This is a genomic window from Lentzea sp. NPDC102401, from assembly GCF_044765805.1.
GTDB lineage: Bacteria > Actinomycetota > Actinomycetes > Mycobacteriales > Pseudonocardiaceae > Lentzea > Lentzea sokolovensis.
Genome location: NZ_JBIWKS010000006.1, coordinates 219711 through 267842, shown reverse-complemented (window position 1 = coordinate 267842; position 48132 = coordinate 219711). Strand labels below are relative to the sequence as shown.

Here is a 48132-nt window from a genome sequence, read left to right as displayed (position 1 = left end):
GTTCCCCCCCCCCCCCGCGGGGCGCCGGGGGGGGGGGGGGGGGGGGGGGGGGGGGGGGGCGGGGGGCGCCCCCCCCCCCCCCGGGGGCCCCCCCCCCCCCCGGCCCGCGTTGCGACACCCGGCTTCAGGGCCCAGGTCTCGTGCTTTGGACTGATCTGCCGTGACTCCTGCTCTCGTACGATGACCTCGTGTTCGCCTATCCGCGATCGGTTTGGGACGAGCCCCGGCCGGCGCGCGGGGCGGCGCGGCTGTGGTGGGACTGGGCGCTGGTCGCCGTCCTCCTGCTGGTCGCGGTGCTCGAGACACTGCTGCGCACGGACCTGAACTCGCGGGCCGGCTCGCTGGCCGTGGCGGTGGTGCTGCTGCCGTTGCTGTTGCTGCGCCGCAGCAGGCCGCTCTTCGCGGTCGCCGTCGCGTTCGGCGTGGCCGCGGTCGCCTCGCTGGTGTTCGGGGGCGAACCCGAGCTCAACGTGCTGGTGTTCATGCTGCTCTTCCCGTTCTCGTTGTTCCGGTGGGGTTCCGGGCGCGAAGCGGTGATCGGGTTGGCGATCATGCTCGGCAAGGTCGGGCTGTCGGCGGCGCTCGGGTTCATCAGCGTGGGCGAGGCCGGGAGCGGGAGCGCCGTGCTGGGGACGGCGTGCGCCATCGGAGCGGCCGTGCGGTATCGGGGACGGGCGCGAGCACGGGAGCTCGAACAGGTGAAACTGCTGGAACGGGAGCGGCTGGCGCGGGATCTGCACGACACGGTGGCGCACCACGTGTCGGCGATGGCGATCCGGGCCCAGGCGGGGCTCGCGACGGCGGCGGCGCGGCCGGAAGCGGCCACCGAGGCACTCGGCCTGATCGAGTCGGAGGCGTCGCGGGCGCTCGCCGAGATGCGCACGATGGTACGAGCCTTGCGGCACAACGAGTCCGCGGACCTGGCGCCCAGCCCGACGGTCGCCGACGTCGCGCTGCTCGCGAGCCCCGGCAGGCCGGGTCCCGAGGTGGACGTGCGGATCGACGGGGCCGTCGACGGCCTCCCGAAGTCCGTCGGAACCGCGATCTACCGGCTCACCCAGGAGTCGGTCACCAACGCGCGCCGGCACGCCCGGCACGCCACGCGCATCGAGGTGTCGGTGGTCGTCGGCGCCTCGTCGGTACGCCTGTGCGTGAGCGATGACGGCGACACCGCCACCGGCGCTGTGCCGGGACATGGGTTGATCGGCATGATGGAGCGCGCAGAGCTGCTCGGCGGCAGCTGCGAGGCGGGCCCGAACCCCGAACGAGGCTGGACCGTGACCGCCGTCCTGCCACTCACCGGGGCGCGGGGATGAGCGTCCGGGTGATCGTCGCCGACGACCAGGAGATCGTCCGCACCGGACTCTCGATGATCCTCGACGCCCAGCCGGGCATCGAGGTCGTCGGCGCGGCGCCGGACGGACGGCAGGCCGTGGAACTGGCCCGGCGCCTGCGGCCCGACGTGTGCCTGTTCGACATCCGGATGCCCGGGACCGACGGCATCGAGGCCACCCGCCTGCTCGCCGGGCCGGGAGTCGCCGACCCGCTCGCCGTCGTCGTGATCACCACGTTCGACCTCGACGAGTACGTCTACGCCGCGCTCCGTGCGGGTGCCAGGGGCTTCCTGCTCAAGGACGCCGGCCCCGCACTGCTCGCCCAGGCGGTCCACGCCGCGGCCTCGGGCGACGCCCTGATCGCCCCCAGCGTCACCGCCCGGCTGATCGAGGCGTTCACGGACGTCGAGCCCGCCGGCCGAGTCGCGCAGCCGATCGAGCCGCTCACCGAACGGGAGGAGCAGGTCCTCGCCGCCGTCGCGGGCGGGCGCACCAACAGCGAGGTCGCCCAGGAGCTGTACATCACCCTCAGCACCGTGAAGTCCCACATCGCCAGCCTGATGGCCAAGATCGGCGTCAGGAACCGGGTCGAGATGGCCATCTGGGCGTACGAGACCAAGCGGGTCCGGAGCGGATTCCGGCAGCGGTAGCCGAAAGTACGACGAGCGCGCCGGACCATCGGCCAGGTTGATCGCGGCCCTTCTGCCGATGAGCTGACACCCCCACTCGCGACACGATCCGGTGCATGACCTCCTCGACCAAGTGGGACAGGCTCATCCCGGCCGCGATCATCCTGTTCAGCGTGATCCCGGTGCTCGGCGGCGCTCTGCGGCTGGGCGAGCTCGGCGGCGGCGCGGAGACCACGCCGGACAACGCGCGGTTCTTCGCCTCGCCCGTTCCCGTGGTGGTGCACGCCATCACCGTCAGCGTGTACTGCCTCCTCGGGGCCTTCCAGTTCGCTCCCGGCTTCCGGCGCCGCAGACCGGCGTGGCACAGAGCGGCAGGACGCATCCTGGTCCTTTGTGGACTCCTGGGGGCGTTGTCGGGGCTGTGGATGACCGTGTTCTACCCCAAACCCGCCGACGTGGGCGTGCTGCTCACCGGCATCCGGCTGGTGTTCGGCACGGCCTGGGTGGTGTCCGTCGTGCTCGGGTTCGCCGCCATCCGCCGCCGGGACGTCACCGGGCACCGCGCCTGGATGATCCGCGGTTTCGCGATCGGGCTCGGCGCCGGCACCCAGGCGGTGACGCTGACCCTGTGGCTCGTGGCCGTCGGCACGCCCGACCGGCTCGCCAAGGCGGTGCTGATGCTCGCCGCCTGGCTCGTCAACCTCGCCGTCGCGGAGTGGATCATCCGCCGCCAGGTGCAGCCCTCGCGCGCGACCGTCCAGGTCGGCGCCACTCTCAGGGAGACCCGATGAAGGCGATCGTGCAGGACCGGTACGGATCACCGGACGTGCTGGAGTTCCGCGACGTGGAGCCGCCCGCTGCTTCGGGCAACGAGGTGCTCGTGCGGGTGCACGCGGCCTCGGTCAACGCCTACGACTGGCACGTCATGCGCGGAGATCCCTACCTGGCAAGGCTCACGGGGATCGGACTCACCGGTCCCGGCAGGAGGATCCGCGGCCGCGACTTCGCCGGCACGGTGGAGGCGGTCGGCCGGGACGTGCGGCGCTTCCGGCCCGGTGACGAGGTGTACGGCGACCTCGGCACCGCCGACGGGGCGTTCGCCGAGTACGTGTGCGCGCAGGAGGACCTGGTGGAGACCAAGCCCGCCAACCTGACGTTCGAGCAGGCCGCCGCGGTACCGCTGGCCGGTCTCACCGCGCTGAAGGGACTGCGCGACATCGGAAAGCTCCAGGCGGGACAGCACGTCCTGATCAACGGGGCGTCCGGAGGTGTCGGCACGTTCGCGGTGCAGATCGCGAAGTCCATGGGCGCCAGGGTGACCGGCGTGTGCCGCACGAGGAACGTCGAACTGGTGCGGTCGCTCGGTGCCGACCACGTCGTCGACTACACCGAAGGCGACTTCACCAGGAACGGCGAGCACTACGACCTCGTCTTCGACCTGGTCGGCAACCACTCGCTGGCCGGACTTCGCCGCGCGCTCACCCCCGGCGGGACGATCGTGCTGTCCGGCGGGGGAGTGTTCCGCGGCGGCAGCCTCGCCGGGCCCATGTGGCTCATGATCAGGGCGAAGCTGCGGGCGCCGTTCGTCCGCGACCGGCTGCTCGTGCTCACCACGACGCCGGACGGGGAGATCCTCGCGACGCTGCGCCGCCTCGCCGAGTCAGGAGGCTTCACGCCGGTCGTCGACCGCACCTACTCGCTGGACGAGGTGCCCGACGCGATTCGTTACGTCGAGACCGAACACGCCCGCGCGAAGGTCGTCATCACCGCGTGATGCCCGGCGCTGCGACGGAGTCCCCGAACTGCGCCGCCGACTGGCCTCCTGAGTCACGCGCCTTGGCGTGCCGCGGACGCCTTTCTGACGATCCCCCGCGCCATCGTGGCGAACACGATGTCGTGCAACGGTTTCTGCGCCATCCAGTAGAGCTGGCCGAGCAGCCCGTCGGCGGTGAACGTGATCTTCTGCCGGTAGCGCGTGCGGCCGCCCTCGCGATCGACGCGCATGTCGAGCACCGTGCGGCCGGGCATCTTCATGTCGGCCCGCAACACCAGTTGCCTCGCCTCGTCGTCGCGGTGCACGACGGTCCAGAAGTCGACCACGTCGCCGTTTCCGACCTCGGGTGCCCGGCCGCGGTACAGCCCGATGCCGCCGAGCAGGTGGTCGATCGCACCCCGGACCGTCCACACGAGAGGGACCGTGTGCCAGCCGTCCTGGCCGCCCAGCGTGTTCACCGTGCGCCACACGTCCTCGGGCGATGCCTCGGTGAGCACCGTCCGTTCCTCGGTGAAAACCTCACCGCCGGTCTTCTCGGCCGCCGGCGTGGTCGCGGCGCGGATGGCGTTGTCGACGCTGGTCAGGCCACCGGGCGGCGCGGGCAGCACGTCGGTGATGGGCGGGCCGTCCGCCACGAGGTCGTGGTCGAGTGACGCGAACAACGGCTCCGCGACCGCCGCCGGCACCGGCGTCACGAGCCCGGCGACCTGCGCGGCGAGCTTGTGCGACCACAACGGCGCCGGCACCGGCAGCCGGACAGGGAGCCGCAGCACCCGCGCACACCGCTGCACCAGCTCCAGATAGCTGAGCCGCTCCGGGCCCGGCACGTCGAACACGCCGCCGACCGGTCGCGGGACGTTCGCGGCGGCCACCAGGAGGTGCACGACGTCGGCGACCGCCACCGGCCTGCTGGTGTTGTGCATCCACGACGGCACCGGCACCCACGGCGTGAGCCGGGCGGACGACCGCAACAGCTCGAAACTCGCCGACCCGGCGCCGATGATCATCGACGCCTGCAGCACGAGCGCGGGCACCCGTCCCGCGGTCAGGACGTCACCGACCTCGGCCCGGGAGGCGAGGTGCGCGGACAGGCCGGGGGAGTCGGGACGCGGCCCGCCGACGTAGACGATCTGCCGCACCTCCGCGTCCGCTGCCGCCGTCGCCAGCACGGCGGCGGCCCCGCGGTCGATGCCGGCGAAGTCCGGCTGGTCCAGCGAGTGCATCAGGAAGTACACGAGGTCGCTGTTCGCCAACGCTCCCCGGACCGCCCGCGGGTCCGTGGCGTCGCCGACGTGCACCATCACCCTCGTGGGGAACCGTGCCGTTTGCCCGCGGTCGCGCACCAGCACGGCCACCTCGTGCCCGTGCGCGAGGAGTTCCGGCACGAGATGCGACCCGAGGTGCCCGGTCGCGCCCATCACGAGACACCTCAGCGGCGGGTCTTCCTCGTTGATCGTCACCCGCATGACGTGCCCACTTTCGGCCGAACGCAATCGTCCACACGCACGAATGGTGCGTGATGCGGGTCAGTGCCGCTGGACGAGAGCACCCCGGCGCCAGACGGCACGCGTGTTGAGGGTGTCCGAGATCGTGGTGGTCGGGTCCCCGTCGACGAGGAGGAGGTCGGCGCGCAGCCCCTCCGCGATGCGGCCGCGGTCGGACAGCGCGAACCGCCGGGCCGTCGTGGCGGTCGCGGCGCGCAGTGCCTGTTGCGGGGTGAGCCCGGCCTTCACGAGGTACTGCAGTTCGTGGTGGACGCTCGCGCCGTGGGCGAGGCCGCCGAGGAACGGCAGCGGAACGGAGGCGTCGGTGCCCACCAGGACGTCGACGCCGGCGTCGCTGAGCGCCTTGATGGTCGTCAGGACGTCCTTGATCTCGCCCTGCGGGTAGCAGTCGAAGCTGGAGCGCAGGGTCTTGTCCCAGGCCTCGTCCAACCGGGAGGACACCCGCGGGTCGTCGGCGAGTTCGCCGCCGGTGATGCCCATGAGGGAGGCGTTGAGGACCGCGCAGGGCACGACGAACATGCCGGCGTCCTTGATCAGGGCGATGATCTCGTCGTCGTGGGGTTCGACGAACAGGTGTGCCAGGCCGTCGATTCCGGCCTCCACGGCCATCCTGGTGGCGTCGATGGTCAGCGTGTGGGCGACCGTGAGGACGCCGTACCTCTTGGCCTCGGCCACGCCCGCGTTCAGGGTGGCCTGATCGATCATCGGAATTCCCGGGTGTCCCTCGACGCTGCCGTCGTCGATCATGAACTTGACGTAGTCCGAGCCGTGGGCGAGCAACAGCGGGATCGAGGCCGCGGCGCCCTCCGGGCTCGTGGCGTCCGGCTGGAACGGGGGCTCGCCCGCCGGGTCTCCGCCGCCGCCGGGAGTGAAGCCCGGCGGGAACAACTCGGCGGGATGCCCGCCGGGGGGCGTGAGGCCGAAGCCCGCCGAGCGGACGTCCGCGACCGAGTCGTCGTCGCTGATGGCGGCCTGGCGGTCGCGCGTGTTGACGCCCTGCATCTCCAGTTCGGTGGTCACGCCGAAGCGCAGCGCCAGCGCGAGGGCTTCGGGTGCGGTGTGGACGTGCGCGTCGATCAGGCCCGGCAGCAGTGTCGCGCCGGTCCCGTCGACCACGTCGGCTCCGGCGGGCACCTCCCCGCCGACCTGGACGATCTTTCCGTCCTCGATGGACACGGTCGTGACGCCCAGGTTCTTCTCGCCGTCGAAGACCCTGGCGCCGGTGATGGTGGTCGTGGTCATGGCCTGCCTTGGTCGTGGTGGGTGACTTCCTCACTGAATCATATACCTTCAGTCATGTAAATATCGGAAGATATGTAGATGCCTTCTGCTTCGTAGTTGCTAGAGTGACGGGATGAGCGACTCGCCTCGGCCAAAGGACGACGAAGGCCTGCTCGACCAGGTCGGGCCCGCCCTGTCCCGGCTTCGCCGGCGGACCTCCGGCGGACGCGGTGACCTCACCCGCAACCTCGTCCTGAACGTCGTCCACGACGATCCCGGCGAGATGACGGTGGGCGGGGTCGCCACCGAGATGGGGGTCGCCCAGCCCGTCGCCAGCCGGACCGTGGCCGCCTGCATCGCGGACGGCCTGCTCCGGCGTGCCGTCTCGCAGGCGGACGGCCGCCGCACGGTCCTCGAGCTCACCGAGGCCGGCGAGGCCGAACGCGGCCGCTTCGCCTCCGAGCAGCGCGAAGCCTTCGAGTTCATCACGGCCGGGTGGACGGCCGCCGAGCGCGACCAGTTCGCCCGGTTCCTGATCCGCTACAGCCAGGACAGTTCGGACTGGTCGCGAAGGCAGGGGCTCAAGGGCCGGCCCGACGGCTCCGCGGCCTCTGGAGCTTGAGGAACTCGACCCGGACTCTCAGGTGTGCTGCGTTTGAATCTCGTCCATGACGTTCGGTTCACCGCGGCGCATCGACCGTTCGGTGCTGACGCAGTGGTGGACCGACGTGACGTTCCTGCACTGGCGAGTTCCTCCTGGGGCGGTGCGACATCTGCTGCCCGCGGGCACGCGGCCGGACGTGGTCGACGGCGACACGTTCGTCGGGCTGATCGCGTTCCGCCTGTGCCCGCTGGGCTGGCCCGCGCTGACGGACCGCTGGAGCTTCCCGGAGACCAACGTCCGCCTGTACACGATCGACGGGCGGGGCCGGCGCGGCGTCGTGTTCCTCTCGATGGACGCCGCGAACCTGCCGTTCGTGCTGAGCGCACGAGCTCTCGCGGGACTGCCGTACATGTGGTCGGACACAACGGTGCGCCGTGACGGCGACGAGGTCACCTACACCTGCCGGCGCAAATGGCCGCATCGTCCGGACGCGACGAGCACGTTCACCGTGCGGGCGGGGGAGCGGATCGCCCGGCCGAGCCCGCTGGAGGAGTTCCTGACGGCCAGGTGGGGACTGCACACGTCCTGGCTCGGCCGGACCACGTACCTGCCGAACCACCACGCGCCGTGGGACCTCTGCCGGGCCACGATCGTGCGCTGCGACGACGACCTGGTGGCGTCGGCGGAGATTCCGGTCTCCGGCGAGCCGATGAGCGTTCTGTACTCACCCGGAGTGCGGGCCAGGTTCGGCGTCCCGTCCTGCGCGGCGTCCTGAGTCACCCGCTAGCGGATGGTCTTCAGCACGTCGTCGACGGCACCGGCGATGATCTCCGGGCGTTCGGTCACGATCCCTTCGTGCGTCGTGTTCTCGGCGAGCACGTGCTTCCGGTTCGGGCCCTGCGCGAAGCGGACCTGGGCGTCCCGCCACATCTTCGCCGCCTCGGGGGAGTCGGCGAACGGGGTCCCGGACGCGACGATCGCGGTCACCGGCACGTCCTTCGGCCAGGTGAGCTGATGAAAGACGCGGTGGACGGGGGCGTAGTCGACCATCACGGCGAGCAGCTGGCGGTTCTTCTTGGTCGACGCCTGCGTCAGCAGGGCGGCCCGCTGCTTCTCGATGACCGGTTCGAACGCCGTCAGCATCTCGTCGGTGAAGAAGTCGGGCACGTTCGCGTCGACGAGCACCGCACCCGACACCCAGCCGGGGTTCTTGTGCACGAAGTTCGTGGCGACCTCACCCGCGATCGAGTGCGAGACCAGCACCACGTTCTTCGTCAGTCCCAGTTCCCTGAGCCCGGCCTCCAGGTCGGACACCGCGTTCTCCACCCGCCACGGCCCCGAGATCTCGTCGCTCTCGCCCTCGCCCGCCCGGTCGTAGGTGACGACCTTCGACCCGGTGGCCTTCGCCAGCCGCGGCGCCATGTCCTTCCAATACGACGAACCCAGCCCGCCGCCCGCATCCAGGACCAGGGCGGGCAACTTGCCGTCGACGACGTGGAAAACCAGTTCGTGCTCGGCGTTCGTCACCTTGCGCGTCTTCGGCGCCGGTGTGGCCGGGGCGGGCGCGGACGTGGCGGAGGACGGGCTGCTCGCCGCGTTCGGCGCCGAGCACGCCAGCAGCGAGGCGGCGACGACAACTCCGGTACCAAGTGCGATCGCTTTGCGGTACAAGGGATTCAGGTGCTTGACCATGGCGAGAACCCTAGGAATCTCCCAGCCGCGCGACGATCAGGCCACCCGGCGGATCCTTGCTGGTGCCGGCCACACTCCGGCACTGGGGGAGGCCCCCTCACTCGCCGCGCAACGACCTGCGGATCTCCTCCAGGCGGTCGCGGCCCGCCTCCTCGCGCCGGTCGAACTGGTCCTGGGTGTTCTGCGGATCGCCGGCCAGCTCGGTGGCGGCCTCGCTGGTGAGGTTCCGGCCCTCGATCTTGTCGCGGACGTAGTCGAACGTCGGCACGCCGTCTTCGGTGTAGTCCGGTTCAGTCATGTCCCCATCATCCCCCTTGATGTGCGCGCTATGGTGAGAACGCACCGGGGCACGCCCTGGGGAACTCGGGGGAGTTCGGCGTAGGCCGCTGGTGCGGTTGCCGTAGGGGGATTCGTGCGATTAGCAAGTTCTCTTTGTGCTGCAATGATTCTGGTGGGGGCCGGGGTGATGGCGACGCAGGCGGTCGCCGCACCGGCCAAGTGCGAGATCCGTTGTGTGCATGCGAAAGCGGAGCTCGATCGGGCGCCTGGGGTCGGTGAGACCGCGCAGGTCAGTCTCGAAATTACGTCCGATGTGGACTTGAAAGGTGTCCGGATCGACGCGGACGTGCCGGGAATCGCCGGCTGGAGCGCGGTTCCGGACGGGTTGTCGGCGAGGAACGTCGTCTCGGCGGTCCCGACCGACTTCGGCAAGGTCGGTCGTGCCACCACGACGATGGACCTCTCCGCCGGGCGGACGGTGCGGTTCAAGGGTGCGGTCAAGGCCGTGAGCGCCGGAACGTTGCTGGTCACCGTTCGTGCGATCGCGCCGGTGAATCCCGAGCTGAACTCGGACACGTTCGTCGCGGCGGCCACGATCGGCGCCGACGGCAAGTCGTCCTACCTGGGTTCTCGTGCGGAAACCGGTGCCACGACACAGATTCCCGCCGGAGTGGCATCGACGCGGGCCACGCCGTGGCTGGCGCCGGCCGCCGCGGCGGTGCGGGCGCCCAAGCCGCACAGCGACGACCCGCCGCGGGCGCAGGCGGCGCCGGTGTGCGCGACGGGCAGCTGGAACTACCGGGATCACACCGGAACGTTCCGCACCGCGGCGAACTTCCTGGTCGAGGCGTGGGACGACGACAACGGGCCGGATGACCTGCTCGGCACCGCGCTCACCGACGGGAACGGCGCGTTCCGGTTGTGCTTCCCGAACGACGACTTCTCCGGTGGCGCCGACGTCTACCTGAAGTTCGTGGCGCAGAACGGTTCCTGGGGCGTCGAGTTCGACGACGACCCGTACAACTTCCGCACCGCGACGATGAACGACGTCGGTGACGGGCGCACCCTGTCGTTCGGCGCCCAGCAGCCGACCGACCCGCGCTACATGCGGGCAGTGGAGGCGTTCGACGAGATCAACACCGCGTCGGACTGGACGCCGAGCGACTGCTGGGACGCGGACGATCATGACTGCCGGCGCGTCGACTTCAACTGGCGCTGGGACTACAACCCGACGAACAACCACTACGACCGTGATGACGACGAGGTCCACCTGCGCGCCAACGCGCCGGACTTCCGCAGCATCGTGGTGCACGAGCTCGGGCACGCCGTGATGGACGACGTGTACAACGACGGCTTCCCGAACTCCAACTGCCCCTCTCCGCACTTCATCACCAGGGAGAGCGGTGCGAACTGCGCGTGGACCGAGGGATTCGCGGACTGGTACCAGGCCGCGGTGTTCAACGACCACGAGTACCGCGCCGACACCTTCACCGTCGAGCTGGAGAACGTGACCTGGGGCGATCCGAACTGGGACAACGGCGACGGCGTCGAGGGCCGCGTCGCGGGGGCGTTGCTCGACCTCGCGGACGCGAACAACGAACCCTACTGGGACTCGCGGACGGAGAATCCGTACACCGAGATCTGGCAGACGTTCCTGCGCTACCGGTCGTCCAACCTCGCCGAGTTCTGGCGCCAGCGCGGGCAGGCGGGGTTCGACGTCGGTCCCGGACCGCTGGCCGCGCTGTACCAGAACACGATCGACTACGGGTTCCGCGAGCCGCTGGGCGACTACCAGACGCGCACCCGTCCCGCGCCGGGGCCGAACCAGCCGCACCGGTACCGGGTCGACACGTTCGTCGCGTTCTGGTCGGTCGTCGCGCTGCGCCCGCCGGCCAACGCCGACTACGACCTGCGTCTCTACGACGATCCCCAGCTGCGCCAGCAACTGGCCGCGAGCGTGGCCGGCCAGGGCGAGGTGGACTTCATCGCGATCGACACGAACCAGGGAGGCCGCCCAGCCGGGGACTTCTACCCGGAGGTGACGCACGTGAGCGGGGCCGGTGACTACCGGATCCAGTTCGCGAACGGCGCGAACCAGTTGCGTCCGGAGGAGAAGTTCGCGATGGGCGACGACAACGTGGTGGTCGTCCGCGACCACTGCGTCGAAGCGGGCGTCAAGTTCACCGTCACCGCGACGCCGGACAACGCGAGCCAGGACGCACAGCTGTTCGTCATGTCGTCCGACGGTGGTCGTCCGGTCATCGCGTCACGGGTTCAGGCCGCCGCGTCGTCGACCGGCCACGGGCCCGGTGAGGCGGAACAGATCGAGTACACCACGCCCGGGCCAGCGCTGGACTGCTACAGCGTGGTTCTGGTGAACAAGGCGGGCAACGGAACGTACACGCTTTCCGTCTCCTGACCATGAGGGGTTGCCCCAGGCCCGTCCTGGGGCAACCCCCCGAACAGGGGGAAACGTGATGCGGTGGTTCCTGGCGTTGTGCGCGATCGCGCTGGCCGGATGCGGGGCGGACGCTCCCGCGTTGCCGGACGGGCTCGCGCTCCAGGCGAAGCAGCTGGTCGGCATGCCCAGCCCCCGGCCAGCCGAGCTGCCGGAGTTCAGCCTCTACGGCGACGGCACGGTGATCCGGCCGGGCCCGGCGGCAGGCGCGTTGCAGACCGCCGAGACGGTCCACATAGGACGTGAGAGGGCGGCGCACTTCTACGAGGACGCTCACGACGCGGGACTCGACCGGGACCAGGACATCCGCAACGACTCGGTGATCGACGGGTACACGCAGGTGTTCGTGCTGAACTCCGGCGGTCACCGGTTCGTCACCAGGGCCGCGAACCCGGAGGGCGAACTGGCCGCGTTCCACTCGACGCTGCACGTGGACGGCGCGGCGGCGCCCTACCGGCCGACGAAGATCGCCGCCGTGGCGTGGGCGCCCAGTTCGTCACCGGACGCGCGCCCGTGGCCGTTCGCACCACCGGAGACGAAGATCGACGCCGGCTCCTGCGTGGTGCTGGACGCCGCACAGGTGGAGCAGTTCGCGCGCGAGGTGCCGAAGGGGACGCTGTTCCGCATCGGCACGTCGTCGTTCGTCGTGGTGTTCCGGCCGTTGCTGCCGGGCGAGTCCGGATGCGGTGACGTCTAGGGCGTGACGAGTTGCCGGACCGTGTCCACGACCCGCGGAATTCGGATTGCGAACATGTCTATAGCTTCAGTGCTGACTAAAGTCAGCTCTCCGCGGCGCAACGGCGAACGTGCTGGATCCAGACGGCCACAGCCTCGAAGCCGTTCACAAAGGCTTCCGGCACTGAAAGATCACTAGCCTGGACGGAGTGCGCATCCTCTTCTCGTGCCGCCCCGCCTACGGGCACCTGTTTCCGCTGGTCCCGCTGGCCCGCGCGGCGCAGCAGGCCGGACACGAGGTCGTCTTCGCGATCGGCCCGGCCTTCGTGGAGAAAGCGCGGGAGCTCGGTTTCGAGGCGCACGCGTCGGGCATCTCGATCGGGGAGGCCGAGACCGAGGCCCGCAGGCGGCACGGCGACGCGGAGGTGCCACGGCTGCTGATCACGATGTTCGCGGACGTGCTGCCACGGGCGACCGTCAAGGATCTCGGCGTTCTCCTGCCGCGGATCAAGCCGGATCTGGTGGTCTACGAGCAGAGCGACACCGGTGCCGCGAAGGCCGCTCGCGACGCCGGGATCCCGTTCGTCTCGCACGTGATCGGCCGGTCCATGCCGCCCGCGATCCAGGCGATGGCGGCGGGGGAGATGGCGTGGATGTGGGACGGGGCCGCGCCCGCCGACCTGATGATGGGGGACGTCGCGATCGACCTGTGGCCGGACTCCGTCCGCGATCCGGTGGTCGCGGCGTTGCCCACGGTGCTGAGGCAGCGGCCGACGGCGTTCGACCTGGACGTGCCGATGCCGGAGATCGACACCGCGAAACCGTTGGTGTACCTGACGCTCGGCACTGTGTCGTTCGGTGCGACGGCAGTGCTGCGGCAGGCGATCGACGGTCTCGCCAGGCTCTCGGTCACCGTCCTGGTGGCGGTCGGTCCCGGCGATCCCGCGCTCCTGGGCGACGTGCCGGCGAACGTGCGCGTCGCCGGGTTCGTGCCGCAGGCGAAGGTGCTCCAGAAGGCCGATCTCGTGGTGCACCACGGCGGAACGGGCACGGTCCTCGGCGCGCTCGCGGCCGGTCTGCCGCAACTGGTGCTGCCGCAGGGCGCCGATCAGTTCGTCAACGCCGACGTGCTCGCCGAGACCGGCGCGGGGGCGAAGCTCGTCGGCGAGGAGGTCACCGTCGACGCCATCGCCGCCGCGGCGGGCCATCTGCTCGACGACCCGGCCGCGCGGGAGGTCGCCGCGACCACGGCGGCCGAGATCGCGGACATGCCGGCCCCGGCCGCCGTGGCCGCGCGGCTCACCGAACTGGTGCGGGGGTCTTGACGTCGGCCTGTGCCTCCAGGTGGTCGGGCAGGGACGCGCGGTAGATCGGCATGGCCGCGGCGGTGGTGACGATCGCGACGGCGACGAGGATCGCGAACATCTCGGGTGTCACCAGGTCGTAGGCCAGGCCGATGTTGATGAAGATCAGGATCATCAGGCCGCGCGCGTTCATCAGGCCGCCGACCGCGGAGGCGTAGCGCCACGAGTAGCCCTGGGCGCGCACCACCAGGCCGCAGCCCAGGTACTTGCCGGCGAACGCGGCCAGCATGATCACCGCGAGCGGGAACCACAGCGCACCGCCGGAGCCGAAGCCGTCCAGCCGGGTGTTGAGGCCGCTGAACGCGAAGAACACCGGCAGCAGCAGGATCGAGTTCAGGTCGGAGAGCTTCGTCTCGAGTTCTTGGCGCACGACCTTCGACTTGGGCATCGCGAGGCCGGTGATGAACCCGCCGAACACCGAGAACACGCCGATGAGGTCGGTGTACCAGCCGGCGAGAAGGACGATCAGCAGGATCACGGCCACCATGTCGCGGCTGAGTTTGCCGTCGCGTTCGGCGCGTTCCCCGAGCTTGGCGAGCCACTTGCGGCCCAGCGTGAGCATGAGGCCCGCGAAGATCGCGGCGCCCAGGACGGTGTGCAGCGCGCCGGACGGGCTGCCGGACGTGCCGACCGCGATGATCAGCGCGAGGAACCCCCACGCCACCGCGTCGTCGATCGCGGCGGCGACCAGGGTGAGGCCGCCGATCGGGGTGTTCGCGATGCCGCGTTCCTGCAGGATCCTGGCGAGCATGGGGAAGGCGGTGATCGACAGGGCGCCGCCGATGAACAGCATGAACACCCAGAGCTGAGTTCCCTCGGGGCTCAGCGTGTCGAAGAAGAGCAACGCCGCGCCCGCGCCGAGCAGGAACGTGGGCACGATGCCGGAGATGGCGAGAATCGATGCCTTGCGCGCGTTGGCACCCGTGGTCAGGCCGTGGTCCAAAGAGGACCCGACGAGGAACATGTAGAACGTGAGGCCGATCGTGCTGAGCACGTACAGGGTGCTCTTGACGTCGGCGGGGAAGATCTGGGCCTGCACGCCGGGGGCGATGGCGCCGAACAGCGCGGGGCCCAGCAGCACGCCTGCGACCATCTCGCCGACGACCCTGGGTTGTTTGATCAGCATGGCGAGCCGCCCGCACAGCGTGGTCGCGGCGAGCACGAGCGCCAGTGCGGCGAAGACCTGCAAAGCGAAGTGGATCTGGTTCACCGGGCATCTCCTGTGGTCAGTGCCGGACCGGGCAACCCTGCGTGTCGTGCGTGTCGAAATAGCGCCCGGCCGGCCGGAGCCGGTGGGCGTGCAGCACCATCGCGGTGCCGAGCACGAGCTGGACGACGCTGCGCCAGACGTCCTCCCAGCGGTCGCGCACGCGCATGAGGACCAGGCGCCGTCGTGGCACCTGGCCGTCTCGGACGAGCAGGCACGGCCCTCGGCTGGGCAACGACCGGGTGTGCGTCACCGAGGAGTGCGGCGAGACGCGGCGCAGCACTTCCCGAGCTGCCGCGCGCATCGCGATGGGGGAGAGCCGCCAGGCCGGGCAGGGGCGGTTGGCGGCGACGCCGAACGGGATGTGGTGCTCGTTGCGTGCCGCGGTGTTCTCCCAGCGACCGGGGTCGAACTCCTGCGGGTTCTCGTAACCGGTGGCGTGGTAGGCGGGATAGTTGAAGCACAGCACCGAACCCGCGGGGAACGACGTGTGTTCGTCCAGTTCGATGTCGGCGGTCGTGATGCGGTGGGCGATGCCGAACAACGGGTAGAGGCGGAAGGTCTCGTCCAGCACGTGGGCGAAGTACCTGTCGTCGTCGATTCGGCTCGCCGCTTCGGGATGTTGGGCCAGCGCGAGGAGCAGGTGCGCCATCGCCTCCGCCATCTGCACGACGGCGGTGTTGAAGTAGGTGCCCTGCAGGTAGTGCACCTGTTCGGCCTCCGACAGCGTCCCGGGCAGCGGATGCCGGACGTCCGCGAGCCGCACCTTCAGGTAGCGGGTGAGGCGGTCGCGGCGGGCGGGGTGGCGCAAGCTGGTGCACTTCAACGAGTTCACGACGTCGGTGGCGTGTCCGACGATCAGGTCACGCGCGAGGCGAGGACACGGTTCGGCGAACACCAGCTCGTAGAAGTACTCGGCCCACACCGGCATCATCAGGTCGCGCAACCGCACGGCGGTGACGCGGCCGCCGAGAACCTCGTCCAGCACCTTGGCCGTGCAGCGCGTCGCCGTCGCCGACAGCGCGTCGCTCGGCCCGGCGAGGAAGGTGCGGGTCGCGCGGGCCACGTCGTCGTAGCGCGGCCCGGCCTCCAGATGCTCCTGGTGCACCTCGGGGCCGGGGGAGAGCCAGTACCAGAACAGGTCGGACAGCCCGGCGCCCCGGCTGCGGCCGTTCGCGGCGGGGTGGCTGTAGAGCTCCTGGAAGCGGTCGGGCCCGACCTGGGCGTTCGGGAACGTGATGGCGTTGTCCCCGTTGACCTTCTCGAACACCTTGGCGCGCAACGCGACCACTCGTGCGGGCAACCGGTTCAGCATCCGGTCACCCCTCGGACCACGACCATGTCACGGGTCAGTTCGCCGCCGCACAGCGCCAGGACGTGCAGGAACTCGTCGCGCAGCACGTCGAGCACCCGCCGGACGCCCTGCTCTCCGTCCGCTGCCAGCCCCCACAGCACGGGCCTGCCGATCCCGGCCGCCGACGCGCCCAGTGCCAGTGCCAGCGCGATGTCCCCTCCGCCGCGAACGCCACCGTCGAGCACGACCGGCACCCGTCCGGCCACCGCGTCGACCACGGCGGGCAACGCGTCGAGCGCCGCCGGCACGAGGTCGAGCTGACGGCCGCCGTGGTTGGACACGACGATGCCCGCCACCCCGTGCTCCAACGCGATCACGGCGTCCTTCGGGTGCAGGACACCCTTGACCCACAACGGAAGCGCGGTCATCTCCCGAATCCGGTCGACGTGCTTCCACGAGATCGCCGTCGACATCTCGATGTTCCGCAGAGCCTCTCCTGCCAGATCACGCATGTTCTCGGCTGTCAGCCCGGCGGGCAGGTCGTGGAAGCCGTGCGCGATGTCGCGCCGGTGCCGTCCGAACACGGGGGAGTCGACCGTCACGACCAACGCCGCGCACCCCGCCCGTTCCGCCCGCCGCACCAGCACTTCCGTGACGTCCATGTCCGGCTGCACGTACAGCTGGAACCACACCGGCCCGGTCGCGGCCGCCACGACGTCGGCGATGGGCACGGTCGAGGCCATGCTCGACACCAGCGTCGTTCCGGACAGCGCCCGCGCCGTCGCCAGTTCGCCGTCGGGATGGGCGAGCCGGTGGAACGCGGTCGGCGAGATCATCACCGGGAAGTCGTCGCTGATCTCGTTGCCCCGCAACACCCTGGGCAGCAGGGCGAGGCGCCCGAACGCGGCCTCGTTCTCCGCGAGCACGACCTCGTCCCCGACCCCGCCCGCGAAGAAGTCGTAGTGGACGGGGTCGAGCACCGCGCGTGCCTTGTCGCGCAGTTCCGCGAGCACCGGGTTCACCGCAGGTACTCCCGCAACGGTGCCTTGTGGACGGTCTCGCTGTCCCACTCGTTCTCGAGGTTCTCGGTGATGTGGTGCTCGTCGAGCAGTTCGCCGCAGCGGAACCGCCGCACGACCGGGTGCAGGTAGCGGCCGTCGAGCCCGCTGGTGTCGTCCTGGGAGTTGCGGCCGGCGCTGATGTCGAACGGGTTGATCTTGTCGTGGTCCGCGCCGTACTCCAGCGTGACCGTCAGGTACGACTCGACGTCGCCGAACTCGCCGCGTTCCACCGCTTCGTGCAGGTGCGCGACCGGCACCTCCTCGACGTAGCGGACCGTGCCGTCGCGCAACGTCAGCACCGCGTCCGCCATGAACGCGAACAGCTGCCACAGCGCGGAAGTCCGGTTGACCCGCTCGATGATCGCGTCGGTGACGTCCTCGGGAGCGACGGAACGGCTGGGCCAGTCGACGCCGTGGTAGCGCTGTTCGACGATCCGGTGCAGCGCGCGCACGCCGTAGCGGAAGCCGTGGATGAACCCGCTGGTCGACTTCTTGAAGTCCCTGGCCTGCGTGATCGTGCCCGCGAAGAACAGGTCCGGCACGTTCACCGACTCCCACGCGGCCGTCTGGTCCGGGAACCGCGACTTGATCGTGAGCTGCGGGCGGCACTCCGGCGCGAAGATCGAGGCGTCGAACCGGAACCCGGTCGCGAGGATCACCCGGTCGTAGCGGATCTCCTTGATCACCTCGTTGACCCGCTGGAAGCTGACCTTCACCAGGTAGTCGTCGCCGTCGCGGCGGATGCCCGCGATGTGCCCGTCCAGCACGGCGTTCTGCGACTTGAGCTGGTAGGTGTCGAGGAAGTTGTTGTTCACGGCCCGCAGGTGGCCGACGAAGTGCGTCTGCCACGCCAGCTTCAGCGAACCGGGCCCGGCGACGTGGATGACCGAGGCGGTCTCAACCAGCGCGTCGGCGGTCTCGAACGCGGAGTTGCCGCGCCCGATGATCAGCACCTTCTTGTTCACGAAGTCCTGCGGCTCAACGGAGACGTCGTAGTAGTGCTCGGCGTGCTCGACGCCGTCGATGTCCGGCACGTACTGCTGCGAGACGCCGGTAGCGACGATGATCCGTTTCGCCCGGTAGGTGACGCCGTGCTGGTCGCGCACCACGAAGTCGTCCGGCCGGTTCACCGACACGGCCCTGGTGTCGTAGCGGACGGGCAGGTCGTTCTTGACCGCGAAGTCGCCGAGGTAGCGGACCATGTCGTCGGCGTGGGGGAAGTAGCGCGGGGTGTAGCCGGTGAACAGCAGCGCCGGATCGTCGGACAGCAACGAGTTCCAGTCGACGCGCAGGTTCAGCTCCGGGTCGTCCCAGCCCGTGTAGACCTTGTTGATGGAGATCAGCTGCCGGTGCCGGGGGAAGCGGGTGAAGAACGTCCCCGCCGCCTCACCGGCCTCCAGCACCAGGTGCTCGCGTCCGGCCTGTTTGAGCAGGTAGGACGCCTGCAGCCCCGCCGGACCGGCACCGATCACGAGATACTCGGTCGAAACCTCGCTGGACACGACGTTCTCCTTCACGCGGAGTTGATCTTTTCGGCTAACTGACGCTTGTCGGGCTTGCCGCTGGGAGCGACGGGAGGTTCTGAGATCGCGGTGACCGTCACGGGAGCGCAGGCCGCGCCCAGCCGTTCGGTCACGAGCTCGCGCAGCTCGTCGAGTTCGGGGGCGCGATCCGCTTTGGGGACCACGAAGGCGTGCACGGCCTCGCCGGTCTCGTCGTCCGGCACCGCGACGACGTAGGCCTCCGCGACGTCCGGATGCAGGGCGATCACCTGCTCGATCGGGCCGATGTGGTGCAGGTTCGCGTTGACGATCACGACGTCGCGGACCCGGCCGGTCAGGCGCAGGTAGCCGAAGGCGTCGAACCGGCCGAGGTCGCGCGTGCGGACCCAGCCGTCCACGAACACCTCGGCCGACTCCCCGGCGTCGCCCCAGTAGCCGCAGGCCTGTCCCGGCGTGCGGACGAAGAGCTCGCCGTCGCGGACCTCCACGTCCACCGGCGGTTTCCCCACCGTGCCGGGAGGATCGGCCGGCGTGGCCATCGAGATCATGCCGGTCTCGGTCTGGCCGTAGCCGTGGAAGAGCACCGGCCCCAGGGTGTCCAGGGCGTCGCGGTGCCGTTCGGGAGTCAGGGGAGAGCCCGACACCAGCAGCGCTTTCAACGACGACAGGTCGGCGGGGTCGCGTTTCTGCGCGGCGACGAGCTTCGCCAGTCCTGGCACGGTGATCACGCGCGCGGTGGCCTTCAGACGGGTGATCGCGTCGGCCGGGTCGCCCGCGACGACGATCGTGCCTCCGGCGGTCAGGGTCAGCACCGCGTACTCGAACATCACCTGGCTCGACAGCGATCCGAACACGAGGTAGCGGTCGAGTCTCGTCGCGAGCTCCCGGACCGCGGGAGGCCAGGCGTCGGGCCGGGCGGTCCACGCGTTGGTCATCGACGCGTAGGTCTGCGCGCACGCCTTGGGCGCGCCGGTGCTGCCGCTGGTGTGGATCAGCCGGGCGATGTCGCCGGGCCTGCCCTCGCACCGCAGGGGTTCGGCGGGATGCCCGGTGAGGTCGTCGGTGTCGCGGACCGGGGGCTCGGGGGAGTGGGCGAGCAGGTCGGCGACGGCGAGCCGCACCAGCGCCCCTTCCACCCCCGCGACGCCGGACGTGTCGGTCACTGCTGTTGTCACACCGGCCGCGTCCGTCACCACCGCCGCGATGTCCAGGCCGAGCAGGTGCCGCACCTGAGCCTCCGTCAGCCCCGGCCGCACCCCCACCACCCGCGCACCCACCACGTGCCCGGCCAGGATCGTCGCGAACGCCTCCGCGTTCACCCCGAGCAGCAGCGCGAGCCCGTCACCGGGCCCGATCCCGCCGGCGCGCAAGCCGGTCGCGATCCGTGCGATCAGGTCGAGCATCTCGGACCCGGTCACCACGCGGGTGCCGTGCTCGAACACCGGCCGGTCCGCGGCGGCGCCCAGCACGTCGAGCACGGCGCGCGGGAACGGCTCGTCACGCGCCGGCAAGGCATTCCTTCACGAAGACCACCAGCGGCTGCTGGTGCACCTCCGGCATGTCCCAGTGGTTCTCGAGGTTCTCGGCCAGGTGGTGGGTCGCGGCGAGCACGCCGTGCCGGTAGTAGCGGACCACCGGGTGCAGGTAGCTCGCGTCGGCCGCGTTGACGGGGTCGTTCTCGGCGACGCGCGGGATGGTGATGTCGAACGGGTCCACGGTGTCGTGGTCGGGTCCGTATTCCAGCGTCGCGACGAACCGGTGCTCGGCCGGTCCCATGCCGCCGTCCGCCACGTACGCGACCGGCACCTCCTCGGTGTACCGCGCGGTGGTGTCGTCGACCGTGACGACGTCGCCCATGACCGCGAACTGCTGCCACAGACAGGAAGACGTGTTCACCCTGGCGATGACCGCGTCGCTGATGGCCTCCGGCGAGAGCTCCAGGTCCGTGCCCTGCCAGGGGGTGCCGTGGTTGCGGGCGCTCAGGACGCGGTGCAGCGCGCGGGCGCCGTAGCGGAAGCCGTGGATGAACCCGCTGGTCGACTTCTTGAAGTCACGTGACTGCGTGATCGTGCCCGCGAAGTACAGGCCGGGCACGGTCGTCGACTCGAACGCCGACGTCAGCTGCGGGAACCGGTCCTTGATGATCAGCGCCGGCCGGCAGCCGTCGGCGAAGATCGAGGCGTCGAACCGGAACCCGGTGCACGCGATGATCCGGTCGTACTCCAGTTCCCGCACCTTCTCGACCGTGCGCGCGTACCGGAACTGGATCCGGAACCCGCCTTCCGGCCTGGGCTCGATGCGTTCGATGGAGCCGTCGATGACCGCGTTCTCACTCTTGAGCTGGTAGGTGTCGAGGAAGTTGTTGTTCACCGCCCGCAAATGCCCGACGTAGTGCGTCTGCCACGCCAGCTTCACCGAGTGCGGCCCGGCGACGTGGATGACGGCCGCGGTCTCGACCAGCGCGTCGGCGGTCTCGAAGCCCGAGTTGCCCTTGCCGATCACGAGCACCCGCTGGTCGGTGAACGACTCGGGGTCCGTGTCGAAGGTGTCGTAGCGTTCGGCGTGCTCGATCCCGGGGATCGGCGGCACGTGCAGCTGGGAGACCCCGGTGGCCATCACGAGGTTCTTCGCGTGCCACGTCTGTCCGCTGTGGTCGGCGACGGTGAACCCGGTGTCGTCGCGGGAGATGCGCGTGACATCGATGTCGTAATGCACGTTGAGCCCGGCGGCGCAGTCCTGGAAGTAGCGGACGATGTCGTCGGCGTCCGGGAAGTACCGCGGCGTGTAGCGGGTGAACAACAGCTCGGGGTCGTCGAGCAGCAGCGAGTTCCAGTCCATCCGCATCCGCTGCTCCGGGTCGGTGAACCCGGTGTGGACCTTGTTGATGGAGATGAGCTTGCGGTGCCGCGGGTACCGGGTGAAGAACGTGCCGGCCCCGCTGCCGCGTTCGAGGACCGCGTAGTCGCGACCGTCCCGCTCGAGCAGTGCGGCGAGCTGCAAACCGGCCGGTCCCGCGCCGATGATCAGGTAGTCGTGAGCCATGGACGGGGAAGCTACCCACGCGATCTCAGAACTTTCTGAGATCGGCTGCCTACCGTCCGTGCGGTGACCACGACCGCTTCAGACACGTCCGTGGACCTGGGTTCGCCCCTGACTCCAGCGCACCTGCTGCGCTCGTCCGCGCCATTGGACGTGCTCGTCGGAACCGACGTCCGCGACCGGGTGGACCGCGGCCGCGCCTACCTGCGCACGGTGCTGGCCGACGACGAACGCCCGGTGTACGGCGCCAAGACCGGATTCGGCGCCCTGGTGGGCTTCGCGGGCCGGTCCTCGGAGGCCGACCAGTGCGACAACACCCTCGCACACCTGGGCGCGGGCCAAGGCCCCGACCTGCCCCTGGACATCGCCAGGGCCGCGCTGCTCGTGCGGACCTGGTCGCTGGCCCAAGGCCTGTCCGGCGTGTCCGCACACGTCGTCTCGGGTCTGTCGGAGATGTTCGCGACGACGTTCGTCCCGGCCATCCCGCGCTACGGCTCCGTCGGCGCCAGCGGAGACCTCATCCCGCTCGCCTACGCCGCCCAGGCTCTCCGCGGCCGCGGCCACGCCTACCTGGACGGCGTCCGCCTGCCCGCCGCCGAAGCCCTGGCCTCGGCCGGCCTGACGGCGTTGGAACTGGACGGCCGCGACGCGCTGGCCCTGGTCAACGGCACCTCCGTCACCACCGCCGCCCTGGCACTGGCCCAGTCGTCGGTCCGCTCGTCCCACCGGGCCCTGGCCGACCTGACCTGCCTGCTGGTGGACGTCCTCGGCGCCGACCCCGGCTTCACCGACCCGCGCCTGATCTCCGCCTTCGGCCACAGCGGCGCGGTGACGGTGGCGTCGTGGATGCGCACCATGCTGGACGGCACCACACCCACGGGCCTGCGCGCGTTGCAGGAGCCGTACAGCATCCGCTGCTCACCCCAACTCCTGGGCGCAGCGGAAGACGCTTTGCGCTACGTGGACGGAGTCGTGTCGGCGGACCTGGGCGGCGTCAGCGACAACCCGCTGTTCTTCCCGGTCGACGACCTGGTCGCGCACGGCGGCAACTTCTTCGGCCAACCGGCTGCCTTCGCCGCGGACGTCCTGGCCATGGTCACCGCGTCCCTGGGCAACCTGGCCGAACGCCAGCTCGACCTGCTCGTCGACCCGGCCCGCAACACCGGCCTCCCGCCGATGCTCGCCGCCGGACCCGGCCAGCAGCACGGACTGCAGGGCGTCCAACTGGCCACGACCGCGTTCGTCGCGGAGATCCGGCGCGGAGTCCTGCCGGCCAGCACCCAGAGCCTGCCCACGAACCTGCACAACCAGGACGTGGTGCCGTTCGGCACCCAGGCCGCCCTGCGCGCCTACGACCTCGCGGAGCTGCTGCGGCTGCTGTGCGGCTCGCTCGCGCTGGGGCTGCGCCAGGCCGTGCACGTGGGAGGCCGCTACCCGACCGCGCCCCGGTGCGCCGCGCTGCTGGACGCGCTCGCCGAGGCCATCGATCCGGTCGATCCGGACCGGCCGCTGGACGTGGACGTCCGGGTGGCGGCAGAGGTGGTGGTCGCGGGGGAGTGGTGAGAGGGTGCGGCCGGCGGTGACGGCCGCGTGGTGGCTCCCGCCTGCTGTCGGCCGGCAGGAGCCACCGGCCGCCCCGTCGCCACCGCGCGGCCGGACTCGCGGTCAGGCGATGGTGATCCGCTCCCGCACCGCAATCGCCTCCCGCCGCGACACCGGAATCCGCAACGTGAACCGGGCACCCGTCCCAGGCCGCCCCACCGCCTCCACCGTCCCGCCGTGCCCGGTCACGATCTCCCGCACCAGCGACAGCCCCAGCCCGAACCGCCCCTCACCGACCCCTCGGTGGAACCGGTCGAACAACCGGGAGGCCTCACCGGGCTCGAACCCCTCACCGTTGTCCTCCACCACCAGCTCCACCTGCCCGGCGACCACACCCACGCGCACCGCGATCCGCCCACCCTCCGGCGTGTGCCGGACGGCGTTGGCCAGGAGTTCGTCGACGGCCCGCCGCAGCCCGGTCTCGATCCCGCTGACCACCACCGGATGCCCGGGATGGTCCAGCGACAGGGTGATCCGCCGTTCGGCTGCCCGTTCGGTCTCGCCCACCACCGCGGCCTCCGCGACGTCGGCCAGGTCGACGGGTCTGCCGTCGAGCCGCTGGTGAAGCTGTGCGGACGCCAGGAGGTCGTCCACGACGTCGGCGAGGCCGCGGATCGACCTGGCCAGCGCGTCGAGGTTGGTGCGCTGGTCGTCGGGCAGGTCGGCGGCGGCCGCGAGGAGCTGGGCGCGCAGGTAGGCGCGGGCGATCGGGGTGCGCAGTTCGTGGCTCGCGTCGGTGACGAACCGGCGTTGCCTCGCCAGCGCCTCCGCCCACGGGCCCACGGTGCGGCGGCTGACGCCCAGGCCGATCAGCGCCGCCACCAGCAGGCCGGCCACCAGCGCGATCGCCAGTGCCTGCACCAGGTGCGAGCGGTCGGAGAGCTGGTAGCGCATGTCGAACACCGACTGCACCGTCGTGCCGTTCGCGCCGGGAGCGGTGAGCACCATGTACTCGGTGTCGTTGGCGGTCACGTCACGGGAAACGGACGTGCCGGACGCGTGCACGGCATCGATGTCAGAACGCAGCGGGAACCCGCCCGGCACCTCCAGCGGACCGAGGTGCAGCACGCCGTCCTCCAGCACGAACACCCACGCGCATCGGGGTGCGACGCCCGGCACGCCGTACTGGGCGTTGTAGCGAAGTTCGCGCGAGACCTGGGTTTCCTGCGCGTGCACCATCACGACGTACGCGATCGCACCGACGAACGCGATCATCAGCGTGATCGCCAGGCCCACCAGCACGCTGACCCGCAACCGCGCGTGCCGGACCTCCGCGCGTTCCGTCTCGGCCCACGACGACCTCACAGCGCCCCCAACCGGTAGCCGATGCCCTGAACCGTCTGCACGACCGAACGTCCTACCTTCGAACGCAGGTAGTGCACGTAGGTGTCCACAATGGACTGGGAGGGTGCGTCGCAGAACACCGTGCGCCGCAACGCCGCCCGCGTGTGCACGGTCTCGGGATGCGTGGCGAGCACCCGCAGCAGCGCGAACTCCCTGGTGGTGAGCGGTACTTTCTCGCCGTCGGGCAGCACGACCTGGTGTTGTTCGAGCTCCAGGCGGCCGGCGCCGATGCGCAGCACCGCGGCCAGTTCCGCGGCCCGCCGGCACAGCGCCCGCAGCCGCGCGGTCAGCTCGCGCAGGTCGAACGGTTTCGTCAGGTAGTCGTCCGCGCCCGCGTCGAGGCCGTCGATCCGGTCGTGCACCGACCCCATCGCGGTGAGCATCAGCGCCTGCGTCCGCACGGACCGGGAACGCAACCGGGACAACAGGTCCAGGCCGTCGAGCACCGGCAGGGCGCGGTCGATCACCACCACGTCGTAGGGCCGGGTGAGCGCGAGATGCAGTCCGCGCTGCCCGTCGAACGCGACGTCGACGTCATATCCCTCGCCGCGCAGCACCGCGGCGAGCAGTTCCACCAGCTCCCGGTCGTCGTCGATGAGCAGCAGCCGGAACGGATGGATCTGCCGGAACTTCGAAGAGGCCCGCACAGCGACCACGATCGCACGCGCTCACAGCGCCGAACCAGATGATCGTGGTGGGACAACAGCCAATGGACATGTTCACGGATGTGATCACAGGGCCTGGTGCAGCGGAATTTCTCCTGCCACACGACTTCCGAGCACCCAGGACACCGGCTGATCAAAGATAAACATGTGAACCGCGGGCCTCATCTGACCTGCGGTCACACCACCACTGTGAACGGCTACCAGGCAGGCGCCACGGCAGACGTCGTGCGCAGTTCGCCGACCCAGCCCGCCGTCGCGACGGCACGCAGTCCGTCGTCGCCTTCGGCGAGCTTGCCGTGCGGGCCGAGAACGTCCGTGCTGCCGTCGTGCCAGCGCACCGGCAGTTTGCCGTGGCGTTCCAGCAAACCGGCGAACCTGGTCGTCAGCTTGGCCGTACCGATGTGCACCCAGCGGCTCGGGAACAGCTCCAGCAACTCGATCGTCGCCGGACTCAGTTCCGGCACGACGATGATGCCGTGATCGCGGCCGTACTCGACGAGGTCGCGCAGCGCGTCCGGATCGCCTTCGGGGAAGACGTGCAGGACGTTGAGCTTGTAGGCGGCCATCCGGTCGATGGCCTTGCGCATCTCGGCGGGCGGTAGCAGCGCGCTGGACACACCGCGCCACGCGAACGCGGGGGAGTCGCGCAGATCGGCCGCGCGGACGGTCGCGTCCCGGGTCATCAGCTGCCGGAACGACTGCACGCCGTGCCGCAGCCCTGCCTGGGTGCCCGCGCGCAGCATCACCGCGTCGTTGCTGACCAGCAGCGCGTATCCCTCGGGGCCGAGCCCGCGCATCGCCGGGTCGTGCGACACCATCAGCATGCCGTCGGGCGACTCCGCCAGCAGGTAACCGGTCTCCCGGAAGATGTGCTCGCGCAGCATCGCGGCCGCGGTGCGCGCCTGCCCGGTCACCCGGACGGTCACGTCTTCGGTCAGTACGAACGAGCCCGTGCGACGGGGCGCGCTCGTGGGCATGGGAACAATCACCGGTTTCCTCTCCAGCGAACTAACGCTGGGTCTATCAGCTGAGTTCCGGCAAACGGACGCGGAACGTGGTTCCGACACCTGTCGTGCTGGTCACATCGACCGTACCGCCGTGCGCCTCGACGAGCTTGCGGACGATCGCGAGCCCCAGCCCGCTGCCACCCGTGGCGCGGCTGCGCGACTTGTCCGCGCGCCAGAACCGGTCGAACACGTGCGGCAGATCGTCCTCGGAGATGCCCGAACCGGTGTCGGTCACCCTGAACACGACCCCGCCGTTCTCCGCCGCTGCCTCGACCGCCACCGACCCGCCGGTGGGCACGTAGCGCAGCGCGTTCGCGACGAGGTTGTCCAGGACCTGCCGCAACCGCAGGGCATCGGCCGGCACGGTCAGCGAGGCGTCCGCGGACGCCGTGAGCGTGACGCCGGCCTGCGTGGCACGAACGTCGTGCGCAGCTTGGACCTGCTCCAACGCGCTCGCGACGTTCACCCGTTCGAGCGTCAGGCGCAGCGAGCCCGCGTCGGCCACGGCGAGGTCCTGCAGGTCGTCCACGACGTGCTGCAGGACCAGCGCCTCCTTGAGCAGCAACGTGATCAGCGCCGGATCGAGGTCGCTCACCCCGTCCTCGGCCGCCTCCAGCCAGCCCCGGATGTTGCTCAACGGCGTCCGCAGCTCGTGCGCGACGTCGCTGACCATCGCCTTGCGCGCCCGCTCGACCTGCGCCCTGGTCGCGGCCATCGTGTTGAACGCCCTGGTCAGCCCCGCGATCTCGTCCTGCCCGCGCACCGGCACCGGCGGGATCTCGCTCCCACCGGACATGTGCTGGGCGGCCGCGGTCAACGCCCGCAGCGGCCGGGTGATCCGCGCCCCCGCGAACGCCGCCACCCCGATCGCGGCCAGCAGCACCGCCGCCGCGGCCCCCACGACCTGCCAGCCGTTGCCCGACAACGAGATCGCGGTGGTCGGCGTGCCCGTGGGGTTCGTCAGGTACAGCAGGACCGGCTGCGCCACGTACGGCGTGAGCTGCTCTTTCCGTGACGCGGCCACGCAGGCGGCGACGGCGGGCTCGTCCGGCGGCGGCACGCCCGTGGACTGCTTGACCGCCGGCGTGAAGTCGGGATCGAGCTCCACCGGCGGCAGCGTCCGGCGCGCCAGGCACGCGTCGACCAGGTCCTCCAGCTCCAGCAACGCGGAGAAGTCGGCCGCGGTGTCGAACGGCAGGTCCCGCTCCCGGCAGTCCAGGCGCGCCTGTTCCTTCTTGACCAGCCGCAGGCAGAACAGCGAGCCCGTGGGGTCCTCGCGGTCGCGGAAGTCGATCGGCGTGCGGAACGGCCCGAGCACGCGCTTGTCGATCCGGTCCGCGGGGGCGCCCGGCACCAGCACCGGGTCGACCGCCAGCGGATCGACCACGGCCGCGGCCTTCGCGGGCAGCTCACCGCCGTCGCCGCCGCGATCCGCGACCGTGCGGCCGTCCTTGGTGACCAGCACGAGGCGCCGGCCGGGGTGCTCGGTCATCAGCGAGTCGACGTAACCGTCCACTTCGGACCAGTCGCGGTGCTCGGCCGCGTAGGCGAGCAACGTCGTGTAGATCCTGTTGTCCGACGCCAGCTCACGGCCCTGCTCGCGCGCGATCGACGCCTTGGTCAGCTGCGTCGCCAGCCACGCCGTCGCGGTGATCGAGCAGACCGCGATCAGCACCACGACCACGAGCAGTCGCGTGAAGACGCTACGGCGCATCGGCGCGTCCGGCCGTGAGCTTGTAGCCGATGCCGTAGACGGTGACGAGGTGAGCGGGCACGCGCGGGTCGGTCTCGATCTTGCGGCGCAGGTTCTTCACGTGCGTGTCGATCGTGCGCGTGGTCAGGAAGCTGTCGATGCCGTGCATCCGCTCCAGCAGCTGCTCGCGGCTGAACACCCTGTCCACTTCGGACGCCAGCACCTCCAGCAGTCCGAACTCGCCCGGCGTGCACTCGACCAGCCCGCCGCGCACCCGCACCTCGTGCCGCAGCTGGTCGACCACGATCGGCCCGACCTCCAGCACCGGCTCCGGCCTGTCCGCGGGCACCCGCCGCAGCAACGTCCGCACCCGCGCCACCAGCTCGCGCGGGCTGAACGGCTTGGTCATGTAGTCGTCGGCGCCGATCCCGAGCCCGTGCAGCAGATCGTCCTCAGTGGACCGCGCCGTCAGCATCAGCACCAGCACGTCCGAACCGGCCCGCAGCGCCCGGCACACGTCCAGCCCGCCCAGCCCCGGCAGCATCAGGTCGAGCACCACCAGCGCGGGTTGCCGATCACGGGCCACGTCGAGCGCGTCCCGTCCGTCGTGGACGACGAGCACGCGATGATGGTCCTGCTCCAGGTAGCGGCGCACCAGCTCGGCCTGGTTCTCGTCGTCCTCCGCGACCAGGATGAGAGCGCTCACCCGGCCGATCATAGGGACGCCCTCACGGCGATCACCGGTTCCACACAGGATCCTCACAAGTGCCTCCGAAGATCCACGGCATGCGCAGGACAGTCATCGCGGTCACGGTGCTCGTCGTGGTCGTCATCGCCGTGGTGCTGGTGGTGCGCGCCCGGCCGCCCGAGCCCGCCGCGGCCCCTCCACCAGCGGTGAAGACCACGACCGTGCGAAAGGGGGACCTCACGAACACCCGCACGCTCCAGGCCCAGCTCGGCTTCGGCACCGCCCGCCCCGTCAAGGGCGCCACGGGCACCGTCACGAAGCTCCCGGCCACCGGCCAGGCCACCGAACTGGGCAAGGAGCTCTACCGCGTCGACGACCAGCCCGTCGTCGTGTTCTTCGGCGCCACCCCGTTGTTCCGCGCCCTGGACACCCCCGGCCTCAAGGGTTCGGACGTGGCCGTGGTGATCGACAACCTCGCCGCCCTGGGCTACTCGGTCGGCACCCGGCCCACGGACGCCACGAAGGCCGAACTGACCCCGCGCGTCGTCGAGTCCCTGAAGAAGTGGCAGAAGGCGCTCGGTGCCGACCAGACCGGCGTCCTGGCGCCCGGCCGCGTGCTGGTCCTGGACCGCCCGATGCGCGTCGGCACCGTGAAGGCCCAGCTCGGCGATCCCGCCGCGGAGGAACTCTTCGAACTCACACCCACGACGCGCCTGGTCTCGTTGCAGGTGGCGGTCTCCGAGGCGGGCGTGCTGAAGGCGGACCTGCCGGTCACGATCGTGCGCCCGGACAACCGCGCCGTCCCCGCCAAGGTCACCTCGGTGACGCCGGTGGCCGCCCCCGCCGACAACGGTGGCGGCCCGAAAGCCGACGTCGTGGTCACCCCCGACAACCCGGCCGACGTCGAGGACCTGGACACCGCCCCCGTCCGCCTCACGATCACGACCGAAAGCCGTGCCGGTGTGCTGACCGTCCCGCTGGCTGCCCTGGTGGCGCTGAAAGAGGGCGGCTACGCCGTCCAACTGCCCTCCGGCGGCTTGAAGGCCGTCCGAACAGGCCTGTACTCGCAGGACAAGGTCGAGATCTCCGGCGACGGCGTCACCGACGGCCTGGAAGTGGTGACCGCCCAATGACCCCGGTCCTCGCCCTGCACTCGGTGACCAAGCGCTACCCCGGCGGCGTCACGGCGCTCGACGACGTGTCACTGCAGGTCGACGCAGGCGAGCTGCTCGCGATCGTGGGCCCGTCCGGCTCCGGCAAGTCCACCCTGCTGCACCTCGTCGGCACCCTGGACCTGCCCTCGTCCGGCACCGTGGAGATCGACGGCCAGGACGTCTCCCGCCTCCCGGACCGCCGCCTGTCCGCGCTGCGCGGCAGCCGGCTGGGGTTCGTGTTCCAGCAGTTCCACCTGTCCGACGGTCTGACCGCCACGGAGAACGTGGCCACCGGCCTCCTCTACGCGGGCGTGCGCCGCAAGGACCGCCGCCCGCTCGCCGTCGAGGCGCTGAACCGCGTCGGCCTCGGGCACCGCACCGACCACCGCCCGTCCGAGCTCTCCGGAGGCGAACGCCAGCGCGTCGCCATCGCCCGCGCCGTCGTGAACGACCCTGCCCTGGTCCTGGCCGACGAACCGACCGGAGCGCTGGACACCGCGAACGGGCTCGCGGTGCTGGAGTTGCTGCGGGAGCTGAACCGGCAGGGGACGACCATCGCGCTGATCACGCACGATCGGGACATCGCCGCCTCGTTGCCACGCCGGGTGGAATTGCGCGACGGGCGGATCATCGCGGACACCGGAGACCAGGCCGCCGCCACCGTCACCTTCCCGCGCCTCAACGCCGGGAGCACCCGATGACCCGCGTCGGCCCGCTCGGGGAGCGTGCGCGATGACCCGTCTCACCCCCGTCGACCTCCTGTCCCTCGGTTCGCTCGGCATGCGCACCCGCCGCCTGCGAGCCGCCCTGTCCGCACTCGGCATCGCCCTGGGCATCGCCACCGTCGTGGTCGTGACCGGCATCCCGGCCTCCAGCCAGCAGGCCCTGCTCGACGAACTGACCACCCTCGGCACCAACCTCCTGCGCGTCCAGCCCGCCCCACGTCAGGACGACCCGGTGCTGTTCCCGGAGTCCTCGGTGGCGATGGTCCAGCGCATCGGCCCGGTGACGGCCGCCGCGGCCGTTGCCAACACCCACACCCGAGTCCGCCGCAACGACCTGCTCGACCCGGGCCACAGCTCCGACATCACCGTCCTCGCCGCCACCCCGAACCTCCTGGACACCGTGAACGGCCACGTCCAGAGCGGAGACTTCCTGCCACGGCCGGACTTCCCGAGCGTCGTGCTCGGCAACGTCGCCGCCCAGCGGCTCGGCATCCCGGCCGTGGGCGAACACCCCGCGGTGTTCATGGGGGAGAAGTGGTTCACGGTGACGGGAGTCCTGGGCCCCATGCCGCTCGCACCCGACATCGAACGCTCGGTGCTGGTCGGCTGGGACGCCGCTCGCACGCAACTGGGGTTCGACGGCCACCCCACCGTCGTCTACGTCAAAGCCCGTGAGGAGTCCATTGAGGACGTTCGCGCGATCCTGCCCGCCACGCTCCACGGCGAGATCCCCGGCCTGGTGCAGGTGAGTCGCCCGTCCGACGCGCTGGCGGCCAAACGCGCCACCCAGAACTCCTACAGCGCGCTGTTCCTGGGGCTCGCGGGCGTCGCGCTGCTGGTGGGCGGCGTCGGCGTGGCGAACACGATGGTGATCTCCGTGCTCGAACGCCGCAGCGAGATCGGCCTGCGCCGCGCGCTCGGCGCCACCCGCGGCCACATCCGCGCGCAGTTCCTCACCGAAGCCGTCCTGCTCTCCGGCCTGGGAGGACTGGCGGGCACCGCCCTGGGAGCGCTCGGGGTCGCGGGCTACGCGACCCTGCACCGCTGGCCGCTCGTCATCCCCCTCGAAGTCCTGGCCACAGGCGTGCTCGCCGCGTTCGTCGTGGGCGCCGCAGCCGGCCTCTACCCCTCCATCCGCGCCGCCCGGCTCACCCCGACGCAGGCGCTCGCCGCGTGACGAAAGGAAATCCCGCGATGAAGAAGGCCACCCTGGCCCTGTTGTTACTCCTGGCCGCGTGCGGAAAGCCCGAGGCCCAGCCCCAGGTCGCCTCGATCTCGACGCCGCCCAGCAGCGCGGCCACGACATCGGCCGCCCAGGAGCAACGGCCCCGCGAACGCCTCGACATGACCCCGGAGGACTTCGAAGCCCTTCAAGCGCCGTACGACCAGTGCCTGGCGGGCTTCGGCCTGGACAAGAAGGGACGCTCCGCCGAGGGAAGCGGCCGCCCGGAACCCACGAAGGAAGAGCTCGACAAGGCGCTGCAGGCGTGCGAGTCGAAGTCGCCGCTGCCCCCGTGGGAGAAGGACACCTCCAACCCGGAGGCCCTCGACTTCGCCAACCGCGTCGTGCAGTGCCTGCGCGGCAAGGGGGTCCGCTACGTCGAGGTGCTCAACGAACCAGGCTCGGAGATCATCAGCTACGCCCTGGGCGGCCCCAACAACGACGCCGCGTCGATCTCGCTCGGCCTGGAGCACGCCAAGGAGTGCGAGATCGCCTCGTCCAAGAAGTGACACTAGGGGGCTGGAAACCCCAGCCCCCTCACCTCACGCGAGCATGTCCCGCACCAGCGGCACGACCTTCGTCCCGTACAGCTCGATCGTCCGCGTCAGCGACTCGTGCGACAGGCCGCCGATCCCGTACTTCAGGTCGAACCGGCTCGCGTCCAGCTTCTTCATGGTGGCCGCCATCTTCGTCGCGACGGTCTCCGGCGACCCCACGAACAGCGCGCCGTGCGGTCCCACCTCGTGCGCGTACGACTCCGGCGTCGGCGTGGAGAACCCGCGCGTCTTGCCGAGCCGCCCGATCACGTCGAGGTAGTGCGGCCAGAACTCCTCCCGCGCCTGCTCGTCGGTCGGCGCCACGTGGCCGGGGGAGTGGATCCCGATCGGCAACGGGTCGCGGCCGAACTTCTCCAGCGCGTGCAGGTAGAGCTCCGAGAACGGCGCGAACCGGGCGGGGTGGCCACCGATGATCGCGAGCATCAGCGAGAACCCGTACGACGCCGCGCGCACGACGGACTGCGGGCTGCCGCCGACACCGATCCACGTCGGGAACGGCTCGGTGAACGGCACGACGTCCTGCTCGTGCAGCGCCGCCCGCGTCTTGCCCTGCCAGGTGATCGGGCCGCCCTTGAGCAGCTCGGCGAACAGGTGCGTCTTCTCCTCGAACAGGTCCTCGTAGTCCGCGAGGTCGTAGCCGAACAGCGGGAACGAGTCCACGCTGGACCCGCGGCCCAGGATGATCTCCGCGCGGCCGTCCGACAGGGCGTTGAGCGTCGAGAACCGCTGGTACACGCGCACCGGGTCGTCCGAGCTGAGCACGGTCACGGCCGACCCGAGGTGGATCTTCGAGGTGCGTGCGGCGATCGCGGCCAGCACCACGTCGGCCGCCGACAGCGGCATGTCCGGGGTGTGGTGCTCGCCGATGCCGAAGAAGTCGAGGCCGACCTGGTCGGCCAGCACGCCCTGCTCGACCAGGTTGCGAATGGTCTGGGCGTGCGACAGCGGGGTGCCGGACGCGTCGTGGGTGACGTCGCCGAACGTGTCGAGTCCGAACGTGGTCATGACTGCTCCTTGGTGAACTTCTCGAATTCCTGCCTGCCGGCCGCGACGCCGAACACCGGGCCGCCGGGTTCCAGCAGCCGTCCCGCGGCCAGGGACCCCACCGGCACCGGGTCGAACCCGATGCGCTCCAGGAACGCCGCCACGGCCTCCAGCGCGGCCGGCGAGTCACCGGCCAGGCCGACGGCGCGGCCACCGGCGGGTTCCATGTCCTGGTAGGCGACGTGGTTGAGGGTCTTGACGACCTGCGCGCCCACCAGTCGCCGCGCCACGTCCTCGCTCGTGCCCAACGGCTCCGCGGCCGGCGGCCAGTGGTTCATCGAGTCGATGACGACCTTGCCCGCGAACATCCGCGGATCGAGCGTCGAGAACCGATGCCACGGGATCGCCAGCACGACGAGGCCGGCGTCCGCGACGGCGTCGGAAGCGGTCTGCGCGACGGCGCCCGGCGCGAGGAACTCGGTGATCATCTCGATCCGCGCGGGGTCGCCGGACCCCGCGATGCCCACCTCGTAGCCCGCGGCCAGGGCCAGGCGCGCGAGGACGGGACCGACGTGGCCCGCACCGAGAACAGCGATCTTCACAGCACACCCGACCTCGCTAGTTGACGTATCATCTAGCTTAACCGGACCAGCCCCCGGATATTCCCTGCAGGGGTGCGTTCGGGCCGGCTGGGCTACTTTCAACGCGTGTGGGGTTTCGGTGACGCCTACGAGCGGTACGTCGGCCGGTGGAGCCGGCCCGTCGCGGTCGAGTTCCTGCGCTGGCTGGACGCGCCGCCCGGCCGGACGTGGCTCGACGTCGGCTGCGGCACGGGCGCGCTGACCGAGACCGTGCTGGCACACGCCCGACCGGCCGCGATCACCGGCATCGACCCGTCGGAAGGCTTCCTCGACCGCGCCCGGCAGCGCGTCCCCGGCGCCACGTTCGAGGTCGGCGACGCCACCGACCTGGGCGGACGCACCGCCGATGTCGTGGTCAGCGGACTCGTCCTCACGTTCGTGCCCGACGCGGCCCAGGCGGTGGGGGAGTTCGCCCGCGCCGGGTCGTACGTCGGCTCGTACCTGTGGGACTACACGAGCGGCATGCGGATGATGCGGCTGTTCTGGGACGCCGCGAAGGACGTCGACCCCGCCGCGGCCTCGCACGACGAGGGCCTGCGCTTCAGCGACGTGAGCGGTGCCGACCCGTTGCGCGTGCTGTGGACCGGCGCCGGTCTGCGCGACGTCGAGGTGACCGGCATCGTCGTGCCCACGGTGTTCCGCGACTTCGCGGACTTCTGGGAACCGTTCCTGGGCGGTACGGGCGCGGCACCGGCCTACGCCGCGACGCTGCCGCCGGAGCAACTCGACGCCGTGCGCGACCTGCTCCGCTCCCGTCTGCCCGGGGAAGGCCCCATCGAACTGACCGCCAAGGCCTGGGCCGTCAGAGGTTCGCGCTGAGGAACCGCTCCAGGTGCGGGTTCACGTCGGCGGCGTGCGTGAGGCTCAGGAAGTGCGCGCCACCCTCGACGAGGACCAGCGGCTCGGCCTTGGGCAGCGCCGCGACCAGTGCTTCTGCCTTCGCGACGGGATAGGCGAGGTCGGCGGTGCCGTGCAGCACGAGCGCGGGCACGTCGATCTGCCCGGCCCGGTCCAGCACGCCTTCACGGCCGACCAGGGCGTTCATGATCAGCCGCAGCCGTTCGGGCTCGACCTCGCTCCACTTCGGTGTCCACTCGGACGGGTCGTAGTCGCCCAGGCAGATCTTCGCGACCGCCTCGATCACCGATCCCGGTCCCTGCGCGATCCACACCTCGGCGAGCTGCTGGTAGGCGTCGGAGACCTGCTCGTCCTCCTGCTCACCGGACGTGCCCAGCAACGCGAGCGCCGTGACCCGTTCCGGCGCCAGCATCGCCATCCGCAGCGCCACGAACCCGCCCTGGCTGGTGCCCACGACCGCGGCGGAGTTCACACCCAGTTCGTCGAGGACGGCGAGCGTGTCGCGGGCGACGTCCCAGTGGTCGAACGGCGCATCGGCGGGCGTGTCGCCGTGCCCGCGCTCGTCGATCGCGATCAGCCGGTAGCGGCCGCCGAGTGCCTTGACCTGCGGCGCCCACATCGTCGCGTCCATCAGGAAGCTGTGCAGCAGCACGACCGCCGGGCCGTCACCGCCGTGGTCCACATAGGACACCAACTGTCCGTCGGCGGTGGTCACCGTAGCCATGCCGTACACCCCGTCCCGCATAGTGGATCTTCAGCGCCGGTCGCCCTGTTCGCTCTACCCTGCCCGGATGCGACAAGTGTTCAGGGGCGCGGTGCTGCTCCTGCTGCTGTTGATCGTCGTCCCCGCACCGGCGTACGCGCAACAAGAGCAACCACCGCTGGTCCGCGTCGGCACGGAGGGCACCTACCCGCCGTTCTCGTTCCACGATCCGCAGACCCAGGAGCTCACCGGCTACGACGTCGAGGTCGTCAAGGCGATCGCCGCGAAGGCGGGCTGGCGGCTGGAGTTCGTCGAGACGCAGTGGGACGCGATCTTCCCCGCGCTCGACGCCGGCAGGATCGACCTCATCGCGAACCAGGTGTCGCGCAACCCCGAACGCGCCGCCAAGTACGGCCTGTCGAGTACCTACACCTACTCGCGGGGCGTGATCGTCCGCCGCACCGGCGACGAGCGGATCAAGTCCATCGCGGACCTGAGAGGCAAGACCACCGCCCAGTCCAGCACCAGCAACTGGGCCAAGGTCGCCCGCGACGCCGGCGCCCGCGTGGAGGCCGTTGAAGGCTTCGCCCAGGCCGCCGCGCTGCTCCAGCAGGGCCGCGTCGACGCGATCGTCAACGACAACATCGCCGTCCTCGACTACCTCGCCACCACCGGCTCGAAGGACGTCGAGATCGCGGGCGACGCCGGCCAGGCGGGCAGCGAACAGGTCCTGGCGCTGCGCCAGGCCGACTCGGCGCTGCTGACCCAGGCGAACACCGCGATCGACGCGCTGAAGGCCGACGGCACGTTGCGCGGCATCTCCCAGAAGTACTTCAAGGCCGACGTGTCCGTCGAGAACGGTGGCACCGCCGACCTCTCGGAAGGACGCGGCCCGCGCAGCACGTGGGACATCCTGCGCTCGACGGCGTGGCCGATGTTCGTGGGCCTGGTCAAGGTCACCATCCCGCTGACCGCGCTGTCGTTCGCCATCGGACTCGTGCTCGCCTTGCTGGTGGCTCTGGCCCGGATCTCGCCGTACCGCGTGCTGTCCGGGCTGGCGCGGGCGTTCATCTCGATCATCCGCGGCACCCCTCTGCTGCTGCAGCTGTTCATCGTCTTCTACGGCCTGCCGCAGATAGGCCTGAAGTTCCCGCCCTTCACCGCCGCCGTGGTGGCGTTCTCGCTGAACGTCGCCGGCTACGCGGCCGAAGTGGTCCGTTCGGCGATCCTGTCCGTGCCGCGCGGCCAGTTCGAGGCGGCGGCGACGATCGGCCTCGACTACGCGCAGACGCTGCGCCGAATCGTGCTGCCTCAGGCTGCCAGGACCGCCGTGCCGCCACTGTCCAACACACTGCTGTCGCTGCTCAAGGACACGTCGCTCGGCTCGGTCGTGCTGCTGACCGAACTGTTCCGCGAGTCCCAGCTGGCCGCGGCCGAGAGCAACGAGTTCCTCGCCCTCTACGCGTTCGCGGGGCTCTACTACTGGGTGATCTGCGTGGCGTTGTCCGCCGGGCAGAAACGACTGGAGACCAGGCTGAACAGGTACGTGATCGCATGACCGACATCCGCATCGAGGTCACCGGACTGAAGAAGTCCTTCGGCGACCTGAACGTGCTGCGCGGCATCGACTTCACCACCCCGCGCGGCACCTCCACCGTACTGCTGGGACCGTCCGGCTCCGGCAAGACCACCCTGCTGCGCTCGCTCAACGTCCTCGACACCCCGGACGCCGGCGTCGTCCGCATCGACGACGTGTCCGTCGACTTCTCGGCCTTGCCCGCGGGCAAGGCGGGCCGAGCCGAGGGCCGGCGGCTGCGCGCGCAGAGCGGCATGGTGTTCCAGTCGCACAACCTGTTCCCGCACCGCACCGTGCTGGAGAACCTCACCGAAGGCCCGATCGTCGCCCAGAAGCGCCCGGTGGACGAGGTGGTGGCGGAGGCCCGCGTCCTGCTGGACCAGGTGGGACTGGCGGACAAGGCCGACTCGTACCCGTACCAGCTCTCCGGCGGCCAGCAGCAGCGCGTCGGCATCGCCCGCGCCTTGGCGTTGAAGCCACGCGTCGTGCTGTTCGACGAGCCGACGTCCGCACTGGACCCCGAACTGGTGGGGGAGGTGCTGGCGGTCATCAAGGACCTGGCGTCGCAGGGGTGGACGACGGTCATCGTGACGCACGAGATCCGGTTCGCCGAGAAGGTCGCGGACCAGGTGCTGTTCCTGGACGGCGGCGTGATCGTGGAGAGCGGGCCGCCCGCGCAGGTGATCGCGGAGCCGCGGGAGGAACGCACGCAACGGTTCCTGCGGCGCGTTCTCGACCACGGGTGAACCTCACGGAGCTGCCGTGGGAACCACTGAGCCCGGCCGAGGTCGCGGCGCTCTTCACCGAGCCTCCCTGGTGGATCGCGGGCGGCCACGCCGTCGAACTGGCGGTCGGCCGCCCGGTGCGTCCGCACTCGGACGTCGACGTGCTGCTGTTGCGCCGCGACCAGCTCGCGGCGCAACGCGCACTCGCGGGCTGGGAGTGGTGGACGGCCGACCCGCCGGGAACGCTGCGCCCGTGGCGACCCGGCGAGATCCTTCTCGCCGATGTGCACGACATCTGGTGCCGTCCGGCCGGGTCCGAACAATGGCGGGTACAGCTGATGCTCGACGAATCCTCCGGCGAGGACTGGGTTTCCCGGCGCGATCCGCGGGTGCGCAGGTCCATCGACACGCTCACCCGCGTCAGCCCGGCAGGCATCCCGTACCTGGCGCCGGAGATCCAGTTGTTCTACAAGGCGAATTCGCCGCGCCCGAAGGACGAAGCCGACTTCGACGCGGCGTTGCCGCAGCTCAGCGGGAAGCAACGGCGGTGGCTGGCCGATGCGATCACGCTCGGCCACGCCACGCATCCGTGGTTGGCGCGGCTGACGGAAATAGGTGTGGCGGAATCCCGAAAGGATAGGCTCGCCTAATTCCTTTCGAATTGCGGCCCTTCTGCCGTGGTGGCATCGTCCGAATCACCGAACCTTTCCCACCACGGCAGGAGCGGACATGACCACCCTTGAGAACCCGGCGATGCCCGCGGTCCACGATTGCACCGTGAGCGACTGCTCCTACAACCACGACGGCTGCCACGCCTTCGCGATCACCGTGCGCGGTGACAACGGCGCCGCCGACTGCGGCACGTTCATCCCGCTGGGCACGAAGGGCGGCCTGGACAAGGTCGTCGCGCAGGTGGGTGCCTGTTCCCGCACCGACTGCACGCACAACGCCTCGCTCGAATGCACGGCGCAGAGCGTGCGGGTCGGCGCAGGAGCAGGCGACCATCTCGCGAACTGTCTGACCTACCAGCCGCGCTAAGCGCCTGCTCAGAGGTCTTGTCCGAAACATCGGTGGCTCGTGGGCGTCTGCAAGGACTCTGTTGGCGAATCGAGCGGTTACTGCGTGCGAGGTACACGCCGGGTGAACCGGGCGCCCGCGACAAGCGCCCATGCACCGCCACGATTCGCCAACAGAGTCCTGCAAGTACCACCAACTCTTGATCGAACCGTCGTCAACCACACCCAACCTGCGTTCGTCGCCCGCCTGTGCTCTGAGGCCTGAGAGACCTGTTGGTAGTAGAAAAGTGCCTGTTGATCTCGAGTTGGCGGTACTTGCAAACGCCATCAGGACGAGTAGGCAACACAACGTCTGGCCAAGCCCTTAGTCCTCTTCCTTGCGGTCGACGGCCCGGCCCAGCTCCCGCAGGCCGACGTTGACCGCGATGATCGCCACCGTGCCGGCCGCCGCGACGACGTGCAGGCCGGCGCCCGCCAGTGACCCCACCGCGGCCGCGCACCACAGCGTGGCCGCGGTGTTGAGTCCCCGCACGGACAGGCCGTCGCGCAGGATCACGCCCGCGCCGAGGAACCCGATGCCGGACACCACCTGTGCGGCGACGCGCGTGGGGTCGCCCTGGCCGTCGAAGCCCTGTGCGGACAGCAGAACGAACAGCGCGGCGCCCACCGCCACGAGGGCGTTGGTCCGCAGGCCTGCCATGCGTGAGCGGTACTGCCGCTCGAAACCGATCAACGCGCCGAGGCCCATGCTCTCGGCGATGCGCAGCGTCATGTCGAAGACGTGCATCGTGTGACTCCCCTTGTGTGCAGGGGTGTGCGTCACACGCCAGAACTGAAGCGTGCCCGGATGGGGTCAGCGAGGTGAAGTGACCCGTGCTGGCTACTGTCGCCTGGCATGTGTCGCTCACCTCGCTTCCTTGTGTCTGGTTGGTAAGACCGGGAAGTCACGCTACCGAACCGGACGTGAGCCCGCGGTGAGAGTGGGACGCGCGTCTCATTCCCAGTGGAAGTCGTTGCGATCGAACACCAGGCGATGACCGGTTTCGCCGCGCAGCGCGCGCAACGCGTCGTCGAGCATCGCGGTCACGTTGGGCCACAACGGATCGCGGTCCGCGCCGCTGTACTTGTCCCACTCCATCACGCATCCGTGCCGCGGCCCGCCGCGCAGGTCCACGAACAGCTCGTGCCCGGACCCGTCCGCGGCGACCGGAAGCCACGCGGGCAGCCAGATGTCCACGCACGGCGTGCCGGCCGGTTCGCGCAGCGCGGCCGCCTCGTAGTCCTTCTCCTCGCCGAGCGTGCGGAACGCGATGCCGCTGATCGCCTGCATCATCAGCGTGCGCAGGCGCAGCGCGTTGTCGAGGCCGTGCGGCTGCCACATCGGAGGCACGAGCGCCCAGCGCGCGTAGGTCTCGCCGATGCCACCGAACTGCCGCCACCACGCGACGAGCTCGGCGGGCAGCGCGTAGCCGATGCTCTCCTCCGCGTCCGCGATGTCCACAGCGGACGACGACGGCAGCAACACGGCGTACAGCGCCGGGGAGTTCTCGCCGATCCAGGTCTCGATGTCGGTCCAGCTCACGGCCGGAACTAAAGCATGGCGAGCGGCGTCGGCCCGGCAGGGGGAGGGAAGGCCCGGTCGAGATCGGCGAGATCCTCAGGCGTGAGACGGAGTTCCAGCGCCTGGGCGTTCTCCCGCACGTGCGAGGCCGAACCGGCTTTGGGGATCGCGCAGACCTGAGGCAGCCGCAGCACCCACGCCAGCGCGACCTGGGCCGGCGTGGCGTCGTGTCGCCGGGCGACCGCCGCGAGTGCGGGGGAGTCGAGCAGCCTGCCCTGTTCGACAGGGGAGTAGGCCATGATCGGGATGCCGGTGGAGGCGTGCCACGGCAGCAGGTCGTGCTCGGGGCCACGGCGAGTGAGGTTGTAGAGGATCTGGTTGGTCTGGCAGGAACCCGACAACGCCGTGAGCTCGCGCATGTCGTCCAGGTCGAGGTTGCTGACGCCCCAGTGCCGGATCTTGCCCGCGTCCAGCAGCGCCGAGAACCCGTCCAGGGTCTGGGCGAACGGCACGCTGCCGCGCCAGTGCAGCAGGTACAGGTCGAGCCGGTCGGTGCCGAGACGGCGCAGTGAAGCCTCACAGGCGCGCACGGTCCCGGCCGCGGAAGCGTGGGACGGCAGCACCTTCGACACGAGGAACACCTCGTCGCGCCGACCTGCCAGAGCCTCGCCCACGAGCGTCTCGGACGCGCCGGAGCCGTACATCTCGGCGGTGTCGACCAGGCTCAGCCCGAGGTCCAGGCCGGTCCGCAGTGCGTCGATCTCGGCAGCGCGCCGGGAGGGATCCTCCGCCATCATCCAGGTACCCATGCCGAGCGCGGGGATGGTCTCGCCAGAGGGGAGCAGCACGGTCATGCGCTCCAGCTTGCCGGGTACGTTGGGTTGATGCGACGTGCGGGCCTGATCCTCCTGGTGCTGCTCGTCGTCGCGCTGGCGGTCGCGGCGCAGCTCGTGGACCTGCCCGACGGCACGCGGCTTCGCGCACTGGTGGACGGCGCGGGGAGCGCTGCGCCGGTCGTGTTCGTGGCGGTGTGCGCGCTCGGCACGGCGGTGTTCTTCCCGAAACCGGTCCTCGCCACGGCGGCGGGGCTGCTGTTCGGGGTGGGGTGGGGGAGCGCGCTGGCGGTCGCGGGGTTCACGGCGGGCGCGATGATCGCGTTCACGATCGCCCGCCGGCTCGGCCGGGACACGGTCAAGGGCTGGCTGGGGGAGCGGCTGCAGGTGCTCGAACGGGTCTTCGCGCGCCGGGGAGTCGAGGCGACGCTCGTGATCAGATTGTTGCCGATCCTGCCGTTCACGCCGGCGAACTACGGCGCGGGCGTCACGTCGGTCAGAGGCCGGGACTTCGCACTCGGCACGGCGCTGGGCCTGGTGCCGTCGACCGTGCTCGCCGCCGTGCTGGGGGACGCGCTGAGCGACCTCGGCTCGCCGCGCTCGATCGTCGCGTTGTCGATCTGGGCCGTGCTGGCGGCCGTGGGCGTGTGGTGGGGCCGGAACTTGATCACAGCGGCCGTGCGGGCCTCCTAGACGCCCGGAAGCGGCACGCAAAAAGCCGCCCCGGCGGGAGACCGGGACGGCTTGAAGCGTCTGCGACCTAGCTGGCCTGGATCAGGCCGTGCGGGTTCGGCGTCCGCGAAGCTCTTCGAGCCGCTCGTCGAGCAGCTCCTCGAGCTCGGGGATCGACCGGCGCTCCAGGAGCATGTCCCAGTGCGTGCGCGGCGGCTTGATCTTCTTGACCTCCGGCTCGACGCCGTCGATGATCTTCGACTCGGTGCCGTGGAGACGGCATTCCCAGGTCGGCGGCAACTCGGCGTCGTCGGAGAACGGGACCTCGAAGTCGTGTCCCTTCGGGCAGGCGTACCGCGCTGCCCGGCGCGGAGCGAGATCGTGGTTGCGGTCGGTCTCGTAGCTGACTGCTCCGAGCCGGCTTCCACGCAAAACGCGGTCGGCCATGGCGGTGTCCTTTCGCTCGGCTCAGGGCCGGGGCCCAGGCTTCTTGCTCACCGTGTGCAACGCCCGGATTGCTCCGTTTGTTTCCGGTTCGCTCTCATGGTCGCCCACAGTGACGTCTTTCACTCGTCAACGAAGGCTTCCTACTAATGGATGCGATCGCCACAGGATCGTGACGCGTTATCAAGCTCCTGCGCTCATGCATCACTCTAATGGCCCAGTGGGGCCTGTGGGTAGTCGCCTACGCCAACCGAAGTTGACCACTTTGTGCGACGTCAGGGCCTAGGTCGCCCAGCCTAAAGTGACGCCTGCAGAGCACCTGGTAACGGATAGTAGTTTCCGTGGCCTCGGTAACACTGTTGCTCTCTGTACCCGATCGGTGCTGTTCCGTGTCCGAAGCCGTGTCGGCGACCAGAACCGTGTCCCCGGCGCGAATCACCTGTCCGGCCCGCACCCGTGCGTTGAACCGCCCCGGCACCCCGCACCAGCACAACACCTCGACCTGGATCGCCTTGAGCTCGTCGGCCAGTTCGAACAGCCGCTGCGAGCCGGGGAACATCTCGCCGCGGAAGTCCGTGGCGAGTCCGAAGCAGTACACGTCGACCTGGACGTCGTCCGCGAGCTCCGCCAGCTGCCCGACCTGGGTGGGGGAGAGGAACTGCGCCTCGTCGACGATCAGGTAGTCCACCCGCCGGCCCTCGGCCCATTCCGCCCTGACCAGTGCGCGGAGGTCGTCGTCGCGGATCTCCGCGGCCTCGCGCGTGATGCCGATGCGACTGGAGATCTGCGGCCTGCCCGATCGGTCGTGCCGCACCAGCAGCAGGCCGCGCCTGCCCTGACGCGAGTTGTTGTGGTCGATCTGCAACGCGAGCGTCGACTTGCCGCAGTCCATGGGGCCGAAGAAGAACTTGAGGTGCCCCACCACCGGCGTCGAGCGCCGGGAACCAGCGACAGGTACAGCGGAGAGGGCGTCTGTCGGATCGGGAAGGGCGTCCACGGCGGGTCACCCTAGTGCCTGGATCCCGATCATGAGGAATCCCCACGGTCCATCCCTCCCTCCCGCCGGGTGGTTCGAGTGCGACCTGCCATTTCGGGACGGCATAGCCGCTTTTCGGGGGTTTCAAACCTCATCTCGGCTCGGGTTACTCGATAGCTTCAGTGTTGACTGACGCATAACTCCTGAACGGGTCACGCACCGCGCCGTACGAACAAGCCCGCATCGACAGGGGGGAGGCGGGGAACTGGCGCCGACGTTGGGCGACGAACCACTGAGTGCGCACCGGAGGAGCCTGGCGAGACAGGGGAGGGGCGCGGGCATCTGGACGCGGTCTGCCGCCTGGGGTGCATCGGAGGAGGGCGTTGCCCGATCCCGTCCGTGCGATCCCGTGATGCGGGCACGGCGGTAGGTGACCGGCGTTCGGCCGCAGACGATTCGATCGCGGCAAGTCCGTCCGTGAGCCGGCAGAGCGTGCAGCTATCGACCTCGACAGCTTCTATTGCTTCAGTGTTGCCTAAAACCAGCTCTCGCTGGTGATTCCACTTCCCGATATAGCTCGCGCCGCGATATATTCAACGACATGAGTGGTCGGGTCATGTCCGAGCAGACGTTCCTCGTCCTCACCGCGCTGGCGGAGGAGGCCTTGCACGGGTACGCGATCGTGCAGGCGGTGGAGCAGCTGTCCGAAGGGCGAATGGTGTTGCGGGTCGGCACGCTGTACGGGGTGCTGGACCGGCTGGTGACGGACGGGCTCGCCGAGCGCGACCGCGAAGAGGTGCACCAGGGGCGACTGCGGCGCTACTACAAGCTCACCGACTCCGGTGTGCGGGCGTTGCAGGCGGAGGTCGCGAGGCTGAGCGCGAACGTGCGGGCGGCGAGCGCGGTGCTGAGGGGGAGGGGGCTCCAGGCATGGGCGGGTCGGGCGTGAGCAATCTGGAGCGGCGCTACCGGCTGCTGCTGAGGGTGTTGCCCCGGTGGTATCGGCAGGATCGCGAGGAGGAGATGGTCGGGATCTTCCTGGCCGAACGGGACGACGAGCTCGACCTGGAGCACAGCTGGCCGGGGTGGGGGGAGACGGGCGCGATCCTGGGGTTGTCGGTGCGCACGCATCTCGCGGCGGGGGCAGCGCTCACGAGTGTGCCGGCGAAGGTCGTGTGGCGCGGAGAGATCGTGCGGGCGCTGGGGATGATCGGGCTGCTGCTCGGTGTCTTCTACGCGACGGCGGCGATCGTGAACGTCGTCGCCGGGTTCGGCCGTCCCTTCCAGGCGCCCGAGCCGTGGTGGCGGGTGCTGGAGCTGGGGCCGTTGGTGGCGCTGCCCGCGTTGCTGAACGGGCGGCGGACGCTCGCGAAGGTCGCGGCGGCGGCTCCCGCGGTGTTGTCGGTGGTGTCGCTGGGGCAGCCGGAGTACGCGTTGACGTGGAGCGTGTTCCAGTTGCCGTCGCTGGTGACGTTCGCGTGCCTGTGCCTGGGTTTTCACCGGGAGGCGCCGACGCCGCCCGCGCGCAGGCTGCTCTGGTGGGGTGGGGGAGCGGCGTTGCTCGGGGTGCTGGGCGGGTTCGCCGCGGGGGTGGGGTTGCTGTCGGTCGGGTTGATCACCGTGGTCGTGCGGGTGGTCGCGTTCGTGCGTGGTGATTTCGTGCTGGGGCGGGCGTTGTCGTTGTTCGCGGTGCTGCAGCTGGTGCCGTTGCTGTTCCTGGTCGTCGCGGGGAGCGAGGTCTTCGTGCCGGCGGCCGGGCTCGCGCTGCTGCTGGTGCTGGCCGCGGTGGCGCCGGTGCGGCGGCAGCGGGTCCGGGCGTGAAAAAGGGCGGCGCCGCTGGGAAAGCGGCGCCGCCCTGGACCGGGGTGGACGTCAGACGAGTGCGGGTTCGTTGTTGCCGACGGCCTTGATGGCGCGGCGGACGGGCACGAAGATCAGCAGGACGAAGCCCGCCACGAAGAAGATGATCAGTGCCAGGATGGCGGGCCGCAGGCTGCCGGTGGCCTGGCCGACGCCGGCGAAGACCAGCGGGCCGAGCCAGCTGGTGGAGCGTTCGCCGACCTCGTAGAGCGAGAAGTACTGGGCTTCGCGGCCGGGCGGCACCATCTGGCTGAACAGGCTGCGGGACAGGGCGTTCGTGCCGCCGAGCACGATGCCGATGCCGGCTGCGACGAGGTAGAACGACGTCTCGTCGCCCGCCTTGACGAAGAAGGCGGCGGTGATCACGACGATCCACACGACCAGTGAGCCGAGGATCGTCTTCTTGGCGCCGATGCGTTTGGCGACGAAGCCGTGCAGGACGCCGCCGACGAACGCGACGAACTGGACGATGAGGATCACCGTGATCAGCGTCTGCTGTTCGAACTTGAGCTCGACGCTGCCGTACTGGGCGGAGACGTTGGCGACGGTGGCGATGCCGTCGGTGTAGATCAGGTAGGTGGCGAGGAACGCCAGCGTGAGCGGGAACGCCTTGGCCTGCCTCAGGGTCGTGCCGAGTTCCTTGAAGCCGGCGGAGATCACCGAGGCGCCGTGCTCGGCGCCGTGCGGTCGCTGGTGCTCGGTGAGGGCGCGCAGCGGGATGATCGTGAAGGCGGCCCACCAGATGCCGGAGATGACGAACGCGATGCGCGCGGCGTCGCCGGAGGTGATGCCGAGGGAGTCCGCCGAGAGCGTGATGCCGAGCTGGATGGCGAGGGCCACGCCGCCGCCGAGGTAGCCGAAGGCCCAGCCGCGGCTGGAGACGGCGTCGCGTTCGTCGGGGGTCGCGATCTCGGGCAGGAAGGCGTAGTAGACGACGACGCTGGCGCCGTAGCAGATGTTGGCGATGATGAAGAAGACGACGCCGAGTTTCCAGTTGGTGCCTTCGACGGTGGCGAGCGCGATGGTGGCCGCGGAGCCGGTGAAGGCGAAGAAGCCGAGCATCTTCTTCTTGTTCTGGGTGCGGTCGGCGATGGCGCCCATGACGGGCAGCACGAGGACCTGGACCACGGTCGCGATGGAGAGCAGGTAGCCCCACAGCGAGCCGGAGGGGAACTGCAGGCCGAGGATCGTGACGTCGCAGTGGTCGAAGGCGTTGTCGTTCGCGCACGGGTTGGCCCCGTTGAGCGCGCTGTCGGCCTTGGCCGCGTTGGTCGCGATGCTCGTGAGGTACAGCGAGAGGAAGACGGTGATCACGGACGTGGGGAACACGGAGTTCGCCACGTCGTACCAGACCCAGCCGCGTTGTTCTTTCTTGCGGCGCCCGGCGTTGGTGGCGTCGGCGGCGTCGTCGCCCTTGACCTTCATGTCGGCGGACTGTACTTGTCCGCCGACACGGCCGATGATCGACTGTCCAAGCTGTTACCAGCTGTTGCGGGACTGGAGAACTTCGCGCAGGACGTCGGGCCTGTCGGTGACGAGTCCGTCGACGCCGAGGTCGAGCAGGGCGCGCATGTCGGCTTCGTCGTCGATGGTCCAGACGTGCACTTCGAGTGCTCTGCGGTGGGCTGCCTGGACGAACTTGCGGTCGACGATGTGCAGGCGTCCCTGGCTGACGGGGACCTGGGCGACCTGGCCGCGGACGGCGAGTCCTGCCAGTGGGATGCGGCCTGCTGCCCAGAGGGCGCCGGCGGAGCGGGGTCCCATGGAGGTGAGCAGTTCGGGTCCGGCGATCCTGCGCAGGCGGGCGAGGCGGTTGTCGGAGAAGCTCGCGAGGCAGACGCGGTGCAGTGACTTGGCTTTGCGCAGCAGGGCGATGATCGGTTCGACGGCGCTTTCGGACTTGACGTCGATGTTGAAGAACGTGTCGGGGAGTTCTTCGAGGACGTCGGCGAGGCGGGCGATGGGTTCGCGGCCGCCGACGCGGGCGTGCTGGACCTCGGTCCAGGGGAGTTCGGAGACGACGCCGTGGGCGTCGGTGGTGCGGTCGAGGGTGTGGTCGTGGTGCACGACGACGACACCGTCCGACGTGGCGTGGACGTCGGTCTCGATGTAGCGGTAGCCCTCCTGCACGGCCCGGCGGAAGGAGCTCAGCGAGTTCTCCATGCCGGTGAGGTCGTCGACGTGCCAGCCGCGGTGGGCGAAGGCTCGGGGGCGTTGGCCTGCGAGGTAGGGATGTGTCACGTGACAAGAGTGTGCCTTCCGGCGGTGGCTCGGGGGTGGACGGTGGGTGGCGACACACTTTCTTCTTTTTCTCTGTTGCTTCAGTGTGGTTTGAAACTAAGTTTCCCGGCTGCCGGAACGACAGAAGTTGATCAAACCCCTCCAAAAACGAGCACCAACGACCATGCGGGTAGTGTCCGGTTCCCTACGAAGGTCGGGCTTTCTGGCGCGTCGCTGGAGACCGCACACCGCTATTCGCTACCGTCGCGCGCCATGGAGCGCTCCATGGAGGCGGATGAGCCCAGGCACTGTGCGTGGTGCGGGAGGCGGTTGCCGGGGAGTGGGAGGATCGGCCGGCCGCGGAGGTACTGCGCGCAGCCGTGCCGTCAGCGTGCTTACGAGCGCAGGGCGGCGTTGCAGCGTGGTGGTCTGCCGGAGGACGCGGTGGTGCTGAGCACCGCCGAGCTGGCGGATCTGCAGGACAGGTTGTTCCAGTTGCGGTGCGCCGCGGAGGATGTGGTGACGGCGGCGCAGGACGGGGCCGAGAACGACGAGCTGAGGAAGCTGGCCGCGGAGCTGGTGGAGTCGGCGAAGGGTTTGGAGCGGCTGCGATAGCCGTTCGCACAACAGCGAACTGACCGGCGTAGCGGGTTGCTTACGTCCGGTGATCGGACGATCATGACGCGCGTGACCTCCTACTGCCGCACGGTGCTGGACCGAGCGGGTGTCGGCTATGCCGTGACGGACTCGCGCGGGAACCTGTTGTGG

General features: G+C 70.1%; 48 protein-coding genes and 1 pseudogene (1 of these 49 cut by a window edge). 24 read left to right on the top strand and 25 right to left on the bottom strand.

Annotation, left to right across the window (positions count from 1 at the left end; all coding sequences use genetic code 11):
- Positions 1-188: 188 nt before the first annotated feature.
- The 4 genes from ACIRG5_RS22985 (at position 189) to ACIRG5_RS22970 (ending at position 3737) form a co-directional block, all read left to right on the top strand.
- Positions 189-1316, top strand: coding sequence for a sensor histidine kinase (locus ACIRG5_RS22985; protein WP_402907709.1), 1128 nt, complete (start codon positions 189-191; stop codon positions 1314-1316).
- Positions 1313-1984 (top strand): response regulator, encoded by a 672-nt coding sequence (locus ACIRG5_RS22980; protein ID WP_402907706.1) that lies wholly within the window; start codon positions 1313-1315, stop codon positions 1982-1984. The genes ACIRG5_RS22985 and ACIRG5_RS22980 overlap by 4 nt, the downstream gene beginning before the upstream one ends.
- Positions 1985-2079: 95 nt before the next feature.
- On the top strand, positions 2080-2754 hold the full coding sequence (locus ACIRG5_RS22975) for a DUF2306 domain-containing protein (RefSeq protein WP_402907704.1): 675 nt from the start codon (positions 2080-2082) through the stop codon (positions 2752-2754).
- Positions 2751-3737 (top strand): NAD(P)-dependent alcohol dehydrogenase, encoded by a 987-nt coding sequence (locus tag ACIRG5_RS22970; protein WP_402907701.1) that lies wholly within the window; start codon positions 2751-2753, stop codon positions 3735-3737. The genes ACIRG5_RS22975 and ACIRG5_RS22970 overlap by 4 nt, the downstream gene beginning before the upstream one ends.
- A gap of 53 nt (positions 3738-3790) precedes the next feature.
- Here the strand turns inward: ACIRG5_RS22970 and ACIRG5_RS22965 are convergent, their stop codons facing one another.
- Both ACIRG5_RS22965 and ACIRG5_RS22960 read right to left on the bottom strand, forming a co-directional pair.
- Positions 3791-5203, bottom strand: coding sequence for a DUF2867 domain-containing protein (locus tag ACIRG5_RS22965; protein WP_402907698.1), 1413 nt, complete (start codon positions 5201-5203; stop codon positions 3791-3793).
- A 60-nt stretch (positions 5204-5263) separates the two neighbouring features.
- Positions 5264-6484 (bottom strand): amidohydrolase family protein, encoded by a 1221-nt coding sequence (locus ACIRG5_RS22960; protein WP_402907695.1) that lies wholly within the window; start codon positions 6482-6484, stop codon positions 5264-5266.
- A 112-nt stretch (positions 6485-6596) separates the two neighbouring features.
- Here ACIRG5_RS22960 and ACIRG5_RS22955 point away from each other — a divergent pair, with 112 nt between their 5' ends.
- The gene (locus ACIRG5_RS22955; protein ID WP_402907692.1) at positions 6597-7085 is read left to right on the top strand and encodes a MarR family winged helix-turn-helix transcriptional regulator; all 489 of its coding nucleotides are present in this window, start codon (positions 6597-6599) and stop codon (positions 7083-7085) included.
- Positions 7086-7131: 46 nt separating this feature from the next.
- Positions 7132-7842, top strand: coding sequence for a YqjF family protein (locus tag ACIRG5_RS22950; RefSeq protein ID WP_402907689.1), 711 nt, complete (start codon positions 7132-7134; stop codon positions 7840-7842).
- 8 nt (positions 7843-7850) lie between these two features.
- Here the strand turns inward: ACIRG5_RS22950 and ACIRG5_RS22945 are convergent, their stop codons facing one another.
- Both ACIRG5_RS22945 and ACIRG5_RS22940 read right to left on the bottom strand, forming a co-directional pair.
- Positions 7851-8759, bottom strand: coding sequence for an alpha/beta fold hydrolase (locus ACIRG5_RS22945; RefSeq protein ID WP_402907686.1), 909 nt, complete (start codon positions 8757-8759; stop codon positions 7851-7853).
- Positions 8760-8856: 97 nt separating this feature from the next.
- Entirely contained in the window at positions 8857-9057 is a 201-nt protein-coding gene (locus tag ACIRG5_RS22940; RefSeq protein WP_402907683.1) for a hypothetical protein, read from the bottom strand.
- A 144-nt stretch (positions 9058-9201) separates the two neighbouring features.
- Here ACIRG5_RS22940 and ACIRG5_RS22935 point away from each other — a divergent pair, with 144 nt between their 5' ends.
- From ACIRG5_RS22935 to ACIRG5_RS22925, 3 genes are all read left to right on the top strand, one after another.
- Positions 9202-11457 carry a hypothetical protein gene (locus ACIRG5_RS22935; RefSeq protein ID WP_402907680.1) on the top strand — a complete coding sequence of 752 codons (2256 nt, stop codon included), beginning with the start codon at positions 9202-9204 and terminating at the stop codon, positions 11455-11457.
- Positions 11458-11515: 58 nt separating this feature from the next.
- The gene (locus tag ACIRG5_RS22930; RefSeq protein ID WP_402907678.1) at positions 11516-12193 is read left to right on the top strand and encodes a hypothetical protein; all 678 of its coding nucleotides are present in this window, start codon (positions 11516-11518) and stop codon (positions 12191-12193) included.
- A gap of 187 nt (positions 12194-12380) precedes the next feature.
- On the top strand, positions 12381-13496 hold the full coding sequence (locus ACIRG5_RS22925; RefSeq protein WP_402907675.1) for a glycosyltransferase: 1116 nt from the start codon (positions 12381-12383) through the stop codon (positions 13494-13496).
- Here the strand turns inward: ACIRG5_RS22925 and ACIRG5_RS22920 are convergent.
- The 6 genes from ACIRG5_RS22920 to ACIRG5_RS22895 are packed head-to-tail and all read right to left on the bottom strand — an operon-like array spanning position 13471 to position 21641.
- Positions 13471-14745 carry a cation:proton antiporter gene (locus ACIRG5_RS22920; protein ID WP_402907672.1) on the bottom strand — a complete coding sequence of 425 codons (1275 nt, stop codon included), beginning with the start codon at positions 14743-14745 and terminating at the stop codon, positions 13471-13473. The two genes, ACIRG5_RS22925 and ACIRG5_RS22920, sit on opposite strands and share 26 nt — an antisense overlap.
- A gap of 16 nt (positions 14746-14761) precedes the next feature.
- The gene (locus ACIRG5_RS22915) at positions 14762-16057 is read right to left on the bottom strand and encodes a cytochrome P450 (protein ID WP_402907671.1); all 1296 of its coding nucleotides are present in this window, start codon (positions 16055-16057) and stop codon (positions 14762-14764) included.
- A complete protein-coding gene (locus ACIRG5_RS22910; RefSeq protein ID WP_402907668.1) occupies positions 16051-17058 on the bottom strand; it encodes an alpha-hydroxy acid oxidase in 1008 nt (335 codons plus the stop codon). Before ACIRG5_RS22910 ends, ACIRG5_RS22915 begins: the two co-directional genes overlap by 7 nt.
- The gene (locus ACIRG5_RS22905) at positions 17055-18599 is read right to left on the bottom strand and encodes an NAD(P)-binding domain-containing protein (protein WP_402907665.1); all 1545 of its coding nucleotides are present in this window, start codon (positions 18597-18599) and stop codon (positions 17055-17057) included. Before ACIRG5_RS22905 ends, ACIRG5_RS22910 begins: the two co-directional genes overlap by 4 nt.
- An 11-nt stretch (positions 18600-18610) precedes the next feature.
- The gene (locus ACIRG5_RS22900) at positions 18611-20110 is read right to left on the bottom strand and encodes a class I adenylate-forming enzyme family protein (protein WP_402907662.1); all 1500 of its coding nucleotides are present in this window, start codon (positions 20108-20110) and stop codon (positions 18611-18613) included.
- Positions 20097-21641 (bottom strand): NAD(P)-binding domain-containing protein, encoded by a 1545-nt coding sequence (locus tag ACIRG5_RS22895; RefSeq protein ID WP_402907660.1) that lies wholly within the window; start codon positions 21639-21641, stop codon positions 20097-20099. Before ACIRG5_RS22895 ends, ACIRG5_RS22900 begins: the two co-directional genes overlap by 14 nt.
- Positions 21642-21704: 63 nt before the next feature.
- Between ACIRG5_RS22895 and ACIRG5_RS22890 the strand changes: the two genes are divergently transcribed.
- A complete protein-coding gene (locus ACIRG5_RS22890; protein WP_402907657.1) occupies positions 21705-23201 on the top strand; it encodes an aromatic amino acid ammonia-lyase in 1497 nt (498 codons plus the stop codon).
- Positions 23202-23303: 102 nt separating this feature from the next.
- Here the strand turns inward: ACIRG5_RS22890 and ACIRG5_RS22885 are convergent, their stop codons facing one another.
- The 5 genes from ACIRG5_RS22885 to ACIRG5_RS22865 form a co-directional block, all read right to left on the bottom strand.
- Positions 23304-24545 carry a sensor histidine kinase gene (locus tag ACIRG5_RS22885; protein WP_402907654.1) on the bottom strand — a complete coding sequence of 414 codons (1242 nt, stop codon included), beginning with the start codon at positions 24543-24545 and terminating at the stop codon, positions 23304-23306.
- Positions 24542-25231, bottom strand: coding sequence for a response regulator transcription factor (locus tag ACIRG5_RS22880; RefSeq protein ID WP_319980668.1), 690 nt, complete (start codon positions 25229-25231; stop codon positions 24542-24544). The genes ACIRG5_RS22885 and ACIRG5_RS22880 overlap by 4 nt, the downstream gene beginning before the upstream one ends.
- Before the next feature lie 215 nt (positions 25232-25446).
- Positions 25447-26238 (bottom strand): glycoside hydrolase family 20 zincin-like fold domain-containing protein, encoded by a 792-nt coding sequence (locus ACIRG5_RS22875; RefSeq protein ID WP_402907650.1) that lies wholly within the window; start codon positions 26236-26238, stop codon positions 25447-25449.
- A 34-nt stretch (positions 26239-26272) separates the two neighbouring features.
- On the bottom strand, positions 26273-27970 hold the full coding sequence (locus ACIRG5_RS22870; protein WP_402907647.1) for a sensor histidine kinase: 1698 nt from the start codon (positions 27968-27970) through the stop codon (positions 26273-26275).
- Positions 27960-28655 carry a response regulator transcription factor gene (locus ACIRG5_RS22865; RefSeq protein WP_402907644.1) on the bottom strand — a complete coding sequence of 232 codons (696 nt, stop codon included), beginning with the start codon at positions 28653-28655 and terminating at the stop codon, positions 27960-27962. Before ACIRG5_RS22865 ends, ACIRG5_RS22870 begins: the two co-directional genes overlap by 11 nt.
- Positions 28656-28735: 80 nt before the next feature.
- On the opposite strand from ACIRG5_RS22865, the gene ACIRG5_RS22860 reads away from it, so the two are divergent.
- The 4 genes from ACIRG5_RS22860 to ACIRG5_RS22845 are packed head-to-tail and all read left to right on the top strand — an operon-like array spanning position 28736 to position 32247.
- The gene (locus tag ACIRG5_RS22860) at positions 28736-29770 is read left to right on the top strand and encodes a peptidoglycan-binding protein (RefSeq protein WP_402907641.1); all 1035 of its coding nucleotides are present in this window, start codon (positions 28736-28738) and stop codon (positions 29768-29770) included.
- Positions 29767-30492, top strand: a complete 726-nt coding sequence (locus ACIRG5_RS22855) for an ABC transporter ATP-binding protein (RefSeq protein ID WP_402907638.1) — start codon at positions 29767-29769, stop codon at positions 30490-30492. The genes ACIRG5_RS22860 and ACIRG5_RS22855 overlap by 4 nt, the downstream gene beginning before the upstream one ends.
- A gap of 31 nt (positions 30493-30523) precedes the next feature.
- Positions 30524-31693, top strand: coding sequence for an ABC transporter permease (locus ACIRG5_RS22850; RefSeq protein WP_402907635.1), 1170 nt, complete (start codon positions 30524-30526; stop codon positions 31691-31693).
- Between the two features lie 17 nt (positions 31694-31710).
- On the top strand, positions 31711-32247 hold the full coding sequence (locus ACIRG5_RS22845; RefSeq protein ID WP_402907632.1) for a hypothetical protein: 537 nt from the start codon (positions 31711-31713) through the stop codon (positions 32245-32247).
- A gap of 33 nt (positions 32248-32280) precedes the next feature.
- Here the strand turns inward: ACIRG5_RS22845 and ACIRG5_RS22840 are convergent, their stop codons facing one another.
- Together ACIRG5_RS22840 and ACIRG5_RS22835 are read right to left on the bottom strand one after the other, a co-directional pair.
- On the bottom strand, positions 32281-33300 hold the full coding sequence (locus ACIRG5_RS22840; protein WP_402907629.1) for an LLM class flavin-dependent oxidoreductase: 1020 nt from the start codon (positions 33298-33300) through the stop codon (positions 32281-32283).
- Positions 33297-33881 (bottom strand): NADPH-dependent F420 reductase, encoded by a 585-nt coding sequence (locus ACIRG5_RS22835; RefSeq protein ID WP_402907626.1) that lies wholly within the window; start codon positions 33879-33881, stop codon positions 33297-33299. Before ACIRG5_RS22835 ends, ACIRG5_RS22840 begins: the two co-directional genes overlap by 4 nt.
- Before the next feature lie 105 nt (positions 33882-33986).
- Between ACIRG5_RS22835 and ACIRG5_RS22830 the strand changes: the two genes are divergently transcribed.
- On the top strand, positions 33987-34739 hold the full coding sequence (locus tag ACIRG5_RS22830; RefSeq protein WP_402907624.1) for a class I SAM-dependent methyltransferase: 753 nt from the start codon (positions 33987-33989) through the stop codon (positions 34737-34739).
- Here the strand turns inward: ACIRG5_RS22830 and ACIRG5_RS22825 are convergent.
- On the bottom strand, positions 34723-35502 hold the full coding sequence (locus tag ACIRG5_RS22825) for an alpha/beta fold hydrolase (RefSeq protein WP_402907622.1): 780 nt from the start codon (positions 35500-35502) through the stop codon (positions 34723-34725). The two genes, ACIRG5_RS22830 and ACIRG5_RS22825, sit on opposite strands and share 17 nt — an antisense overlap.
- A 67-nt stretch (positions 35503-35569) precedes the next feature.
- Between ACIRG5_RS22825 and ACIRG5_RS22820 the strand changes: the two genes are divergently transcribed.
- The 4 genes from ACIRG5_RS22820 (at position 35570) to ACIRG5_RS22805 (ending at position 38820) form a co-directional block, all read left to right on the top strand.
- Entirely contained in the window at positions 35570-37039 is a 1470-nt protein-coding gene (locus ACIRG5_RS22820; RefSeq protein ID WP_402907619.1) for an ABC transporter substrate-binding protein/permease, read from the top strand.
- On the top strand, positions 37036-37803 hold the full coding sequence (locus tag ACIRG5_RS22815; protein WP_402907616.1) for an amino acid ABC transporter ATP-binding protein: 768 nt from the start codon (positions 37036-37038) through the stop codon (positions 37801-37803). The genes ACIRG5_RS22820 and ACIRG5_RS22815 overlap by 4 nt, the downstream gene beginning before the upstream one ends.
- Complete coding sequence (locus tag ACIRG5_RS22810; RefSeq protein WP_402907613.1) at positions 37800-38432, top strand: nucleotidyltransferase domain-containing protein; 633 nt, start codon at positions 37800-37802, stop codon at positions 38430-38432. The genes ACIRG5_RS22815 and ACIRG5_RS22810 overlap by 4 nt, the downstream gene beginning before the upstream one ends.
- 79 nt (positions 38433-38511) lie before the next feature.
- The gene (locus ACIRG5_RS22805) at positions 38512-38820 is read left to right on the top strand and encodes a DUF1540 domain-containing protein (RefSeq protein WP_402907610.1); all 309 of its coding nucleotides are present in this window, start codon (positions 38512-38514) and stop codon (positions 38818-38820) included.
- A gap of 348 nt (positions 38821-39168) precedes the next feature.
- Here the strand turns inward: ACIRG5_RS22805 and ACIRG5_RS22800 are convergent.
- The 3 genes and pseudogenes from ACIRG5_RS22800 to ACIRG5_RS22790 all read right to left on the bottom strand — a co-directional run.
- Positions 39169-39585: pseudogene (locus ACIRG5_RS22800) on the bottom strand (MgtC/SapB family protein); the annotation flags it as partial.
- 207 nt (positions 39586-39792) lie between these two features.
- Positions 39793-40380, bottom strand: a complete 588-nt coding sequence (locus ACIRG5_RS22795) for an SMI1/KNR4 family protein (RefSeq protein WP_402907607.1) — start codon at positions 40378-40380, stop codon at positions 39793-39795.
- Positions 40381-40388: 8 nt separating this feature from the next.
- Positions 40389-41213, bottom strand: coding sequence for an aldo/keto reductase (locus ACIRG5_RS22790; protein WP_402907604.1), 825 nt, complete (start codon positions 41211-41213; stop codon positions 40389-40391).
- A 30-nt stretch (positions 41214-41243) separates the two neighbouring features.
- Between ACIRG5_RS22790 and ACIRG5_RS22785 the strand changes: the two genes are divergently transcribed.
- On the top strand, positions 41244-41885 hold the full coding sequence (locus ACIRG5_RS22785) for a TVP38/TMEM64 family protein (protein ID WP_402907601.1): 642 nt from the start codon (positions 41244-41246) through the stop codon (positions 41883-41885).
- An 81-nt stretch (positions 41886-41966) separates the two neighbouring features.
- On the opposite strand, the gene ACIRG5_RS22780 is transcribed toward ACIRG5_RS22785, so the two are convergent.
- Both ACIRG5_RS22780 and ACIRG5_RS22775 read right to left on the bottom strand, forming a co-directional pair.
- Positions 41967-42311 (bottom strand): RNA polymerase-binding protein RbpA, encoded by a 345-nt coding sequence (locus ACIRG5_RS22780; RefSeq protein WP_065919117.1) that lies wholly within the window; start codon positions 42309-42311, stop codon positions 41967-41969.
- A gap of 238 nt (positions 42312-42549) precedes the next feature.
- The gene (locus ACIRG5_RS22775; protein WP_402907598.1) at positions 42550-43305 is read right to left on the bottom strand and encodes a thymidine kinase; all 756 of its coding nucleotides are present in this window, start codon (positions 43303-43305) and stop codon (positions 42550-42552) included.
- A gap of 580 nt (positions 43306-43885) precedes the next feature.
- Between ACIRG5_RS22775 and ACIRG5_RS22770 the strand changes: the two genes are divergently transcribed.
- Together ACIRG5_RS22770 and ACIRG5_RS22765 are read left to right on the top strand one after the other, a co-directional pair.
- The gene (locus tag ACIRG5_RS22770; RefSeq protein WP_402907595.1) at positions 43886-44233 is read left to right on the top strand and encodes a PadR family transcriptional regulator; all 348 of its coding nucleotides are present in this window, start codon (positions 43886-43888) and stop codon (positions 44231-44233) included.
- Positions 44230-45105 carry a hypothetical protein gene (locus tag ACIRG5_RS22765; protein ID WP_402907592.1) on the top strand — a complete coding sequence of 292 codons (876 nt, stop codon included), beginning with the start codon at positions 44230-44232 and terminating at the stop codon, positions 45103-45105. Before ACIRG5_RS22770 ends, ACIRG5_RS22765 begins: the two co-directional genes overlap by 4 nt.
- Before the next feature lie 51 nt (positions 45106-45156).
- Here the strand turns inward: ACIRG5_RS22765 and ACIRG5_RS22760 are convergent, their stop codons facing one another.
- A complete protein-coding gene (locus ACIRG5_RS22760) occupies positions 45157-46569 on the bottom strand; it encodes an MFS transporter (protein WP_402907589.1) in 1413 nt (470 codons plus the stop codon).
- Positions 46570-46623: 54 nt separating this feature from the next.
- A complete protein-coding gene (locus tag ACIRG5_RS22755) occupies positions 46624-47385 on the bottom strand; it encodes a glycerophosphodiester phosphodiesterase (protein WP_402907586.1) in 762 nt (253 codons plus the stop codon).
- Positions 47386-47637: 252 nt separating this feature from the next.
- On the opposite strand from ACIRG5_RS22755, the gene ACIRG5_RS22750 reads away from it, so the two are divergent.
- The gene (locus ACIRG5_RS22750; protein WP_030466128.1) at positions 47638-47979 is read left to right on the top strand and encodes a hypothetical protein; all 342 of its coding nucleotides are present in this window, start codon (positions 47638-47640) and stop codon (positions 47977-47979) included.
- A 72-nt stretch (positions 47980-48051) separates the two neighbouring features.
- A protein-coding gene (locus tag ACIRG5_RS22745; RefSeq protein WP_402907582.1) for a putative bifunctional diguanylate cyclase/phosphodiesterase crosses the window boundary here: on the top strand, positions 48052-48132 show its beginning. Its footprint extends 1920 nt past the window's final position; the window shows 81 of its 2001 coding nt (coding positions 1-81); the start codon lies at positions 48052-48054; its stop codon lies off the right edge, out of view.

Coding starts and splice junctions, on each gene's coding strand:
- ACIRG5_RS22975 (WP_402907704.1), top strand. CDS start 2,080: ATGACCTCCTCGACCAAGTGGGACAGGCTCATCCCGGCCGCGATCATC.
- ACIRG5_RS22935 (WP_402907680.1), top strand. CDS start 9,202: ATGATTCTGGTGGGGGCCGGGGTGATGGCGACGCAGGCGGTCGCCGCA.
- ACIRG5_RS22955 (WP_402907692.1), top strand. CDS start 6,597: ATGAGCGACTCGCCTCGGCCAAAGGACGACGAAGGCCTGCTCGACCAG.
- ACIRG5_RS22930 (WP_402907678.1), top strand. CDS start 11,516: ATGCGGTGGTTCCTGGCGTTGTGCGCGATCGCGCTGGCCGGATGCGGG.
- ACIRG5_RS22915 (WP_402907671.1), bottom strand. CDS start 16,057: ATGCTGAACCGGTTGCCCGCACGAGTGGTCGCGTTGCGCGCCAAGGTG.
- ACIRG5_RS22825 (WP_402907622.1), bottom strand. CDS start 35,502: ATGGCTACGGTGACCACCGCCGACGGACAGTTGGTGTCCTATGTGGAC.
- ACIRG5_RS22820 (WP_402907619.1), top strand. CDS start 35,570: ATGCGACAAGTGTTCAGGGGCGCGGTGCTGCTCCTGCTGCTGTTGATC.
- ACIRG5_RS22785 (WP_402907601.1), top strand. CDS start 41,244: ATGCGACGTGCGGGCCTGATCCTCCTGGTGCTGCTCGTCGTCGCGCTG.
- ACIRG5_RS22950 (WP_402907689.1), top strand. CDS start 7,132: ATGACGTTCGGTTCACCGCGGCGCATCGACCGTTCGGTGCTGACGCAG.
- ACIRG5_RS22750 (WP_030466128.1), top strand. CDS start 47,638: ATGGAGCGCTCCATGGAGGCGGATGAGCCCAGGCACTGTGCGTGGTGC.
- ACIRG5_RS22760 (WP_402907589.1), bottom strand. CDS start 46,569: ATGAAGGTCAAGGGCGACGACGCCGCCGACGCCACCAACGCCGGGCGC.
- ACIRG5_RS22945 (WP_402907686.1), bottom strand. CDS start 8,759: ATGGTCAAGCACCTGAATCCCTTGTACCGCAAAGCGATCGCACTTGGT.
- ACIRG5_RS22770 (WP_402907595.1), top strand. CDS start 43,886: ATGAGTGGTCGGGTCATGTCCGAGCAGACGTTCCTCGTCCTCACCGCG.
- ACIRG5_RS22815 (WP_402907616.1), top strand. CDS start 37,036: ATGACCGACATCCGCATCGAGGTCACCGGACTGAAGAAGTCCTTCGGC.
- ACIRG5_RS22805 (WP_402907610.1), top strand. CDS start 38,512: ATGACCACCCTTGAGAACCCGGCGATGCCCGCGGTCCACGATTGCACC.
- ACIRG5_RS22855 (WP_402907638.1), top strand. CDS start 29,767: ATGACCCCGGTCCTCGCCCTGCACTCGGTGACCAAGCGCTACCCCGGC.
- ACIRG5_RS22870 (WP_402907647.1), bottom strand. CDS start 27,970: ATGCGCCGTAGCGTCTTCACGCGACTGCTCGTGGTCGTGGTGCTGATC.
- ACIRG5_RS22970 (WP_402907701.1), top strand. CDS start 2,751: ATGAAGGCGATCGTGCAGGACCGGTACGGATCACCGGACGTGCTGGAG.
- ACIRG5_RS22965 (WP_402907698.1), bottom strand. CDS start 5,203: ATGCGGGTGACGATCAACGAGGAAGACCCGCCGCTGAGGTGTCTCGTG.
- ACIRG5_RS22850 (WP_402907635.1), top strand. CDS start 30,524: ATGACCCGTCTCACCCCCGTCGACCTCCTGTCCCTCGGTTCGCTCGGC.
- ACIRG5_RS22840 (WP_402907629.1), bottom strand. CDS start 33,300: ATGACCACGTTCGGACTCGACACGTTCGGCGACGTCACCCACGACGCG.
- ACIRG5_RS22895 (WP_402907660.1), bottom strand. CDS start 21,641: ATGGCTCACGACTACCTGATCATCGGCGCGGGACCGGCCGGTTTGCAG.
- ACIRG5_RS22845 (WP_402907632.1), top strand. CDS start 31,711: ATGAAGAAGGCCACCCTGGCCCTGTTGTTACTCCTGGCCGCGTGCGGA.
- ACIRG5_RS22980 (WP_402907706.1), top strand. CDS start 1,313: ATGAGCGTCCGGGTGATCGTCGCCGACGACCAGGAGATCGTCCGCACC.
- ACIRG5_RS22960 (WP_402907695.1), bottom strand. CDS start 6,484: ATGACCACGACCACCATCACCGGCGCCAGGGTCTTCGACGGCGAGAAG.
- ACIRG5_RS22790 (WP_402907604.1), bottom strand. CDS start 41,213: ATGACCGTGCTGCTCCCCTCTGGCGAGACCATCCCCGCGCTCGGCATG.
- ACIRG5_RS22940 (WP_402907683.1), bottom strand. CDS start 9,057: ATGACTGAACCGGACTACACCGAAGACGGCGTGCCGACGTTCGACTAC.
- ACIRG5_RS22860 (WP_402907641.1), top strand. CDS start 28,736: ATGCGCAGGACAGTCATCGCGGTCACGGTGCTCGTCGTGGTCGTCATC.
- ACIRG5_RS22780 (WP_065919117.1), bottom strand. CDS start 42,311: ATGGCCGACCGCGTTTTGCGTGGAAGCCGGCTCGGAGCAGTCAGCTAC.